Here is a 46586-nt window from a genome sequence, read left to right on the forward strand (position 1 = left end):
AAACAAAAGGGATAATGCAAATAGCTCCAGTCCGGGTATTTGTTTTTGGGAGCGCTGATAGAAAAGAAACCCAATACTGTAGATACAAGAAAACAGGATGATAATAAAGTTGAGGGTTCTTATATCGAGAGTAAAAATGTCCATGTTTAATACCCGCCCTTTGTAATGTCACAAAGTGCTGGGAGCTTTATCCTACTAAAGTGGTAACTGAATAATAGATTATTGTTAACACTATTCTCAATAACGCACTGTGAACTGAGAATGTAATCACATTACATTGCTTCTAAATGATGTGGTTTTTGGAGTGTGTGGAATATCCAAGTAACGCTAAGTTACTTGGGTATTCTACAAAGGTGCTATTTATGGGGAGAAATATCATTGCGGTTTGGCATGGATATCAACGCTAATTGCTATTACTGCTCTTTGGTATCAATCAGCGCATTGAGCAGTGTGGAAAGCTGGCGGTATTTTTCTTCCCCGAGTTTGGCTTTTAGCTCAATGTACTGGGCTTCAATTAACGGGCGCAGGTCATCGACCAGTGTTTTGGCTTTGTTCGTGAGGTGGATATAGTACTTGCGGCCGTCATTGGCTGACTTCCTGCGCTTTACATAACCCATTTTCTCAAGGCGGCTTACAATCCCAGTCAGGCTAGGGCCAAGAATGCAGCACTCGCGGGAGAGGGTGGAGAAATCAATTTCACCAAGCGTATCGAGCACCCGCATCACACGCCATTGCTGCTCGGTGATTTCATTGTCCGCCAGGATAGGGCGGAAGTAATCCATGGATACATCCCTTGCGCGTATCAGCTGCAGGGGTAGCGAGTCTTCGTACTTAGTCACAATATAACCTTCTAGCCGTTACCGTGTTGTCGCAAATTATTATTTGTTTCAGACACATATTCACAATATAAATCAAACTTCCGAAAAGCTATAGCTGTATTTTGATCTTATATATTACTTTGGATATCGCCAAGTTATGTAAAAAGTGCGGGCTTGCTGCTAGGCAACGAGCCCGCCGTGAATGCACCCGCTAGGCGTACAAGATGCTCGGTAAAAACAGTACGATTGCTGGCATCAATACAATAAGCGCCAGTCGTACCATGTCTGCCACCCAGAAGGGGAAGACCCCTTTGAAGATGGTGGCGGTATTGATGTCTTTTATAATACCGGACAACACAAATACGTTGAGTCCGACCGGTGGGGTGATCAAGCTGATTTCCGTCACAACGACAACCACAATGCCGAACCAGATAGGATCGAAGCCAAGTTCAACGACTACCGGGAAGAAGATCGGCACAGTCAGCAGCATCATCGACATACTTTCGAATACGCAGCCAAGAATGATGTAGATTAATATGATCAGGCCCAGCGCCATCATCGGGGAGACGTTTACAGCCTGGATCATCTCAATCAGTGCGGTTGGCAATCCGGCCCGGTTGATGAAATTGGACAAGATCAGGGCGCTGATCACTACCGCAAACAGTGATGCCGACGTCTTGGCGGTATCAACCAGAATGTCGCGCAAGATGGCATAGTTGAGTTGGCGGCGGTAGGCAGCCAAGGCAAAGGCCCCTGTCGCACCGATCCCGGCCGCTTCGGTTGGGGTAAAGGCACCGATATAGATCCCGCCCATCACCAGTACAAACAAGGAAATGGTCGACATGATCCCCTTAAGGGCGATAAAGCGATCTTTCCAGCTAACACGCTCACCCGGAGGGGCACTCTCTGGGTTGCGGAACACTACCCATTGCACGGCCATCAGGTATAGGACGATACCGATAAGTCCTGGAATAAAGCCGGCAGCGAATAATTCACGGATACTGCTTTCCGTGAGCAGGCCGTAAATCACTAGCATTACGCTTGGTGGGATCAAGATCCCTAAGGTACCGCCGGCCGCAATGGAGGCTGCAGCAAGGCCGTCGGAGTAACCGAATTTGCGCATTGGCGGCATGGCGACTTTCGACATGGTTGCCGAGGTGGCGAGGCTAGAGCCACAGATTGCCGAGAAACCACCGCAAGCCAAGATAGTTGACATCGACAGCCCACCTTTACGGTGACCGACAAAGGCATTACAGGCTCGGTAGAGTTCGTTGGAGAGCCCCGCCCGAGTCACTAAGTTACCCATCAGGATAAACAGCGGGATCACTGACAGGCTGTAGTCCTGACCGGTATCGATGATGCGGCGGGCCGCCATCGACATTGCCGCGTTCCAGTTGTAGTCGTTGATGTACCAAAAGCCGAGGAAACCGACCACACCCATGGCAAAAGCCAGTGGCAAGCGAAGGAATACAAGGGCAATCAGAACCGTAAAGCCAATAATTGATTCAATCATTTAAACCCCCTTGCTCTCGGTGTTCAGTGGCTGGGCGGTGGATGACGACGAGAACAGCGTCTTGCCGTAGACGAGGGCATTGAAGAAAGTTAGCAACCCACCGACAAAGCCGGTAATGGAAATCAGGTAGGTGACATAGCCAAGGGGCAGCTCAAGAATTTCCGTGACTTCTTCATACTCCATAGAGCGGCCAGCCAGTTTCCAGTTCATCATGGCAACCAAAATCAGCGAACAAGAGCAGATCAGGTTGATCACTACTTGGCGCAATCCTACCCAGCGCTTGGGGAAGACGTTATCGAGCAAGTCGACACAGATATTTTCTTCCTGCCATGACACCAATGGAAAGGCCATGAATACCATTACCGCCAGTAATACCTCGATCATCTCGGTGGAGCCGATCAGCGGGCTGCTGAAGAAGAAGCGCCCGACGACATCAACAAAGGTGATCACCATCATTAGCATCAGGCTGAGAGCAGCAAGGGCCTCCAACCCTCGCCGAATCACCTGAGAAAGTCTTGAGCAACTCATAGCTTACAGTCCTTGTTCAAGCTCTTTATAGAAGTAGTTGTAGGCCGCTTCGCCGTCTATCTTGCGTTGTTTGGCCGATTTGTACCATTTGTTGACCAATGGCTCGGTGGATTTCTTCAGGTCGGCAATCATCTCTGGGGTGGCTGGCGTGAAGGTGTGGCCATTGGCAATACCGGCTTCGTAACCGACGTTGTCCATGTCATCCCACATTTTGCCGAACAGGCGAGATAATTTTTCACCCGAGACGTTGCGGATGGCTTCCTGATCAGCTTTAGATAAGCCTGATAGGGTGTCGCGGTTCATCACGATGGCAAAACTGCCGCGGAAGATCCCGCCAGGGTAGACGGTGGTGTTGTCAGCGACTTCGGCCAGGCGGAAAGAAGCAAGGGACTCATAAGGCAGGTAGGTGCCGTCGACAACGCCTTGGGAAATAGACTCATACACTTTGGTGGTTGGGGTGAACACCGGTGTGACCTTCATGTCTTTGGCGATATCCGAGATCACACCACCACCGACACGCAACTTCTTGCCTTTGATATCGTCAAGGGACCCCACTGGTCCTTTGGTGATTAGTTGGCCCGGACCATTGACGCTCAGTGCCAGTACTTCAACACCGCGGTGCTCGCGGCCTTTCTTCAGGTAGGTATCATAGGTGCGCCAATAAGCCTGTGAAATTAGCTCAGAGCTAGCATAGTCAGAAAAAGTAGGAATTTCAGGCAGCTGGGTAAGTTTGAATCGACCTGCCTTATGACCATGGTAAATCCAAGTCACTTCACCGATGCCATCGGTAACGACATCAATTTGGGTTTGCGGTGGGGCAAGGTCATATTCCACCTTTACTGTTACTCGGCCTTCAGTGGCCTCTTCAACCCATTCCCCCCACGTAGGCCAGACAACTTTGTTGATACCGTGGTTTGGTGAACCCCAAGTGCTGATCTTGATTGTTTTTTCAGGGGCAGCTTGCACGGCGTAAGTGGAAAACATCATTAGTGCAGCGGTAGTCATGGAGGCAATTTTGGTTACACGCATAACAGGATTCCTTTAGTTATGGATGATGAGTAGTGCTCACTGGGTGAGTCGTTATTGGACTTTAGTTAACATATTAACTAATTCGTGAGAAAGCAAAGGGGTTGTTAATAAAATGTGTTGATTTCCTATTGCTTTGTTAACTGGATCAATGATTCGAAAATAAAATCACTCCCGAGATTATTTTCCTACCTGTTTGATTAATGACCACTCTGTAAATACCTCCCTTTAATGTGATCTTGCTAGCAATCTGGATGTAACGTGATTTGCATGACAAATGTAAAAATATCCCTGTTTGCATTTATCTTTTTGTTTTATTTGATTTTATCCTTCTTTTTACGAATGCCTGGACATTAGTTAACATATTAACTAATGTATTTAACATGTTAATTAGTTGCTAAATGCTTTCCCTGACAGCATGACCGTAGACGAGGGGCGTTGGCAATCAGTCAGCCAGAAAAAAGGAATGCGAAATGTTAACGGAAGATCAAATTCATGTAGCGGCAGAGCGATTATATAAAGCAGAGAAAGGACGGGAGCAGATCCCGGCATTGACCCTAGACTACCCAGAGATGAGCATGGATGACGCCTACCGTATCCAGAGCCGTTGGGTGGAGCGGAAAATCCGTGAAGGGGCTGAAGTAAAAGGTTACAAAATTGGCCTGACATCACGGGCGATGCAGATGGCGGTCAATATTGACCAGCCAGATTACGGCGTGTTGCTTGATGACATGTTCTTTCCCGACGGTGCCCAAATTCCCGCAGATGACTTTCTCGACCCGCGTATAGAGGTAGAGCTGGCCTTTATTCTCAAGGACAAGCTCGAAGGCGACAACATCACCATTTTTGATGTGCTCAATGCCACAGACTATGTGGTACCGGCACTTGAGTTGATTGCAGCCCGTTGCCACCGTACCGACCCGCAATCTGGCTACACCCGTAAGGTGTACGACACTATCGCTGATAATGCTGCCAACGCCGGGATCATCCTAGGCGGCCGTCCTATCAAACCGACCGAGCTCGACCTGCGCTGGGCTGGCGCCATGCTTTACCTCAATGGCCAAATCGAAGAAACCGGCCTCGCCGCCGGTGTGTTGGGCCATCCTGCCAATGGCATTTGCTGGGTGTGCAAGCGTTTTGCGCCACACGGTGTCTCGCTAGAGCCGGGACAGGTGATCTTGGCGGGCTCCTTTACCCGTCCGGTGGCGGTGAAAGCCGGTGACAGTATCCATGCTGACTTCGGTCCGCTCGGCGGCATCTCGGTCAAGTTTGTTTAGGGGTAAGCTAATGAGTAATCAACTCTCTACTAACGTATTCAAGCATGCTCTCAAGCAAGACGCACCGCTATGGGGGCTTTGGCTCGGCCTACCTGATACCAGCTGTGCAGAAATTTGCGGCGGCAGTGGTTTCGATTGGGTCTTGATCGATGGTGAGCATGCGTCGTTCGACCTTACAGGTATCAAATACCACCTTCAGGCGCTGGCGCCGCATCCGACGTCGGCCATTGTACGGGCCGAAGATGGCAACCCGACACTGTTAAAACGCTTATTGGATATCGGTGCCCAGTCCCTGTTAGTGCCTATGGTCAACACCGCAGAGCAGGCCCAGCAGGTGGTGCAGTCTGTCTATTATCCGCCAATGGGGCAGCGTGGCATCGGCAGTGCGCTGGCAAGGGCTTCGCAGTGGAACCGTATCCCCAACTATTTGCATCAGGCCAATGAAGAAATTTGTCTGCTGGTGCAGGTGGAAACGGTTGAAGCGATTGAAAATATCGAGGCCATTGCGGCAGTGGAAGGGATTGATGGCATTTTTATCGGACCGTCGGATCTCAGCGGCTCGATGGGGCATATCGGCAACCCGGGACATCCTGATGTGGTGGCGGCTATCGACCATGCCATTGAGGTGATCAACCGTGCCGGCAAAGCGGTAGGGATTTTGTCACTGAACCCGACGCAGGCGAAAGGGTATGTCGAACAAGGGGTGAAGTTCATCGGTGCTGGGGTAGACACTCTGTTACTGCGTCAGGGCGCAGAAGGGCTAGTCAAAACATTGAAAGATAAGGACAGCGACACTGGCACCCAAGTGGCTGCCGTTGCCAACGTGTACTAAGAATCGCGGGGTTGAAAAGGAAGATATGGAAAAGATGTTTAAAGGCAAAGTGGTGTGTGTTGCGCTCAACGATAGCGAGCAACGCCAAGTGATGGCCGAGCAGTTTAGTGAGCCGCCTTACAAGGCGCCACCGACACAACCAGTGCTGTATTTCAAGCCAAGGAATACCTGGAACAATGAATCGGAAGCGGTGGCGTGGCCTGCGAATAGCGACGAGTTTGTGGTCGGTGCTAGCTTAGCGGTCATAATCGGCAAGACTTGCTGCCGGGTGACTGAGCAGCAGGCACTGGAGTATGTCGAAGGGGTTGCCTTGCTGCATGACTTCTCTTTACCGGAAACCAGCTATTACCGTCCGGATATCAAGGGCAAGTGCCTGGATGGCTCGGCGACCTTGTCATCTCCCGTCACGCTTTCTGATGTCGGCGAACTCTCTGATCTGGTGGTCAAGACGACGGTCAATGGCCAACCAGCACAGCAGTTACCACTTTCTCGCCTTTACTGGGATGTCCCGGCACTGCTGGAGCGAATTTCCCACATCATGACACTAGAAGCCGGCGATATTATCGCTGTCGGGTTTGCTGGAGAACGTATTGTATTGCAGCCCTATGACAAGGTGTCGTCCTCTTTAGGTCAGTCAATCCGTTTACAAAACACAGTGGGAGGCCAGTACGCATGAAGCGCGCCAGAGTGGAATACAAAGGAAAAGTGTTGGAAGTCATCGTCAATTTTGAAGGCGATCTGGTGACTGCAAGTGGCGAGGTACTGCCATCCCAAGCAGTAAAATGGTTATGCCCAGTGGAGAATCCAGGGACGATTTTTGCCCTTGGCTTGAACTACGCCGACCATGCATCGGAGCTGGCGTTCGAGCCGCCGAAAGAGCCGCTGGTATTCCTAAAGGGCGGCAACACCCTGACCGGCCACCTGCAGCCTTCCTACCGCCCGGATAATATCGAGTTTATGCACTACGAGTGTGAGCTGGTGGCCGTCATTGGCAAAAGCGGCAAGAACATCAAACGCGATGAGGCGCTGGACTATGTTGCTGGCTATACCATCTGCAATGACTACGCGATCCGTGATTACCTCGAGAACTACTACCGCCCGAACCTAAGGGTGAAGAGCCGTGACTCCCTGTGCCCTATCGGTCCTTGGATTGTCGATACAGGCGATATCGCCGATGTGAGCAATCTGGCACTGGAAACCCGGGTGAATGGCGAGTTGACCCAGCAGGGAACGACCGCCGATATGATTTTCGATATTCCGTTTTTGATTGAGTACCTCAGCAGCTTCATGACGCTCAACGAAGGGGATCTGATTGCCACCGGCACACCGAAAGGGTTGAAGGATATCCAGCCGGGTGATGTGGTGAGCTGCTCGATTGAGGGGATCGGCACGCTGGAAAACCCGGTGCTTTCAGAGAAGGCCTTCTACGGTGAACTGACTGACTAGCCTGTTGGCCATGCCAATAACAAGATTTAGGGAAAAAAATTATGACTCAGCAACTCGATACCAACATCAACAAGGCCAACAGTTATTTGGCCCGATTCCAGAACCAAACCCTGGGCCATTACATCAATGGTGAGTGGACACTGGGCTCGGAGGGGGAAACCTTCGATAACCTGACGCCGACCGACAATACCTCGTTGGGCAAAGTGGTCAAAGGCTCAGCCGAAGACGTCAACCAAGCGTGTTTGGCTGCCGAGCGAGCCTTCACTGAATGGGCGGCAATCTCAGGGGCTGAGCGCCGTAAGATCTTGCACAGGCTGGCAGACAAAATCGAAGAGCGCGCCGAGGAAATTGCCTTGGTGGAATCCATGGACTGCGGTCAGCCGCTGCGCTTTATGCGCCAGGCGGCGGTGCGTGGCGCGGCTAACTTTCGTTTCTTTGCCGACAAATCGCCTGAAGCTAAAAATGGCCTGTCATTGCACCAAGATAATCACACCAACTACACCATCCGCACGCCGATTGGCCCGGTTGGCGTGATCACGCCGTGGAATACCCCATTCATGCTGTCGACCTGGAAGATTGCCCCTGCGCTGGCAGCAGGCTGTACCGTGGTTCACAAACCAGCGGAATTCAGTCCGTTAACTGCAGCTATTTTGGCTGAGTGTGCCGAAGAGGCAGGTTTGCCTGCCGGGGTCTGGAACATGGTCAATGGCTTCGGTGAGGTCGCGGGCAAGGCACTGACCGAGCACAAGGCTATCAAGGCTGTGGCGTTTGTCGGCGAGACAGTCACAGGTTCGATGATTCAGGCTCAGGGCGCACCGACGCTTAAGCGTGTTCACTTCGAATTAGGCGGCAAGAACCCGGTGATTGTGTTTGATGATGCCGACTTCGACCGCGCCTTGGATGCAGTGGTCTTTATGATTTACAGCCTCAACGGCCAGCGCTGTACCAGCTCCAGCCGCTTGTTGATCCAATCAGGCATCAAGCCCAAATTCATCGAAGCCCTCAAGCAACGCGTCGAGAACCTGCAAGTTGGCCACCCGCTGGATCCACAAACCGAAGTCGGCCCCTTGGTTCACCAGTCTCACTACAACAAAGTACTGAGCTACATGGACTTTGCCGAGCAGGATGGGGCAACCATCGCGGTCGGTGGCCGCGCGCTGCCAGAAATGGGTAACGGTAACTACTTAACGCCGACTTTGTTTACCGAGGCGGACAACACCATGCGTGTGGCCAAGGAAGAGATCTTTGGCCCGGTGCTGACGGCTATCGAATTCGATACAGAACAGCAGGCGCTACAAATTGCCAACGATACCGATTACGGCCTGTCAGGCTATATCTGGACCCGCGATACCGGCCGGGCAATGCGTATGGCAACCCATGTGGAAGCAGGGATGATCTGGGTGAACTCGGAAAACAACCGCAACCTGCCGTCGCCGTTTGGTGGGGTGAAGATGTCCGGCGTTGGCCGTGATGGCGGTGACTGGAGCTTCGATTTCTACATGGAAACCAAAAATATCTGTATTGCCCACGACACCCATAACGTGCCTTCTTTAGGCAAATAGATAGATTGTGTGATTAGGGAACCCCGGCCTGGCTAGGTGCCGGGACCCTTTGCAATAGGAGAAGGATAATGCCTCATTTCATCATGGAATATTCAGCGAATCTGGAGCAAGACGTTGATATTCCAGCCTTGATGCGAGTGATCCATCGCGAGGCGATTGAGACTGGCGTGTTCCCCAAAGGTGGGATCCGTACCCGGGCAATCCGTTGCGATCATGTGTTGATCGCCGACGAAGATCCGGAAAATAGCTTTATTCATTTGACCGCCAAGGTTGGTGTCGGGCGGGATATGGACACCTTGAAGGCAGCAGCCGATCGGGTGTTCGACGTGTTTAGCCAATATCTGGCCCCGACCTTTGAAAAACGCTACCTGAGTGTCGGTTTTGAGATGACCGAGCTTCATCCGGTGCTCAATTACCGTAAGAACAATATTCACCAGAAACTGGCGAAACAAGGACAGTAGCCATGGGGCAGGCTTGGGCGCACTTCCAATATGTTTTTTCCACCATCATGCCGGTGTTCCTGATGATAGGGTTGGGTTATCTTGCGTTCCGCCGTGGGATCTTGCCGCAGAACGGGCACAAGGCGCTGGCGGCCTTTGTGTTCAATTTCGGTTTGCCGGCTGCCATCTTCAGCGCCCTGAGTACCAAATCGTTAGGGGAAGTGTGGCATACCGACTACATTTTGGCCTATACCCTAGGATCTTTGGTGGCGTTTGGTTTGGTCTTTACCTATGCCATCTGGATACTTCGCAGGACACCAGTCGAGAGTGTGGTGCTGGGGTTAGGGGGCAGCTTCTCCAATAGCTTGCTGATTGGCTTTCCGATCATTTTTTTCTTGTTTGATACCCCTGCGTTGATCCCATTTTCCCTCACTTTGATTGTCGAGAACCTGATCATGCTGCCTTTGCTGCTTGGTTTGGCCGACATGGCGGATAACGACAGCGGGGCCAACATCAAGGGCAAAATGAAAGAAACCGCGCTCAACCTGGCAAAGAACCCAATTGTGTTGTCGATTGTATTGGGGCTTATGTGCTCGGCGATGTCACTACACCCACCACAGGCGGCTGAACGCATTATAGATATGTTGGCCAGCACAGTCACCGGAGTGGCACTGTTTACTATTGGTGGTGGCTTGGTCGGTGTGAGTGTGTCGGGTATGAAGCGGGAAATCGGCACCGTGATGTTTGCCAAGCTGCTGATCCACCCGTTGTCGATTTTGGTCATGTTGCTGGTGGTCTTCCAGCTTGACCCGATGATGAGTGCGGTAGGGGTGATTCTGGCCAGTGTGCCGATGTTCGGTGTGTATGCCGTGATTGGTCAGCGCTACCAGATGGGGGGATTGTGTTCTGCGGTGCTGCTGCCGACCACCTTGTTTGGCATGTTAACGGTAAGCGCGTTTACCACTCTGGCACTGATACTGTTTTGATTTGAATTTTTGATTATTAGCCCGCCAAGGGCATGACCAATAACTGAAACTGACGTCCGCTACCGACAGGATGTGATTGAGAAAAGGAATCTATTATGGGCAAACTCTGTGTTGCAGCAAAAATTACTCACGTACCGACCATGATTATGTCCGAGCAGCCGGGTAAGCTGCACGGCTGTCGCAAGGCAGCTATTGATGGGCACAAGCAGATTGCCCAGCTCGCCAAAGATCTGGACGTCGATACCATTGTCGTGCTCGATACCCACTGGTTGGTCAATGCCGGATACCACATTAATGCCAACCAGCAATTCACCGGTAATTACACCAGCCACGAATTCCCGCATTTTATCCAGAATCTAGAGTATCAATATTACGGAAATGCCGAATTGGGTAACCGTATTGCGGACAAAGCGACCGATAAAGGGGTCTTTACCCTTTCCCATCAGGTTGAGTCGCTGGATCTCGAATATGGCACCTTGGTACCGATGCGCTATATGAACGAAGACAGCCACTTCAAAGTGGTATCAGTCGCAGCGTGGTGTTCGGTTCACAGCATTGAGTCATCCCGTATCCTCGGTGAGGCGATCCGCGAAGCGATTGAGGAGAGTGACAGCCGTGTGATGCTGCTGGCTTCGGGTTCGCTGTCCCACCGTATTTGGGATAACGATGACTATGCCGCCAACAATGGCACTTTCACTATTTCCAAAGAGTTTAACCGTCAGGTCGACCTGCGGGTGTTGGATCTATGGCAGAGCCGGGACTACAAAACCTTCTTGGACATGTTACCGGACTATGCGGCGCTGTGCTCTGGCGAAGGCGGTATGCATGACACCGCGATGCTGTTTGGCGCATTGGGCTGGGATAAGTACGAGGGCAAAGCAGAGATTGTGACCGAGTACTTCCCAAGCTCCGGTACCGGGCAGGTAAACGTATTGTTCGAGGTAACGGAATAATGGGGACGCAGATGGAATTGCAGGCGGAATTGAACAGCCCGGCACTGTTCAAACAACAAGGCTATATTGGTGGTGAATGGTCTGATGCGCTAGATGGCCAGACTACGGAGATTACCAACCCATCAACTCAGGATGTGATCGGCCATGTACCCTACATGGGAGAGAAAGAGGCCACGCAATGCGTCGACATCGCCCAGCAGGCATTCGAGCAGTGGAAGCAGACCACAGCCGATCACCGCTCGGTGGTGCTACGTCGTTGGTATGATTTGATTGTTGAAAACACCGAGGACTTGGCGAGGATCCTGACCACCGAGCAAGGCAAGCCGTTTGCCGAAGCCAAGGGAGAGATCGCCTATGCTGCCAGCTTTGTGCTGTGGTACAGCGAAGAAGCCAAGCGAGCCTATGGCGAGGTGATCCCGAGCCACAAAGCCGATGGCAAAATCGTTGTGACCAAAGAGCCGATCGGTGTGGTTGCGGCCATAACCCCTTGGAACTTCCCGGCTGCAATGATCACCCGCAAATGTGCCCCGGCCTTCGCTGCGGGCTGTGCGGTGATATTGAAACCGGCACCGGAAACCCCGTTCACCGCGTTGGCGTTGGCCGAATTGGCAGGACAGGCCGGATTACCTGCCGGGTTGCTCAATGTGATCACTGGTGATGCGATAGCTATCGGTGGCGTGCTGACCGCACACAAGAAGGTACGCAAAGTCTCTTTTACCGGTTCGACCAATGTCGGCAAGATCCTGATGAACCAGTCGGCTGCCACTATCAAGAAAATGGGACTGGAGCTTGGCGGCAATGCGCCGTTTATTGTATTTGACGATGCCGATATCGATGCGGCAGTCGATGGCGCCATGATTGCCAAGTTCCGCAATGCCGGCCAAACCTGCGTCTGTGCCAACCGGATCTTTGTCCATGATGCGGTTTACGATGAGTTTGCCGAAAAACTTGCCGCTCGGGTTGCCAACCTCAATGTTGGCGACGGTTTTGTCGACGGGGTTGAAATCGGCCCTATGATCAATAGCGGTGCGGTCGAGAAAGTGCGAAGCCATATTGATGATGCCCTTGCCAAAGGGGCGAAGGTACTGTGCGGTAACCTCGCTGAGCAAAAAGGCTTGTTTGTCCAACCGCATGTTATGGTGGATGTGACCGACGAGATGTTGGTGGCGGGCGAAGAAACCTTTGGCCCATTGGCACCTTTGTTCCGCTTTAACTCGGAACAGGAAGTAGTCGAGCGCGCCAACAATACCGATTCAGGCTTGGCCGCCTACCTCTATACCCGTTCGTTGGGCCGCGCTTGGCGGGTAGGCGACACGCTGGAAAGCGGTATGGTCGGAATCAACGAAGGTTTGATTTCCACTGCAGCGGCGCCTTTCGGCGGCGTTAAAGAGTCCGGCCTTGGCCGCGAAGGCTCCCGCCATGGTATGGAAGACTACCTGGAAATGAAGTACCTGTTTATGGGGGGGCTGGATTAACGATGTACTACATAGTGCTGGAAGACGGTGAGCTGATCTTACTTTGAGCAAATCGCAGATAAAAAAACACCACTAACAGGTTGTTGTCCGTGGTGTTTTTTATTGGGTAAATGCCAAACCTACCTAGTTGATTTTTTCACATACCGTTCGTTCCAGTTTGACGTCATACATCTCTAGCAGTTTGACGTAATCGCCGCTTTGGCACATTTCCTTGAGCTTTTTGTTGAATGCATCTTTGACCGCCTTGTCTTTGAAGCTGGCTTTGAATTCCGTCACCGGTGGGAAAAGGCTATGGTATTCGACACTGTCGATTGACTGTTTCATTGCCTTGCTGAAGAATTCGAAAATGCTGCGATCGATAACTATCACTTGCTTGTCGTCTTTCCAGAACTGGGCAACCTGTTGGGCTTGATCGCCGAACTCATGGTAGTTAGAGCGGTATTCAGATCCCGGTGAGAAAAGGGCTTTGAAGTCGTCACCCAATTCAAGGTAGGCGTTTTGCCAAGCCAGTACCGGATAGTTTTTGAGGTCTTCGATAGCATCAATCGCCAAATCATCGCTTTTCTTGCTGATGGCGAAGTTGACGAAAGTAATAAGGTGGTCAGAATAGAAAATCTCACCGCCATCTACCAAGACGCCAATCGCGACATCGGCTTTTTTATCTTGGACCGCATTTTGAACATCGCTAAGCGGCATCTGGACAAACTCCAGTTCGTACTCAGCCAATGCCTGCCTGACAATATCCACTTCAAGGCCTTCACTGCCGCTATCCATCACATAAGGTGGCATATCTGTCGATATAGCGACGGTGAGTTTTCCCTGTTCGGCATGGAGATGGACAACAGCCAATAAGGCTGAACTGTATATGGCCAGCCTCAAGGGGATCAGATAGCGAGGCTTTAACTTGGCATTTTTCATTGTGAAAAACCTCAGGAAACAACAATACAAAGAGTCTTTTAAGTTTAACAGTAAAGTAGAAAACTGCTGGCAGGAGCGCGCTTTCGTCGCATTTTCGAACAGCTTTGTCTTTGGTTCTGCCATTTAGCGATATTTCGTCATGGGATCGGCTGGGTGTTTTGTCGAGGATTATTCATATGTGTGACCAATGTAATTGAAGCAATGAACAAAAATGGCAAACTCCAGCGAGCAGCACTGCTATTGATAAATAGAGAGTGTGTATTTTCGAGCCCGCTTTGAGAGCCCAACATGTCACTAGAAGAAATCCAGAAAAAAATGCATAACGGCGAAGTCTATTTTTCGCATGAACAAGCGTTGGTTGATGAGCAGACCCAGTGTCTTGAGTTGCTGTTCGACTATAACCAAACGCGCCCGTCAGAGGCCCAAAAGCGCGAAGAAATTTTGCAGAACTTCTTTGCTGAGATGGGCGAAAATTGCTATTTCGAGCCGCCGTTACGGGCTAACTGGGGCAATCACACTTACATTGGCAAGCAAGTGTACGCCAACTTCAACCTTACCCTGGTTGACGACACCACTATACGTATTGGCGACTATGTCATGCTTGCGCCGAACGTTACTATCGCTACTGCAGGGCACCCCATTGAGCCTTCTTTGAGAAAGAAAGTAGGGCAATTCAACATGCCGGTGACGATTGGCAATAATGTATGGATTGGGGCAAATTCGGTGGTGTTGCCGGGTGTGACCATTGGTGACAACAGCGTGATTGGCGCAGGCAGCGTGGTGACCAAAGATATTCCAGCCAACGTGGTTGCGGTTGGCAACCCTTGTAAAGTGATGCGGGAAATCGGCGAGCGAGACAAGCAGTGTTACTACAAAGACCTGCAGTTTAGCGCCGAAGTTAGCGCTATGATCGAGCCGTAAAATACCGATGACAATAAAAAAGCAGTGGAGTAACCACTGCTTTTTCTTCAAAACAAATTAGCCTTTAGCCTATTAAGCAACAACGTTCGCCACTTCTTTTACTAGTACGGCTAGTTCGTCCCAACGCTCTTCATCGATAAGGTTGCCTGGAACCATCCACGTACCGCCACAGGCGAAAACAGATTTCACTGCCAAGTAGTCTTTAACGTTAGCCGGGCTTACACCGCCAGTTGGCATGAAGCTAACAGGGTAAACTGCAGTCATTGCTTTTAGCATGTTCACACCGCCTGAAGGCTCAGCTGGGAAGAACTTCAGGGTATCAAGACCCAGTTCCATTGCCTGCTCAACCATGCTTGGGTTGTTAACACCTGGGATGATAGGCATTTCGCGCTGCTGGCAGTATTTCACAGTCGTTGGGTTGAAGCCCGGGCTTACGATGAAATCAACGCCGGCATCGATAGCTTGGTCAACTTGCTCGGCATTTAGTACCGTACCAGCACCAATTAGCATGTCAGGAAAAGCATCACGCATGTTGCGGATAGCTTGCGCTGCCGCTTCTGTACGGAAAGTTACCTCGGCGCAAGGTAGGCCGTTCTCAGACAATACTTCTGCCAGTTTCACGGCTTTGTCTGCGTCTTTGATAGCAATTACAGGGATAACTTTCAGCTCGGCCATACGAGCGTTTAGCGTAGTCATGATGTCTTCCTTAATTCGAATTGAATAACACAGGCATTGCTGTGGCTGGAATAATGGCGCCCTGATGTTGGATCACGGTGCCAGCTAATAAGTGGGCATTCTTTGCCGCTTGTTCGGTATTGCCGCCGGTGAGGCGTGTTGCCAGGTAACCGGCACTAAAAGAGTCGCCAGCTGCTGTGGTATCAACCACATTGTCGACTTTGGTGGCGGCAACAGATTGGCAGTTGTCGCTTGTTACGACAAGGCAGTCTTCCGCGCCGCGCTTGATTACGATTTCACCAACGCCGCACTGTTGGGTACGGACGATACAATCTTCAACAGAGTGCTCGCCGTAAAGCATGATTTCATCATCGAAGGTCAGCAGGGCGATATCGGTCAGGGAAAGCATGGTTTGGTAGTGCTTGGCGGCGATATCGGCGCTTTGCCATAGGCGAGGGCGGTAGTTATTGTCGAAAACAATCTTGCTGCCTTGGGCTTTGCAGGCTTTCAGTACTTCAAACAGTCGCTCGAGGGCTGTCTCAGGCAAAATGGCCAGGCTAATACCGCTCAGATAAAGCATTTCGAAACCGGTAAGTTTCTCAACCAAGGCATTGGTATCGATATTTTCCAGCCAGTAACGGGCAGCAGAATCATTGCGCCAGTAATGGAAGGTGCGCTCACCGGTATCGTCAGTTTCGATCAGGTAAAGGCCGGGGTTCTTTTCTTCTGACTGGAAGACCAATTCGGTATTGATGTGCTCTTGCTGCCACTGGGCAAGCATATCGCGGCTGAAGCTGTCGGTACCAAGCCCGGTGATGTAGCTCGTCTCGACGCCATGCTGGTGGGTCAAGCGGGAAAGGTAAAGTGCAGTATTTAGCGTATCGCCACCAAAGCTCTGTTTGATAAGCTCGCCTTTACGCTGCAGTTCGACCATACATTCACCGATCACAGCAACACGATTTAAAGCCATAAAAATACCCTCAAGATTGGTCATTGAGGGTATTTTCAACAAGAAGGCTTAATAAGTCAATAAAAATGAAATTATGTTTCTATTTATTGCGGATAGTTATGAAAACCTAGTTGTTCTGACACCTTACGGCTAGCATTTTGCAGCAGTTCTACGTAGTAGGACTTACGCTTTTCATCAAAACGGATGGTTGGTAGCGAGATCGACAGACCGGCAATCACATTACCAAAGCGGTCAAAAACAGGGGCCGCCATACAGCGAAGGCCTGGCTCTTGCTCTTCGTTATCTTCAGCAAACGCCTGCTCTTTAACGGCCTTCAACTCGCTAAGTAGTTGATCGATATTCTCCAGCGTTTTGTCAGTATGCTTAACAAAATCGACTCCTTCCAGCGCGTTGCGGGTGAACTCTTCACTGCGGTAAGCCAAAAGGACCTTGCCGATTGCGGTGCTGTAGAGTGGGTTGCGGCGACCAATGCGCGACTGCATACGCAGGTTGTAGCCTGAATCAATCTTGTGGATGTAGATGATGGCATTTTCATCCAGCGCACCTAGGTGAAGGGCTTCGTTGGTCTGCTGCGAGATAAGCTGCATCTCTTTGTCACATAGGTCAACCAGGTCAACATGCTCCAATGATGTCGCTCCTAGCTCGAACAGTTTCAAAGTCAGCGCATACTTATCAGTCTCACCTTCTTGGGAAACATAGCCCAGCATCTTCATGGTTTGCAGGAAGCGGTAAACCGTACTTTTAGACATCATTAGGCGCTGAGACAATTCGGTTACGCCGATCTCTTTTTGCTCGCCCAGGGCCTGAAGGATACCGAATACCTTCATCACCGAGGAGACGGCTTCAGGTTGCTTTGCGGATTCCATCTATCTTTCCTTTCTTTATATTCGTTGTTCTCCGCATTATACGTTCTAACTTTTTGTGTATCTATTTTTATGAAAACCTTTTTCAAAAAATATGAATCAACGCGAATTCCCCTTGTTTGTGTGACTGCGATCAAAGCTGAGGAATCAAAAATAAAACAGCTTTTCAAAAAACTTGATGCGGTTTTTCAGTGTTGTTATAGTGCAACCACATCAACGGAACACAAACATCTTGTTCAGGGCGTTGGAGCCGGGAACACATATCGAGGAAATGACATGATTCTGAATACATTCAACCTAGAAGGTAAAGTTGCCATCGTAACCGGCTGTGATACCGGTCTTGGACAAGGTATGGCGCTGGGCCTGGCACAAGCAGGTTGTGACATTGTGGGTGTCAACATTGTTGAGCCAACAGAAACGATTGAGAAAATCAAAGCCACTGGCCGCGAGTTCCTGGATATCCGTGCCAACCTGATGAAAACCGATGACATTGCAGGCATTGTTGATCAGGCGGTAACCCAGTTTGGCAAGATCGACATCTTGGTTAACAACGCCGGTATCATCCGTCGTAACGACGCGATTGATTTCAGTGAGCAGGATTGGGACGATGTAATGAACATCAACATCAAGTCGCTGTTCTTCATGTCTCAGGCCGTCGCCAAGCAGTTCATTTCTCAGGGCCATGGCGGCAAAATCATCAATATTGCGTCGATGCTGTCTTACCAAGGCGGTATCCGCGTACCGTCATACACGGCATCGAAAAGCGGCGTAATGGGCGTGACCCGCCTGATGGCCAACGAGTGGGCCAAGCACAACATCAATGTTAACGCGATCGCTCCGGGTTACATGGCGACCAACAACACCGCGCAACTACGTGCTGATGAGAAGCGTAATGCCGAAATCCTTGAGCGTATCCCAGCGGATCGTTGGGGCGAGCCTGCAGATCTGGCAGGTCCTTGTGTGTTCCTGGCTTCTGATGCGGCTTCTTATGTTAACGGTTATACCGTGGCTGTTGATGGCGGCTGGCTAGCACGTTAATCGCAACAAGACATCAAGCGGCTGCATCTGTATGGGGGGGCGGCCGCTTTTTCGTATTTGAGAGCTGCTCGTTTTGGCAGCTAACTACCAGTGGAAAAGACAGTGTTCGGTGAATTATCTTTGGCCCAGATGCTGGGCTTTGTCAGCTTTGCCTTGGGTATTGCGGCGTTTTATCAAAAGGATGATAAGAAGCTAAAGCTGGTGATGGTGGTATTCAATATCAACCATATGGTGCATTTCTTCTTGCTTGGTGCGGTTACTGCAGGCTTCAGCGCGTTGCTTTCAGCTTTCCGCACTGCTTTGTCGGTAAAGTTCCAATCTAGGCTGCTCGCCTATTTCTTTATTGGCTGTAACTTGGCGGTTGGCTTTTATCTGGCGGATGGCTGGTTAGATTTACTACCGATTGCTGGAGCATGTATTGGTACCTATGCTTTATTCTGCCTTGAAGGGATCAAGTTGCGCTTGGCGTTCTTTGTCGGTGCTTTGTGCTGGCTCAGCAACAATATTGTGGTGGGCTCGATTGGCGGTACCTTGCTTGAAGCGACCCTGCTTAGTGTCAATGTGGTAACCATGCTAAGGCTTCACCGCCAGCAGCAACTCGCGACAGCGTAGGAAAAGCTATATTAATCAGTCAACGCATTGTTTCCTGACAGGGACGTCATAGGAAAGAATGCATTGAATTAATCGGATATATTGTAGGCTCTTTCAAGTGACTAGCATGAGGGAGCCATGAAGCTAGATGCGATTTTATGGGATTACGATGGCACGATTGTTAATTCCGTCCCCAAGAATATCGACATAACCAAGCGTATCCTCTCCATTGTTGCCCCCCATTTATCAGGCGACAACCTGCCCCAATGCCTGCAAAGTGAAGCAGCCTACCACCAGGTAAACCATGCTGCCAAAAACTGGCAGGAACTCTACGTGAAATACTACGGTATGACCGAGGCGGAAATGCTGCAGGCTGGCACTATGTGGGCAGAGCATCAGCTCACCAATACGACGCCTGTCACCCTTTTTGAGGGGATGAAGGATACAGTCAAACGTCTCTCTGACATTCCCCATGGTATTTGCTCGCAAAACGCAGCAATGAATATCAAAGGGGTACTTTCTCAAGCGAAGGTCGATACTTATTTCAAGGCAGTGATCGGCTATGACGATGTTTCGACGGGCGGGCAGAAGCCTTCTCCTGAGGGCGGTGTAAAGTGCCTGGAGCGGTTATTTGGTAAGCCTGACGGCAAGGTGATCATGTATGTCGGCGACCATGAGGCGGATGTGAAATTTGCCCGGAACCTGCAATTGGAACTCGGCCAGCATTCAACTGTTATCTCTGTTGCGGCGGCATACAGTGGCGCGTTGCCGGATACATGGCAGACTCAACCTGATTTTGTTATCCGCTCGCCATTTGAGTTAACGGCAATCTGTGAGCCTTACCTCTAAAGAGATTATTGGATAAACCCCATAGGAAAAGGCCCAGAGCATGCTCTGGGCCTTCTTAATTTCAGTCAATAAACCAAAATCAAATTGGTCTATTGGCAAATTACTTTTCTAGTACAGACAGAACGTAGTCTTTGATGGCTTCGTCCTGGCAGTTTGCGAAGAAGCACTCTTGGAACTGCTTGCTGCCAACCGCAGTTTTCACCAATTCTTGGTCAATCGCACGTAGGCCTTCAACCACATCTTTAGACACAGCCGCTTTCACATCGTTAAGGATTGCTGCGTTTGCCTGCTGAGGTGCTGCACGCTCGATTGGGTAACCCTCGCCGCGCTTGCCAGTAAAGGCTTTTTCGAAGATGTAGCGGATGTTCAGCTCGCCTGCCCAGCCAAAACCTTTTGCGAAGGCTAGAGAGATAGCATTGCCGTTATTGATTTGGTTGAAAAGGAATGCATCCGAAGGCTCTAGGCAGTAACCACACACAACACCTGGGTGAAGGTTACTTGCCATCAATGCGCCCTGGCCTGTACCACAGCCCGTTACGACGAAATCTACAGCCTTAGAGTTAAGAAGAATATTCGCCATGATACCTAGGTGGATGTAGGTAAGGTGGTGATCGTTCTCATCTGTCATACCAACGTTGAAAACGTCGTGGCCTAGGCCACCTGCAACGTTGTTAAGCTCAGCTGCAACCATAGCATTCTTAGGTGCTTGGCTGTTTTCCATCATTAGTGCGATTTTCATAACTATATCTCTCTGTCGTTGATGGTTTGAGTATAAGATAGAGATTTAAAAATGAAAAGGCTTTTCAAAAAAATAAAAATTAAATTATTTAAACTGTGACTTTGAGCGAGTTACGTCACATTTATTGAGGGTGATGGTGCTCATTCAAGACAAGTCTTTGCGTCATTTCTTTATAGATTTGTAACTTGTTGAATCACCATGGTTGGATGTAAATTGCTGTTTTTAATATGTTTGTTTGTGGGTGGTTAGATCTGGTGGTACTTAGGAGAGCGTAGTGGACTCTGGTTTTTCAATGGATCTTCAAGGTAATGCTTTGGAATTACTGCAAAGTAAAACATGGTTTCATTTATTTTTAATTGGTGAGTTTTTGATGTAAAGTGTACCAAGTTGCCCTGAGGGTTTGGGGTAAACCTATCAATGAAAAATGCACAACCAGAGAGAAGGTACGCAAATGTTTGTATTCAATAACGATATTGTGATGGAAGATCTGGGTGAAGGTGTGAGCCGTAAGATCCTGGCCCACAGCGATAACATGATGTCGGTCGAAGTGCACTTTGAGGAAGGTGCGATTGGTGCCTTGCACACCCACCCGCATGAGCAGCTAACCTACGTGTTATCGGGTGAGTTTGAATTCACCATTGGCAACGACACCAAAATCGTCAAAGCGGGTGACACTATGTACAAAGAGCCAGAGATCCTACACGGTTGCCGTTGTCTGAAAGCAGGCGTACTGATTGATACCTTCACACCAATGCGCCAGGACTTCGTTGCAGCCTAAGCGCAGAAACGATATTAATAAATGAAATATCGAAAGGCCGGGGCATTGAACTGCCCCGGCCTTTTTGTATTCATTCGGTCTATTAGGGGATGGTTTACCTTGCCAACCAGCCACCATCAACGGCCATGGTAAAGCCATTGACATAGTTGGCCGCATCAGAGGCTAGGAAAACGGCTGGGCCAGCCAGATCTTCTGGGTTGCCCCAACGGTCAGCAGGGATACGTTCGAGGATTTCCTGATTGCGTTTTTCGTCATCGCGTAGTTGGGCCGTATTGTCTGTCGCCATGTAGCCCGGTGCGATCGCATTGACATTGATGTTGTGCTTGGCCCATTCGTTGGCCATCAGGCGAGTCACACCCATGACACCACTTTTTGAGGCTGTATAAGAAGGAACACGGATCCCGCCCTGGAAAGAGAGCATGGAAGCGACGTTGATGATTTTGCCACCATTACCTTGGGCAATGAACTGTTTGGCGACCGCCTGGCTGAGGAAAAACGTGGTTTTGAGGTTGATATCCATCACATCATCCCAGTCTTGCTCACTGAAGTTGATGGCATCTTCGCGGCGGATGATCCCGGCATTGTTGACCAGAATGTCGATTTTACCGAATTGCTCCAGTGTGGCAGCGATGATGTTCGGGATATCATCGGTCTTGATCAAATTGGCACGAATATCGATAAACTGACGGCCTAATGCTTCGACTTTGGCTTTGGTCTCCTCACTACCGGAAGAGCTCACACCGACAATATTACAACCGGCTTCGGCAAGCCCTAGAGTAATACCTTGGCCCAACCCACGATTACAACCAGTAACAATGGCGACTTTGCCTTCAAGATTAAATGCGTTGAGTATCATGCCTATTCCTCGTAATGATGGTTATGCCAAAGGGCTGTCGGTACATTCAGGCTTCAAGTTTACCATCCTTGAGCTGAAACTTAAATAAATGAAACTGTGTTTTACTTTTATGATTTGTTTTTATTTGCCGCTAAAGGCAACTGGCTTAATAGCCATAAATAAAAACGGCTTTCTGTAGAAAGCCGTTGGGTAGATGCTATGCGAAGTTAGAGCTTGAAATAGTCTCTGGCGTTGCGATAGCAAATGTCGGTGATGAGGCGCTTGAGCAGAGCGTCATCATCAGGCAGTTCGCCTCGCTCAACCCACTCGCCGACCAAGTTACATAAAATACGGCGGAAGTACTCATGGCGGGGGTAGGAGAGGAAGCTTCTCGAGTCGGTCAGCATGCCGACGAAACGTCCTAAGGCACCTAAGTTCCCCAAAGTCTTTAACTGGTTAACAATGCCGTCTTTCTGATCGTTGAACCACCAGGCTGCCCCCAGTTGGATTTTGCCCGGCCCGCAGTCGCTGTCCTGAAAAGCACCGATCATTGCTCCGAGTACATAGTTATCTTTCGGGTTAAGGCAGTACAAGATGGTCTTCGGCATCGAGTGTTGGTAATCAAGCGAGCTTAGGAGTTTGCCAAGGTTTTGTGCAATGCAGGTATCGTCGATAGCGCTAAAACCCGTTGCCCCACCGAGCTGCTCGAAGCGGCGTTTGTTGGTGTCTTGCAATACCCCGATATGGATCTGCATGACCCAGCCAAAGTCATGGTTTTTTTGGCCGAGGAACTGAAATAGCTGGGTTTTGAATTGATGGATCTCTTGGTCTGATAGCGACTCGCCTGCAAGTGCTTTGGTAAAGGCCCGGTTGGCGTCTTCCACTGTGCCGTCTGCATAGGGGATGGTCTTCAGGCCAAGGTCTGATAAGCGGCAACCATGCTGGTGGAAATATTCGAACCGCTGTGTCAGGGCTTTGAAAAGCTCATCGATATTGTGGATACTCGAATCTGTTGTTGACGCGAGCTTGGCAACCCAGGTTACGAACTTCTTGCTATTGTCGATGTTGAACACATCATCGGCCCGGAAGGTCGGCAGCACTTTGACTTTGAAGTCGGCTTCTGCCAGATGGCGATGGTAGCGAAGGTCGCTCAGCGGATCATCGGTGGTGCACAGCGACTCGACATTCATCCTTGCTAATAGCTGCCTTGCAGAAAAGTTATCCCCACCGATCAGCTCGTTACATTGTTGCCAAATCTTGTCGCAGTTTTCAGGGCAAATAAGATCGGTCACGCCGAAATAGCGCTGCAGTTCCATATGGGCCCAGTGATAAAAAGGGTTACCGACAAGGTAAGGGACGGTTTCGCACCACTTCTGGAATTTCTCATAATCACTGGCATCACCCGTAATGTAATGCTCATCAATTCCGTTGCTGCGCATTGCCCGCCAGACATAGTGATCATGGGAGAGCCAGGCGTCGGCAATCGAGCGGTAATGGATATCATGATAGATATCTTGGGCGCTCAAGTGGTTGTGGTAATCAATGATAGGAAGTGCTTTGGCGTAGCTATGGTAGAGGTGCTGGGCTGTAGGGGTATGCAGCAGAAAGTGCTGATCAAGGAAAGGCTTCTTCATAACATACTCTTCTCGTGACGATATCGTTGTCAGCTTGGCTGGTTGGGGCAAACTAAAATGCCGCTTCAAGCGATGAAGCGGCATTGGATAGCAGGTTGGTGTATTAACTCTGCGTTACTAGGTTTTCAGCGGGTTGGGTTTTGCTTTGGGCACTCTTTTTGAGTAAGTAACCAGCCAGCAAAATCAATCCAGCGCAGCATAGGAACAGGAAGCGTCCCCACAGTGGATTAGGCAGCAGTGTCATCGCCAGCAGGCCCGTACCCATCATGATGGTGATGGTACCCAGCTTTTCACGCTGCATTTTGTCGAACTCGTCTTGTTCGCTGTCTGCGATACACTCTGTTTCAACGTTCTCGAAGAACTTCGCCACTTCTGCTTTTTCCTGCTCATTCAAAGAGTCTTCCTTGTAGAACAATGTCGTCGCCCAGAAGAAGCCCGCAGTTAGGAATAGGTGGGCGGCGATAGCAATCATGTTACGCATTTCAGATGCTTCACGGCCAGTGAACTCGATGCCTAGCAGGTCACCAAGAGCTGCCGGAGTGAACACATTCACACACAACCAAGAGACGAACATACCGAATACTACGGTGCCCCAAGCTGCCCAACGTGGTGTCTTCTTAATGAACATACCCATGAACAGTGGCACTAGGATTGGTGATGAAGCCAGAGTCGATACTGTCATCATCAATTCGAACAGGCTCAGCTCTTTTAGGTTTGCGAACAGTTGGGCAACAAGGATGACGATAATGCCGTTAACGATACAGGTGATCTGGCCAACGCGTAGTTGTGATTTCTCGCTACCAGGCTTGTTCTTACAGACAACCGGTGTCCAGAAGCTGCGTACAAAGATACCCGAGTTACGGTTCAGTGCTGAGTCCATTGAAGACATGGTCGCTGCAAAGATACCGGCAACAAGCAGGCCGACAGTACCGGCAGGCATGGTGTTTTCTGCAAACACTAGGTATACCGCATCAGAGGCTTTGCCGCCTAGCGCCGCGTATTGGGTAGCCGCTTCAGGGTAAAGGATAGCTGATGCCCATGGCGGGATGAACCAAATCAAGCTACCAACCGCCATCAGGCACATTGCCATCAATGCCGCTTTGCTCGCATTGTTGGAGTCTTTGGCGTTGAGGAAACGGTAAGAGTCCTGCATGTTGTTGATATTCTGAACCTGTTTGACAAAGAAGAACAGGAAAGTACCAACGATAATCAGCGGGTAGTTCATATCTGGGCCCATTACGAAACCAGATGGGAAGTTGGTGACAATCTCACCTGGGCCGCCAACAGCAACAAGGGCAACGATGGCACAGGCAACAGAGATAACCGCAACAACCATGGTCTGAACGAAGTCAGAAGCCACCACACCCCAAGCACCGGAAAGAAGTGAGATTGCCAATACCGCAAGGCCTGTCAGCCAGATGGTCGTGGTCATATCAAAACCAAATGCAGCGCCTACAAAGACTGACAAACCGTTTAGCCAAACACCGGCATTCAAGATGCTAAGGGGAATGATCGCCCAGGTGAAAAATTGTTCGTTGGTACTACCAAAACGGTTACGGATTGCCTGGGTCGGGGTATCGACTCGGGTCTGGCGGAAGCGCTTAGCAAACCAAAGGTAAGAGACACCGTAGGCCAGTACGTTACCGATGAAGACGGCAGCAGCCAGCATACCATCGTTAAAGCCTTTACCCGCAGCACCGGTGAAGGTCCAGGCACTGAACTGGGTCATGAAAGCAGTGGAACCTACCATCCACCACAGCATTCGGCCTCCCCCCCGGAAGTAGTCGCTAGAAGAGTTACTGGCCATTTTTTTGAAGGCGAGGCTGATGAAAACCATCAGCATGAAGTACCCGCCTATTACCATAATCTCTATATTCATAGTGCTCTCTTAGGTTTGCCAACCATTGCATATGATGATTGGTCTGTTGCGATTTATCGTTCAAAGTTTATGAGAGAAGTCTATGTATTATGATTAGACAAATCCGTGATCGAAATCATCTTCGTAAAAAAATGAAACGCAATTTTGTTTTTGTTGTTTATTCGTTTTTCGAATAACTACCAGTTACTGTTTGTATAACAGGTACTTATAAATAATAAGAGCGGTTTTTTAAGTTGTTGATAAAGATAAGATATTGCCTGAACTGTGATCTGCCTTGTTTTTTGGCCTTTTTTCACTACCAATTTTCATGTGATATGTATAATTGAAACAACGGTTCATAAAAAGTGAGTGATTTCATGCTGCAGTTTTCAAACGATGAAATGGCAAGGATCAAGAGCAAAGATTGCGCGGCAATTATCGACAACCTGATTTCAAATAATCATACAGTTTTATCGTCGGACACCCTTGTTCCGCCGGATTCTCGAGCAACATGGAATCTGTATTATTTCTGCCCTGAACATGGGGTTCGCCTTGATTGGCAGAGAAATAGTCCGGAGGAACACCGCTGCCCGGTAGACGGCAAGGTGTTCACTGGAGAACCTTATGATGGGGCATGGTGGCGTTGGCTCAATGGGCTGAACTCCAAAGCTTGCAATGAACTTGGCTTGCTGTGGCACTTAACCGGCGAGCAGAAATACTTCGATAAAGTCCGTGAAATCTTGATGGGCTATGCCGACCATTACCCTGACTATGAAGAGCATGGCGGTATTCCCTACAATGGTCCGGGTAAAGCCAATGCCCAGACGCTATGTGAAGCAAACTGCCATATGGATTTCGCCCGCGGTTATGATTTCGTCCGGGAAGGCTTGACGGCAGAACAGCGTGCCCATATCGAGCAGAACCTGTTACGCGAAGGTGCTGAGTTTATGATGCAGCACCGTAGTGACCAGTTGCATAACCATGAAATGAAAATCAGCTCGACCATTGGGGTGATTGGCTTGCTGTTGGACGAGCAACGCTTTATCGATTTTGCGGTAAATAGCCCCTATGGCCTTCGCTACCAACTGGAGCATGGCATTATTGGTGAAGGCTTGTGGTTTGAAGGCTCCATCCATTACCACTACTATGCGCTTCAGGCTCTGATGGGCTATGAAATGATGGCTCGCGGTAGTGAGTATTCACTTAAAGAGCATCCTAGCTTTTTCCAGATGTTGGCATTCCCTCTCAAGCTGGTACAAATTGATGGACGCTTCCCTCGCTTGAATGACTGTATTGCAGGTCAGGAAGTACTTACCCATTCCCACTTATTCGAATATGCCTATAGTGAGTTCAGGCATCCGTTGTTTGCTTCGGCATTGCGCAGCATTTACCACAACAAGAGCCGAGATAATATTGACGCCCTGCTGTATGGTGTTGATGACTTGCCAGAAGCCGAGCCACTCACAACCCAGCCAATCCATGCGTCTGGGGTCGGGTTGACGATTTGTAAAGATGAAGCCCGACAAAACATGCTGCTGGTCAAGCATTCGCCTTACGGTGGTGAGCATGACCATTATGACCGTTTGGGGATCATTATCTGCCGAGGCGGCAAGGAAATCCTGCCTGATCTAGGGACAACAGGATATGGTGCCGAGTTGCATTACGGCTATTACAAGAACACGGCGACGCATAATACCCTAGCGGTGAACCAACAAAACCAGCCACCGGCGATCCCCGAGGTGCTGAGCTTCAAACAAACGGAAGGTGTTACCTGCCTTGATACCGTGGTTGATTGGTCGAAAGCCCATCCCGGTTTGGATAGCCATACCTTGGTGCAGTGGGATGAGGAAGCCTACCGCGATGTGCGATTCCGCCGCAGCGTGATATGGCTTGGTGATGCGGCTATTGAAATAAACCAAGTGCATAACCCCCATGCCAAGCAGTTGGATTTAACCTGGCATGTGCGCGGCGAGCATCAGGTAAGCCCGCTGGCTGTCCAATGTGATAATCCTCTAGAGGGGCCGTTGGCACGGATTACGGACTGCAAGATAGAAACAGTGTCAGGTGTGACCGCACAGCGGTTTGATATCGAGGGGGAGGCTGCTTACCAGTGCTTTATATCCGCCGAGGGAGTGCTGCTCACCGGTCAGGCTCCGGATAACCCTGCGACCAGTAACCTGTCATATATGTTGCTGCGAAGCCAGGAGAAGACATTCAAATCGATAGTGGCCCATGATTTGGATACTCAGCGGCCACTTGATAGTGTTGATGTGAAATGGGTGGGGGATAGCGCCTATATCAGCCTGAGCCGAGATGGCAAATTGCACTCAATCAAAGTGGCATTTTCTCAAGCGGGAATGGATTTCCAATCATTGCATTGCGCCTCTTAATTTATTCAAGAGCAATCAACCAAGGCCAGCACTTATGTGCTGGTTTTTTTATTGTCCTGTCTGGACAAATATAAAATCTAACTGAATTAACCCTTGGTGCAGCAGTGCCGGTATCGCTTTATGAAGCTCTGATGAACCGGTATAAATATCTCGGCTTTAACTTTGTTGCAATGTAGGTTTTCATCAATAATTCGACATTGCTCCAAGTATATTGCGGTTTTTCATTCGGGACTTATCAATGGTTACAAATTCTCTCCCACAGTGTTGTCCCCAGAAGGCTGAATTTTATATTTTTAGAAAATTATCATCATCTTAAAGTCATTAAACTGAAATGCTTCAACTGAAATATAGCGTCTGATTTGTGAACGCGTGTTCATATTTTTATTACATATTTTAGGGAAGCAATTGTGAAAAAAATTCTTAAGCTGGTTGGCGTGATGGCTGCGGTGATATCGCTAGCTGCGTGTAATTCAGATAGCTCTGATGAAGGTGGCAAAGGGCTGGAAGTGACGCCTACCGTACGCTCTCATTCACATAATGATTACTACCGTGATGAGCCGTTTTTCGGGGCGGTAAAACTGGGCTTTGGTAGCTTTGAAGCCGATGTCTTTTACCGGGAAGGCTATGATGAAGTGCTGGTGGCCCACGATGAGTGGGAAACGGTGTTTGAGTGGTCATTTGATGATATGTATATCCAGCCTTTGGTGCAGTATGTCAGGGATAACGAATACCGCTTTTATGACAACTGGTCTCACTCTGCCGTGTTGCTGATTGATATCAAAACCCAAATTGATAGCGAAGACAGCGGTTACGAAACCTGGTTAGCTGTGGAAGAAGTGCTAAGCCAGTACCCGGATATATTTACTACGTATGAAAATGGCGTGGTGAAGCAAGGGCCTGTAACGGCGATTATTTCAGGCCATCGCCCAATTGAGCAAATGGATGCCGCGCCAATTCGTTATTCTTTTGTTGATGGTCGCTTGGGGGACCTAGGTGAAATAACTGATCCAACGCTAATGCCTCTTATCAGCAATAACTTCAGCCACTTTAACCAGCCTCAGTTTGGCAATTTCTTTGGTAAAGGCGAATGGCCGCAAGAAGCCTTGGATGAGCTGGAAAGAATTGTTACCGAAGCCCATGCCAATAACCAGAAGATCCGTTTCTGGGCGACACCTGAAGGCAATGACTACATCAACAACCATATTTGGAGCGAACTGGTAAAAGCCGATGTCGACTTCATTAATACCGATCACCAGCAAGATCTACACGACTGGTTGCTGGAAAACGACCCGCATCCATCAGAGCCCTCAGTAAATTGGTTGGATGACCCATTCTGGGAACCGATGTATCCATAATCTTCACTAATCGGCTCTCACCTCTATTGGGTTAACCGATTGAATACAGCACACAGGTATCCCTGTGTGCTTTTTTAGTCCCTGCCTTTTTCTCGGAATGCAGAAGCTGTGATCCCAGCATTTTTGCGAAAGAAGCGGGCGAAATAGGCTGGATCGGTAAAACCAAGCTCATAACCGACTTCAGAAATTGACATCGCGGTGAGCAACAACATCCTGCGAGCCTCCTGCATGATCCTGTCTGTGATTAACCGTTTTGAAGACAGGCCGCTGACCCTACGGCAGATATCATTGAGCCTAGAGGTAGTGAGTCCGATATGCTCGGCATATTGCGGCAGTGCCCAATGGGAGCGGTAGTTCTCTTCTATCAATACGTTGAATTGGTTGAACACGTTGACATCTGTGCTGCGGTAGCTGGTCGTCACTTGTTGGTTGTTGGCGTAGCGCATTATCTCTATCAGGATCAATTGCAGCCAACTAAGGCTGGCAGATTCTGCCATAAACTGTTGCCCAGCCGATTCTTTCTCCAACATTTCAAATAACGTTTCAAGCGGTGAGGATTCCGGCAAAGGGATACAAAAAGGCTGCATCGCCGTGGAGGCAATATCATTGCGGCCAATCTCGATATCCAATAACCGCCAGACCAACTGCTGGCTGGCGGTGATGACAAAGCCGCTGGCGTGATCGTCGGTGACAAAAGAGTGGGGCACAGTTGGCGGGGTGAAAAATAACGTTTTCCCGTGCATGGAGTAATGGGACTGGTCGAGCAGGACATGGGTGTTGCCCTCGAGAATACAATGGATTTGGTAATAACGGTCGTGGTAATGGGTTGGCATATTGCGGCCGAAAAAGAGTGCGAGACTGTTTAGCCGCTCAAGGTGAAACTCGTTATCGCTGTAGCGCGAGTCGTATACCTTGCCAATGTTCAGGTTGGGGATTGTAAGTGCTTCCATGGCATGACCTTCCGTTTTTTGATTTTATTATAGTAGTGATAGTTAACATGTTATCTAAATCGGCGAAAAGTACAATTGAATACTTGTAACATCCATTTAACACTCCGTGGTCATTTCCCATAATGAATGCAAAGAAGCCGCAAAGCAGAAACGGCAAGGCTCACAATCAAAAGGAACTGGACATGAAGCAACCAAATCCCCTGTTAGAAAAAATGCAAGCTATCCTACCGACTATTGCTGCCAACGCGGCGCAAGCTGAAATAGACCGTACCCCGCCGGAGGAGAATATCCGCCTATTGCGTGAAGTCGGCTTTTTCCGCGCTTTCCAACCGAAAGCTTATGGGGGCTCGGAAATTTCATTGCCGGAGTTTACTGATTGTGTTGCAGCCCTAGCGGGAGCCTGTGGCGGAACCGCATGGGGAGCCAGTTTGCTTGCGACTCACAGCCATCAGATGGCAATGTTCTCCAAGCAGGCACAGGAAGAGTTCTGGGGCGACAATCCAGATGCTACGGCGAGTAGTAGTATTGCCCCGTTTGGACAAACGGAAGAGACAGAAGGCGGGGTGATCTTCAATGGCAATATGCGCTGGAGTAGCGGTAGTGACCATGCTGACTGGGCCATTCTTGGCTTCAACCGCACCGATGTTAGCGGTAATAAGCTTTACTGTTTCGGCGTGGTGCCGCGCCATGAATACACCATTATTGATGACTGGTATGCAGCAGGCATGCGCTCCAGTGGCACCAAGACCTTGGTATTGAAAGATGTATTTATTCCCGAACACCGGATAGAAACGGCAAAAGGCATGATGGAAGGCCGCTCTGCTGGCTTCGATCTCTATCCTGACAGCGATATCTTCTACACCCCATACCGACCTTATTTCGCCTGTGGTTTTGCCGCTATCAGCCTAGGGATTGCCGAGCGTATGCTGGAGGTCTATAAGGAAAAGACCAAAAACCGAGTTCGTGCTTATACCGGGGCAAAAGTAGGAGCGGCTACACCCGCCTTGATGCGCCTTGCCGAATCAACCCACCAAGTTGCCGCAGCACGAGCCTTCCTTGAGAAGACTTGGCAAGATCACAAAGAGCACGGTGAGCGCAAAGAATACCCATCCGCCGATACTTTGGCTTATTGGCGCACCAACCAGGCTTATGCGGTGAAAATGTGTATCGCATCCGTTGACCGCTTGTTTGAAGCGATGGGGGGGATGTCCTGGTTCAATGACAATGAGGGTCAGCGCCTTTTCCGAGACTCGCATATGACAGCCGCCCATGCCTACACCGATTATGATGTGTGCGCCCAGATCCTAGGCCGCCAGTTGATGGGCCTAGACCCAGACCCAAGCATGGTTTGATGAATCTTTTGCTCAAGTGATGTTCTTCTATTTTGTTTCAAGACGCTTTGGTTAAAGCTTTGTTGTGTTCTTGCCCCCGATCTCGGGGGCTTTTTTCATTTTGGTATTTTTATTTTCAACTTTTGTTGAGTGTTTGAGGCTGCTTTCTCTTGGTTTACATTCAGCTACCGTGTCACCAAAATGGCTAGCCGTGATGGGTCATCAACTGATTTGTGCTTAAAGTTCTGTTTTTAAATTGATTTTATTATGGTTGGCTGATTGTGAGGCTAGCTAGAAGGCAATAATTATGAAACTGCTTGTTATGAGATGGCTTTTATTTCTATCAACAGGAAGTGAAAACACTTACGCATGGAATCAAAAAAACCAGTAATCACTCAAATAATTTTTGCATTAATAAAATTATATGATAAATTGCTTTCAAGATTTGAGAGCATCAATTTGCGAACAAAGTGCCGCACTCCTTAGAACGGGGGAGGGTGGTTTAAAGGTCTGAACTTCATTTGCATGATTAAGACCTGCTGGGGAGACCCAGTGGATATCCTGCTTGGAACCCAGGATATTAGGAACGGGAACGGCCTTGGGCGAAAGCTCAGGGCCGTTTTTCTTTTTGGAATGCTTAAACAGGTTTAAGTATTCGCCGTGTTGTACCTTCGGTTGCGCCCAGCCCAAATGGTAGTTTCTGCCAAATCTTCAATTGGGTTTTCTTCTCTTACCCGGCTTCGTCTACGACGGTGAATGCTGCCTTGGGTATTTTTCTGATAGTGGCTGCTAAGCTGCCGGAGGCTCTTGATATCAGCTAGTTTCATCGTTCTCTCCTTAAACAGATACTGATCCCAGCATAGAGGTCTTACCTGAATGGAAGTTGACGGATATATTCAGTTAGTTGCACTATCACTTCAATTCTTGATCTGCATCTATTAAGTACGATGATGTGGAATTGATGAAAAATAAGGGAAATCCATTTTTCATCGCAGAGTTGGAAATATTACCGGCAACAGAGCAAATGATACTAGAGTGGAAGGAAATCACCGACCTTGCGCAAATCGCCATTTTTTGTTGTTTATTTACATGGAATGAGCAAATTACTTTGAAGTGTGTCACATTAATTTGTAAGATCTCTCTCGTTTTCTGATACTTAATAACACATTGAGGTAGCAAAATGATTGAGATGTTAGCTCTCTCCCAACTCCTTCTGGCTCGCCTAAAAGCGGAAGAGCAAAAAACTAAGCAGGAAAAAACAGGCAATTAGCCGCCTGTGGGCTCTGTTGCTGAAAAGCTATGTAAGTAACTAGAGAAAAGTGGATTTTGATTCCAGCCATAGACCCATAGAAATGGCTTACTGGCTGGAAATAGAAAAGCGGCGCATAGATATGTGCCGCTTTTTTGATGGGGGCTATTCGTTGTTTAACCAGAGTTGATCTTGTTCAGAGACATACTCTTTGTAACCGGCCTCCCACCCTTGGATAGCAAGTGATTCATGTTCGGTATTGAGGCACTGACCCGTATATTGTTGGCCTTGCTTACCATGTTTGTAGGTTTTGTATGGTAGGCAGTAGTCTTCAATACCTTGTTGATAACCGAGGCGGTATTCGTTGAGTGCGCCCTCTGGCACATCACTCAGTTTTTGAAGCTCATTCTCGGTGCGAACCAGACGGCCGTTTTCACCGTCTTTGACACCAAGCATCTTCCATTGGTTTTCCTGAGCCAGTTCTGTGTCATAGGACTGACCGGTGCAGGCCGCTAAGCTGAGGACAGCTACAAGTAAAACTAGATGTTTCATCGTCTACCTCCGCAAGCAAATGTGAATTTATCTCCGTTAGTGCAAATAGTGGACGACCAGACTATTGGACTGGTCTTACACTCTAATTATATATCTACATGAAAAAACGGGCATAAAAGCCCGTTTTTTTAGTAAGGTTTTTTGCTAATTGCTAGACAGCAGCCTTGAGGGCGCTGTGCGGGGCCAGTAATAACCGAGGTAGTTCCAGCCGACCCAGAGGACTAGACCGGTGGCGACAATCATTTCGAAAATCCCCAGACGTTCTAGCCATGACCAATGGGGATAGTAGATAGCAAACCAATCGGTCAGGCGCTCAAGGGCAACGGCGCTAATCACCGACGGGAAGGTGACTGCCGCCAATGATGGTTGGAAGCGTTGCTTGAGCAAATAGAAATAGCAGAGATAGACCAAAATGGTCATGGTGATCCCCACACCAGCCAAAGCGCCGGTCAATACCGGGTCCGGCTCGCTAACATTGAGCAGGTAGGCAGTCAGCGATAGGTTCACAGGCGCAGCCATAATTGCCAGTGTCGGCCTTGCTGGCCTAGGGAGGCGCCCGGCAAAGCACAAACGGTAAAGTACAACCGGCAACATCAGGAAGTAAATCGCGATGCAGGCATCTGTCATAGCTAAAGCGAAATCATGATGGCCGAGTTGCGGGCCAGCCAAGGTACCGCTGATTGCTCCAACTGGGTACAGGAACCAGCTAGGGTACATGTTGGTTAGGCGGAATTTTCTGATTTGGCAGAAAAAGAAGAATCCCATCATGAACATATGCAGGGCTAAGGCTGGGTACCAAAGCAAGCGGGCGACTTCGACATGGATTGATGACAGGTAATCAGATAACACCAGCATTGTCATCGACATCGGTGCCATCAGGCTGCCATAGAGTGGGTGGCGAAGATCTTGGATAAATCGTTTGGGGTTGAACAGGTATTTCAGCACTACGGGGATCAGTAATACTGCACCGATCAGCGCACCAATACCTCGGTACCAGTTGGCGTGCTCAGGGAAGTAGAGTGACCAGGCGAGGCCTGTCCCCATTGAGGCCAAAGCTAATGCAGCTTGGGCTGTAGGAATATGTATCAAAGCATTACTAAATGCTGGCATTGCGCTAAAAAAACCTTATTTGAGCATTAAACAGACGGGAGAACGGGCATTCTACACCAGTTTGCCAGTGAGGGAGCGTGGGATGGATCAAAACAAGGTTTGGAGTGGGTCACATTTTGGTAGAAGATTTGGTAAATCGGGTTTGCTAAAAGTGGATTTTAGTACCATATTTATGATGTGACCTGTAAATGAGCTGATTCATATTTAGCTTACGGAGGAATGAGCTGTTTTCATTCATTTGGCTCAAGGGTACAGGGAGCCGGTTGATGTGAATCAACCACACTAAGCGTCGGTATTGCTTAGTACTACAATTTGGTTAAGTGACAAACAATGTGATAATACTTCTTCGCCAATACTATTGATGTCCGATTTAAAATTGTGACTGTATCGGGCACGGCAAACTCAACGTAATGAGTGGCGAAGCCTCAAGTTGTAATTCAATCAACGCTCTATGTGTGCTGTGTAGGTAGACTAGGGCAACAGAATAGAGATAAACCTAAGCCGCACTGCAATGGTGCGGCTTTTCTTTTGTCTGAAAAAATAGTGTCATTTTCTTGAAAATACTAACCTACTGTTTTTAAACGGCTGTTTAATGTTATCCACAAAAACAGTGGGTAACTTTATGGTAAATGTCAGATGTAATTGATTGTTTTGTCAACAAATGGTGCTAAGACGAACAAAAATAGGGATTAATGTAATCATTCACTACTTTTTTGCTTGGGTTCAATAATTATTCAATTGGTGATGGGGCTACCGGATATCACGACCTTTTTTTGCTATCGTAAATTTGTAAAAGGAATTTACATAACAAGAGGTTAACCATGATCATCCCGCTCAAGCACTTGACCATACGCCAAACCTTACTCGTCACTTTCATTATCCCCACATTACTGCTTTTATCTGTTATCGGGTGGCAAGCCCACCAGTTGATAGAAAAGCGTGAACAAGCCGATATTGCCCAAGAAACCGTAGCACTCTTTCACCTTTACGATGAAGTTGCCCACCAGTTTGCTGTCGAGAGGGGGCTTACCGCAGGTGTGATTGGTGCCAAGGGGCAAGGTCCTCAGGTGCAGGCATTAAGAAACCAAAGACTATTAGCTGACAATGCCTATCAGTCATTGTTGTCGTTTGCCCCTCAATTCTTAGATGCACAGGCAATAAGGCCATTATTTGAAGCGGTTCGCTCGGAATTGGATAAGCGGCAGGGGATACGCCAGCAAGTCGACAGTTTGCAGTTGGTGGATTCGCCCTTTGCCTATTATTCCAATGTAAACCGCCTAGCGTTGGATAACCTTGCGATTTTATTGGCGCAAATTAGCAACGCTGATCTCAAGCAAGAGCTGCAAGGTTTATTACAGTTATTGATTATTAAGGAGCAGGCCGGGATGGCTCGCGGGGCGCTCAACGGGGTTTTCGCCAGTGGACAGTCAGGTCTCGACCGTTATGCGCAAATTCAGGAGTATATCAATGACGAAGCGTATGCGGTTCGGCAGGCTAAACTGCTACTGAGTGGCCAGAGGTTGCTGCAGTTCGAGGCGATTGTACGTTCACCGAATTGGCAACAAGTGATGGGTATCCAGCAGCAATTTCTTGGTCAGAAAGCCACGCTTTCAGCCGTAGAAGGGCCGAGTGCACCGAGTTGGTTTGGGTTGGCAACAGAGAGGATAGGGGCGGTAAAAGGCCTGAGGGATCAGATGGCTACAGAGTTGGCAGCAAGGGCGCAGGCAGAAAAGCAACTTGTGACTAATCAGCTGTGGTTCTTTGCTGCGATCTTAACTCTTGTCATTTTGCCATTAATTCTGTTCACCGTGTTTTCTCTCAAGCGCTTGACCCAGCGAGTCACGGAATTTTCAGATAAATTATCCACCATGGCGGCAAAAAAGGATCTGACTATTCGTCTTGCTGACGAACGTGAAGATGAAATCGGGGAAATCGGTAAGAAACTCGACAGGTTATCAGACAGTGTCAGCGACACGCTCAGCAAAGCGCATTCTGTCGCGAGCCAGACCCAACATGAGATGGCGGAGATGGTGAAACTGATCGCTTTGGCCAGAGATGATAGCCAGCAGACCCATACCCGATGTGACAGCATCGCGACAGCCATGACAGAAATGGCTCAAACCAGTGAGCAGGTGGCGGGGATCACCAACGAGGCCCAGCGAAGTACTGAGCTTGCCCGGGAAAGCGCCGAATCTAGCCATGCTCAAAGTGAGCAGTCACAGCAAACCACTTCTCGGTTGCTGGAAAGTGTGAATGAAACTTACCAATGTATTGAAACGCTTGAGCAGCAGATGGAAGGGGTGACCGATATCCTGGATACCATTAACGCAATATCAGAGCAGACAAATTTGCTAGCGCTTAACGCAGCGATTGAAGCGGCCAGGGCGGGCGAACAAGGGCGGGGTTTTGCTGTTGTTGCCGATGAAGTGAGAACACTGGCCCAGCGCAGTAAGAAATCGACGGAAGATATTCGCCAGTTGCTCGGCGGCATTACCCAGAATGCCAAGGCGTCATATATCAATATGCAGCAAAGCCGGGAAGCCACGGTTGAAACCCAAGGTGTGGTGTCTGAAGCCAGAGCCTTGGTTGAAGGATTAATTGTGAACGTTAATGAAATTGCCGAATTCAACATCGGCATTGCCACCGCGACGAGCCAGCAATCTCAGACAGCCCATAGTGTGGATGTCGATGTTGATGGCCTTTTGGAGTTGGCGGGTAATACCATGCAGGCGATTGCTGATATCCATGACGAAATGAACCTGATCAAACAACGAATGACGGAACTGTCATCGGAAGTCGATAAGTTCCAAATTCGGACAATAGGTCAGTAGGTGCTCACTTTGCTATGATTTATTGTAATCGCTAATGCCTAAGGTATAAAAGGGGCTTTTTAGCTCCTGTTTATTGTCGGTAGTGTGCCATTCCAGAAAGATTCAACGATCCCGTTGCACTTAGCATCATGGAGGCTGTTGTTGGCAATATGGAGCTTATCGGCGTATTGCCGCCCTTCCACCCTCGCTTCTACCCATGCGATATGGTGGTCGGTGTTGTCAGCCTTGAGGGTACTTTGGATCAGGTAATCGCTGACACGTTGGATGGTCATGTCCGGCAATGTCTCGAAGAATTGGCAGGAGTCCAAGACACCATGGAGTTGCCCGGCAGAAGTGACAGTGGCCAAAGGGTTTGCAGAGGCGGTTGTGGCTGTTGTAGTACCCAGTAGCAGGGCGAAGATGACACTTGGTAGTCTTGGGGTAATCATACATTCGTCTCGTGGCAAGAGGTTGGGAATGCAGATAATTTACCTATTTTCGACTACCAAATGTGGTTATCAGTTATGCAGGTTACTTGCGTAAATTAACTCAGGCGTTTCTCCCACCATTCTTGAGCCATTGTTAGCGCTTGCTCTTGCTCGCTGCAAATACCCATCATTTTGAGCACAATCGCCAGCGTTGAAATCACTGCACATTCGCCATAATGGTTTTCTGCTTCGCCAAGCCAGACTTTCTGCAAAAACTCGCCGCTGATTTCACCGTGTTTACCGGAAGCGCCTTCAAGGTAAGTCGGCCACTCTTCGGTAAATAATTGCCCCTGGGAGACGCCAGATAAGCGACATGCGGTACGTGGGCTGCGCTCACTTTCGCCGCCTTCTCCCTTGAAGGCCACCATATTATTGTCACCGACTAATTGGGCGGCTTCGGCGTGCAACTGTTCATAGCCTTGATGGAAGATACCGTGGATTGAGAACGGTGCGGCGACTGGGTTAAGGGCTCTGGCAACCGTATTGAGCGGGGTCCTCAAGCCAACCAAATTACGTATTGCTAGCAAATCGATTAAAGGCTCGCAGTAGCTCGATAGCGGGATGTAGCAAATATTATCCTCGGCCAGGATACGTCTGGCTTCATCAGGGGTTGAAGCTTGCTGGATATTCAATGCTGGGCATGCACTTTCTACTTGGTATTTGATGGCATCGACTGCCATATGGCCACTTAGCATTACGCGAATACCGTTTTTCGCTAGCAGTTTGGCGGCTAGCAATAACCAAGGCGGCTGGCGGCGCTTACCTGCAAAGCATGGCCAATCAACATCGACATCTAATTCTTGCCATTCAGGTGAGATACGCCCGCGTAATGATTGGATATATCCCGCAGCTTCTTCGCTGGTTTCGCAACGGACGCGTTGTAACATGAGCAGTGTGGCAAGTTGCAATAACTCTGCCTTGCCGTCGAGGTACATATCCAGCGCTTCTCGCGCTTCTTCTTGGGTGAGTGGACGACGGCCCTTTTCTCCGCGGCCTACGTGTTTAATGAATTCTGAAAATGCTGTCATGGTGCCTTCCGTGTAAATGTACCCAAGTCTCAAGGTGACCTTAGGTATATTAGCACTAAGCCAATAAATTTATTCACAATAATGAAACAAGGGTGAGTTCGGCGTTGGGTCTGGTAATTTCTACACTTTTGTCATCGCTTGCCTACACTTATTTCTGGAAACTTAGTTATAACGCAATCAATAGGGATAACCGGAGCGGGTATGAAAATACTGTTTACGCCAGGTAGATTGACGCTAGGTGCACTGCTAACGCTGATGTCTTGGGGAGCTAATGCGGCTGAAGGGAGAGCAATTGAGTACAAGGTGAATGATGAAGCTTATGAGGGCTATTATATTTCGCCATCAGAAGATGCGCCGTTAGTATTGCTGATCCATGACTGGGATGGGCTCACAGACTATGAAGTTAAACGGGCTGAAATGCTTGCTGAGCAGGGGTATGCTGTATTTGCTGCCGATCTGTTTGGTGCCGGCGTCAGGCCAACCGAGGTAAAAGACAAACGTCAGCACACCGGTGAGTTATACAAAGACCGGCAGAAAATGCGTGATTTGATGAACGGTGCGCTACAGATGGCAGACTCTCTTGGTGCCAATACCGATAAAGCCGTGGCGATGGGGTATTGCTTCGGTGGTGCTGCGGTGCTGGAACTCGCACGCTCTGGCTCAGAGATGAAAGGCTTTGCCACTTTCCATGGTGGTTTGAAAACCCCAGACGGGCAGGACTATTCAAAGGCGAAAGGGAATATATTGGTCCTTCATGGCGCGGCGGATACGGCGATCCCTATGGCAGATTTTGCCGTGTTATCTGGTGAGCTAGAAAAAGCCGGTGTCAGCAATGAAATGATTGTCTACAGTGGTGCGCCGCATGCGTTCACTGTCTATGGCTCAGATAATTACCGCCAAGATGCAGATTATAAATCCTGGCAGCGCTTTTTGACTTATCTTGATGATGTAGAGTGGTAAGTCAGCACTTTTTTACAGCAACAAGCTCGCAAAGTAAAAGTCACTTAGATGTGAAATAGCATTGATATTTTGAAAGCCAGCAGTATGCCTGCTGGCTTTTTATTAGCTGAACCTTTGTAATGAGCCACAGTCAAAATACTCATTGCTGTACAAAAAAGATAAGGATGATGAAAATGCTTTATGTCACGACTCCGGAAGTTTATGGCCGCGAAATCAAGGAAGTGCTCGGTACGGTGACGGGTAATGTAGTGCAGTCCAAGCACGTTGGCCGCGATATTATGGCGGGTTTCAAAACCATCTTCGGCGGTGAAATCCGTGGTTATACCGAAATGCTGACCGAAGCCCGTCAGGAAGCAACCCAGCGGGCAATTGCCGAAGCAGAAGCCTTGGGGGCTGATGCCATTGTGAATGTGCGTTTTACCACCAGTGCCATCATGCAGGGCGCATCTGAAATCTTGGTTTACGGCACGGCGGTGAAGCTGAGGTAAACCTCACTATCCAGTTCCGAAAATGGCTAGTATTGTCCTTGTTGCGGGGTAGACTAAAAGAACAACCAGTCACCCTGACAACATTTTTCAGCCCAAGGACACGCTACCATGATGACCCCCGCCCAATGCCAGCAAGCCCGTTTGGCTAGGGACAGACGCTACGACGGACTGTTCTTCACCGCGGTGAAAACCACAGGCATTTACTGTCGCTCGATCTGCCCAGCTACTCCTCCGCTGGAAAAGAATGTTGAGTATTTCCCGTCTGCGGTTGCTGCTGCACAGGCAGGCTATCGCCCTTGCTTGCGTTGCCGGCCAGACAGCGCGCCGGGCTCACCTGCCTGGCAGGGCAAGAGCACGACCTTTGTTCGGGCACAACGGTTGATAGACGAGGGAGCCTTGATAGAGGGTGATCTGGTGCAATTGGCAGAAAGGTTGGGTGTGACAGACCGTTACCTGAGGCAGCTATTCAACGAAGAAATGGGGTTATCCCCCAAGGCTTACAGCCTATACCAGCAATGCCTGTTGGCTAAAAAGCTGTTGCACGAGAGCCAACTGCCTATTACCGATATCGCGCTGGCGAGCGGGTTTAACAGTATCCGCAGGTTTAATGACTGCTTCCAGAAACACTTCTCGCTCACGCCATCCCAAGTGCGTAAGCAGCTTAATGAAGCCCGGGTAAGTGAAAGCGCGGAGAGCCACATGCAAACGGTAACAGTGACCTTATCCTACCGTCCGCCTTATGACTGGCACTCAGTGCAGGATTTCTTTGCTTCCCGACTGATAGAAGGGTTGGAGTGGCTGGACGAAAATAGCTATGGCCGCACATTCGGCAAAGAATATGGTCAGGGTTGGTTTACTGCCGTTCACGAGGCAGATAAAGCGCGCTTTAGCGTTGAGCTCACCCTTACTGATCTCCAATGCTTACCCCGTGCCATCGCCAATATCCGTCGCTGTTTGGATTTGGATGCCGATTCTGGCGTGATAGACAGTGCAATAGAACAGGCGATGGGACAGCCTTTGATTCAAACGGGCTTGCGTTTGCCGGGCACTTGGAGCCCTTTCGAGGCCGGTATCAGGGCCATACTGGGCCAGCAGGTATCGGTAAAAGCGGCGCGGAGCTTGGTTGAAAAACTGATTTTAATGAATCCAGATAACCACAGCGGGCGGTTGTTTTTCCCTGAGCCTGACGCACTTTGCGGATATGACCTCAATCAGTTGGGGATGCCCGAGCGCCGCCGAGAGACATTGCGGGTCTTCGCCCGGTATGTGGCTGAGCATGGGATTGAAGATCCAAACGATTTATTGGCTTTGCCGGGCATTGGCCCATGGACAGTGGATTACCTTAAAATGCGCGGCTTGAGTGATCCCAATATCTTTCTGGTCGGTGATCTAGGGGTAAAAAAAGCGCTGCAGAAAAGAGAACAACAACGCCTCGAGAACCCTGAGACACCGCCATGCCAACCTGAACTGGCCGCGCCTTGGCAGAGTTATTTGACCTTATATTTATGGAAAACACTATGAGCAACCAACTGATCAACACCCCCATTGGCTGGCTGAATGTACTGGCAAGTGACAATGCGATTACTGCTATCGAGTTTGCTGCCGATCCGAAGACTCAACAACAGCCTTCAGCAACAACCGAGCTGTGCTGCCAGCAATTGAACGAGTACTTCAACGGGCAGCGGGAGCAGTTTGATATTGCACTGGACATGGCGGGGACGACATTCCAAAAAACGGTATGGCAGGCGCTGAACGGTATCGAGTATGGCGAAACCTGTTCATACGGAGATATTGCCAATCATATTGGTAACCCTAAGGCTGTTCGGGCGGTAGGGGCAGCAAACGGCAAAAACCCAGTCCCGATTATTGTTCCCTGCCATCGGGTGATCGGCAGTTCCGGCAAGTTGACAGGCTACGCCGGAGGATTGGATATCAAGGTGTGGCTGCTAGAGCATGAAAAGCAGCACTTTGCCAAATAGTGGGGTTGATTCACTACTCAGGTGAACCGCTGATTTATTGATTTCCGTTCTGTTGCCGCTAGCGAAAATTCGATAGGGTGGCTTCAGTATTCGATTTCAGTTTTTGGTTTCAGCTTTGGAGTAAACAATGATTATTGAGCCAGTGATCAAAGGTGTCGTGGCCCGTTCGGCCCATCCTTACGGTTGCCAGCAGGCGGTGCGCAAGCAAATTGACTATGTAAAGCAAGCTAGTCCTATTGTTGGAGGGGCCAAGCGAGTGTTAGTGCTTGGCGCGTCATCCGGCTTTGGTTTGGCATCGCGCATTGCTCACACTTTTGGTGGTGCACAAGCTGATACTATCGGCGTGTCTTTTGAGCGGGGCCCGAGCGAGAAAGGTGTTGGCAGTGCGGGTTGGTATAACAACATTTTCTTCAAACAAGAAGCGGAGCAAGCAGGCCGTATTGCGACCAATATTGTGGGGGACGCCTTTTCACAGCAGGTACGGCAGCAGGTGATCGAAGCGATCAAAAATGATCTCGGCGGCAAGGTTGATCTGGTGGTGTACAGCTTGGCAACCGGCGTTCGTCCTAACCCTGAAACTGGAGAGATGTGGCGCTCGGTGAGCAAGACTACAGGTAAGCCCGTGGTTGGCCCGACTCTGAACCTAGAGACCGACAGCTTGGCAGAAATGACCGTAGAGACGGCGACCGAGCAGGAGATTGCCGATACAGTCAAAGTGATGGGTGGTGAGGATTGGGCGAGTTGGATTGAGTGTCTCACTGAGGCCGGAGTACTGGCGCAAGGTTGCCGCACCGTGGCCTATTCTTATATTGGCCCTGAAGTGACTTACCCTATCTACCACCATGGTACGCTCGGACGTGCCAAAGTGCATATGCACAATACCGCCGAGGTGCTTAATAGCCAACTCGCGGATATTGGCGGGCAGGCCCATGTTGCAGTGTGCAAAGCCCTTGTAACTAAAGCCAGTGTATTTATCCCGGCTTTTACCCCTTATATCCTTGCGCTTTTTAAAGTAATGAAACAAAACGGCACCCACGAAGGTTGTATCGAGCAGATGCAGCGTTTGTTCAATGCGCGCTTTTATAATGAAGGCGGGGTGGAGACGGATGAGCAGCGTTTGATCCGCATGGATGACTGGGAGCTCGCCCCTGAAGTGCAGCAGCAGGTCAGCGAAATCATGGCTGATATGAATGCAGATAACTTTACTCAGTTGGGTGACTACACCGGTTATAAGCAAGACTTTATGGAGCTAAACGGATTTGGTTTTGCAGAGGTCGACTACCAGCAAGATATTAGCCTTGAGAGCCTGCAGGCACTTCAACCTTAATAAATTCGATAAGCAACGGTATTGATAAAATCGTCATTATATTGTCGCCTGAATATGGGTGGTGATGATGGCTATTTTTATTTTCTCATTAATGAAACACTTTCTGCTCGAAATACCTTACCTCGAGCCAGCACTTTTCAGTATAGAGATCATAAAACCTCCACATAGTTAATTCTGTAATAGGATAAATCTGGTCTAATCAGCCAATAATCATTAGAATTAGTTCAATAAAAGAACAACAAAGAATGCAGTGATTATGGTTGAACGTCGTCACTTTAGTCGTATTTTATATCAGGCCCCAGCTACGCTGATAAATGCTATTGGTGAATGGCAGGCGGAAGTTCGGGATCTGTCTTTGCAGGGAGTCTTGCTGACCAAGCCGGAGAGCTGGACGGCACAAGATACTGACGATAAATATTTTTTATCGTTTTGCCTGCACGACTCTGACATTGAACTGCGGATGGAAACCCGGTTGGTTCACCATGATGCTGCTTATTTACGTATGCATATCTTCCATATTGATTTAGAAAGTGCCGGACACCTCCGGCGTTTGGTCGAATTAAATGTTGGCACTGATGAACTATTACATCGTGAGCTGGAACAGCTAACTGATTTGCAGCACCATCTCGACGAATCGTGAATAGTCATCATGTCAGAAAACATTTGTATTTCGGTGTCCGATCATCGTGGCACCTCTCATTATCTTATTAACCGCTTCAAGAAACGTTATATCGCCGTTGCAGCAACTGTTTTGATAGCTGCCGCAGCAGGTGGCGGGTACGGAGTCTACAACCTTTATCAGGATAACCTTCATTCCAACCAGCAGTTGAGCCAACTCAATGTCCAGGCGCAGCAACTCAGTGATTCTTTGACCGAGGAAAGTGCAAGCAACCGTGAATTGGTCGCTGAACTCAATGAGAAAAAAGCGGAACTGGATGCACTTTCATTGCGCATTGATGATGTAGAAACCATCTTAGGCCTGCAAACAGCCGAAGACGGGGAAGTGGTGACCCTTGAAGAGCGGGTAGACAGTGCGGCGATCAGTTCGGCGGTAAGGGGAACCTTGTTCCGTATGATCCCCAACGGCAACCCGACCCCGGGGATCCGCATGTCTTCTCAGTTTGGTACCCGTGTCCATCCGGTAACCGGTAAGCGTAAGCGTCATTTGGGCTTGGATTTTGCTGCCAACACCGGCACGGAGATCTACGCACCTGCGGACGGGGTGGTTGAAGTGACCCGGCCAAGTAATAAAGGTTCGGGTAATTTCCTCAAGCTTGATCACACTATGGGCTTCACCTCGACCTATTCGCATATGAAGAAGTTCAACGTGAAGCGGGGGCAGTTCGTTCGCAAAGGCGACCTGATAGGTTGGACGGGCAATACGGGCTTGTCGACCGGGCCGCACCTGCATTACGAGATCCGCTTTTTGGGACGGGCATTAAATCCTCGTCCATTTGTCGAATGGACGCCGGATAATTTTGATAGTCTGTTTGAGAAAGAGAAGACCGTCCAATGGGCGTCGCTACTCGATATGATTAATAATGTGGTATCGATGCAGGTAACGCTTACCCAGTCGCCCCATATTGCCCGACCGATCCAAACTGCGAGCAACGAAAAGGGTATGGCAGGGGAAGAAGGCTAAGCCCAAACAAGGAAATACTATGGCCCGTGAGCTTTATATTGGTGTAATGTCTGGTACCAGCCTAGATGGGGTTGATACCGCTTTGGTGGCTTTTGAAACTGGCCCCGAAGCCGGTATTGAAAGGCAAGCTGAACAAAGCTCCCGGCCTGAGTTGCTGGCAACCGATGCTTTCCCAATGCCTGATTGCTTGAAGTCGGCATTGCTGGATGTCTGTATGGGCCAAGAAACGAACCTGAAGCAAATCGGGCAGCTGGATCACCAGCTTGGACACTTGTTTGCAGATGCCGTTAATCAACTGCTGGATAAGGCGGGTATTGAACCATCCGAGGTAACAGCGGTGGGCAACCATGGCCAGACGGTGTTCCACCAACCTGATGGTGACTACCCGTTCACCATGCAGCTGGGGGATGCCAATATCGTCGCTGCCAAAACTGGCATTACTACTGTGGCGGATTTTCGCCGCAAGGACATGGCATTGGGCGGGCAAGGGGCACCTTTGGTCCCAGCCTTTCACAAGGGCCTATTCTCACAGCAAGACTCGACGACGGTGGTGTTGAATATAGGTGGCATTGCCAATATTTCGGTACTGCAGCCAGGCCAGCCTGTCATTGGCTACGATACAGGCCCCGGCAATATGCTGATGGATGCTTGGGTATATCTTCATCACGGCCAGAAATACGACAAAGACGGAGCCTTTGCCGCATCGGGCACTGTGAATCCGGCTTTGCTTGCTGAGCTGATGGCAGATCCGTACCTATCCCGTCAATACCCCAAAAGCACAGGGCGGGAGCACTACAATTTGCCTTGGCTGGAAGGCCAACTCAATGGCTTAACCGAAGACGTATCAGAGCCAGACGTACAGGCAACCTTGTTGCAGTTTACGGCTCAGACTATTGCAGAGCAGGTGGCTCGTTTTGCTCAAGGTCATCAACCACAATTGCTCGTCTGCGGTGGAGGGGTGAATAACCCGCAACTGATGCAGCGTCTTGCCGAATTACTACCAGACTGGTCTGTTGGCAACACCCGTGATGCGGGTATCGATCCGGATTATATGGAAGCGATGGCCTTTGCCTGGCTTGCCCGTCAGCGTATCCATGGTCTACCGAGTAATGTACCGGAAGTGACAGGGGCATCGGCCTTGGCATCTTTGGGTGTCGTGTATCCAGTGTGACGGCGCAAATTGATGCTAAGCGTGTTTTTGTCAAAAATGGTTGGGAGATGGGCTCATAAGCATTGTTTTTCACAAAGCGATGGTTTACAACCATAGATGCCATAGATGCCATAGATGCCATAGATGCCATAGATGCCATAGATGCCATAGATGCCATAGATGCCATAGATGCCATAGATGCCATAGATGCCATAGATGCCATAGATGCCATAGATGCCATAGATGCCATAG

General features: G+C 49.3%; 45 protein-coding genes (1 of these 45 only partly in view). 26 read left to right on the forward strand and 19 right to left on the reverse strand.

The genetic code is table 11. The features are described 5' to 3' along the window. The 5 genes from C9J01_RS17835 to C9J01_RS17855 all read right to left on the reverse strand — a co-directional run. On the reverse strand, positions 1-144 hold the 5' end (the start) of the coding sequence (locus C9J01_RS17835; protein WP_107299495.1) for a GGDEF domain-containing protein. Its footprint begins 1077 nt before the window's first position; the window shows 144 of its 1221 coding nt (coding positions 1-144); it begins with the start codon at positions 142-144; its stop codon lies beyond the left edge, outside the window. A 269-nt stretch (positions 145-413) separates the two neighbouring features. Continuing rightward, entirely contained in the window at positions 414-839 is a 426-nt protein-coding gene (hpaR, locus tag C9J01_RS17840; protein WP_107299496.1) for a homoprotocatechuate degradation operon regulator HpaR, read from the reverse strand. Between the two features lie 190 nt (positions 840-1029). Further along, the gene (locus tag C9J01_RS17845) at positions 1030-2331 is read right to left on the reverse strand and encodes a TRAP transporter large permease (RefSeq protein WP_107299497.1); all 1302 of its coding nucleotides are present in this window, start codon (positions 2329-2331) and stop codon (positions 1030-1032) included. Further along, entirely contained in the window at positions 2332-2859 is a 528-nt protein-coding gene (locus tag C9J01_RS17850) for a TRAP transporter small permease (RefSeq protein ID WP_107299498.1), read from the reverse strand. A gap of 3 nt (positions 2860-2862) precedes the next feature. Beyond that, complete coding sequence (locus C9J01_RS17855) at positions 2863-3888, reverse strand: TRAP transporter substrate-binding protein (protein ID WP_107299499.1); 1026 nt, start codon at positions 3886-3888, stop codon at positions 2863-2865. A 470-nt stretch (positions 3889-4358) separates the two neighbouring features. Here C9J01_RS17855 and hpaH point away from each other — a divergent pair, with 470 nt between their 5' ends. From hpaH to C9J01_RS17900, 9 genes are all read left to right on the forward strand, one after another. Further along, the gene (gene hpaH / locus C9J01_RS17860) at positions 4359-5162 is read left to right on the forward strand and encodes a 2-oxo-hept-4-ene-1,7-dioate hydratase (RefSeq protein WP_107299500.1); all 804 of its coding nucleotides are present in this window, start codon (positions 4359-4361) and stop codon (positions 5160-5162) included. Positions 5163-5172: 10 nt separating this feature from the next. Beyond that, complete coding sequence (hpaI, locus tag C9J01_RS17865; protein ID WP_107299501.1) at positions 5173-5994, forward strand: 4-hydroxy-2-oxoheptanedioate aldolase; 822 nt, start codon at positions 5173-5175, stop codon at positions 5992-5994. Between the two features lie 25 nt (positions 5995-6019). Further along, positions 6020-6670 carry a fumarylacetoacetate hydrolase family protein gene (locus C9J01_RS17870; protein WP_107299502.1) on the forward strand — a complete coding sequence of 217 codons (651 nt, stop codon included), beginning with the start codon at positions 6020-6022 and terminating at the stop codon, positions 6668-6670. After that, the gene (locus C9J01_RS17875; protein ID WP_107299503.1) at positions 6667-7440 is read left to right on the forward strand and encodes a fumarylacetoacetate hydrolase family protein; all 774 of its coding nucleotides are present in this window, start codon (positions 6667-6669) and stop codon (positions 7438-7440) included. The genes C9J01_RS17870 and C9J01_RS17875 overlap by 4 nt, the downstream gene beginning before the upstream one ends. A gap of 41 nt (positions 7441-7481) precedes the next feature. After that, entirely contained in the window at positions 7482-9002 is a 1521-nt protein-coding gene (gene hpaE / locus C9J01_RS17880) for a 5-carboxymethyl-2-hydroxymuconate semialdehyde dehydrogenase (RefSeq protein ID WP_107299504.1), read from the forward strand. Between the two features lie 68 nt (positions 9003-9070). Beyond that, the gene (locus C9J01_RS17885) at positions 9071-9463 is read left to right on the forward strand and encodes a 5-carboxymethyl-2-hydroxymuconate Delta-isomerase (RefSeq protein ID WP_107299505.1); all 393 of its coding nucleotides are present in this window, start codon (positions 9071-9073) and stop codon (positions 9461-9463) included. Positions 9464-9465: 2 nt separating this feature from the next. Then, positions 9466-10428: an AEC family transporter gene (locus C9J01_RS17890; protein WP_107299506.1), complete on the forward strand. Its 963-nt coding sequence runs from the start codon at positions 9466-9468 to the stop codon at positions 10426-10428. Positions 10429-10523: 95 nt separating this feature from the next. Then, positions 10524-11381, forward strand: a complete 858-nt coding sequence (hpaD, locus tag C9J01_RS17895; protein WP_107299507.1) for a 3,4-dihydroxyphenylacetate 2,3-dioxygenase — start codon at positions 10524-10526, stop codon at positions 11379-11381. Positions 11382-11392: 11 nt separating this feature from the next. Continuing rightward, positions 11393-12856, forward strand: coding sequence for an NAD-dependent succinate-semialdehyde dehydrogenase (locus C9J01_RS17900; RefSeq protein ID WP_107299541.1), 1464 nt, complete (start codon positions 11393-11395; stop codon positions 12854-12856). Positions 12857-12979: 123 nt separating this feature from the next. Here the strand turns inward: C9J01_RS17900 and C9J01_RS17905 are convergent, their stop codons facing one another. Then, positions 12980-13774, reverse strand: a complete 795-nt coding sequence (locus C9J01_RS17905; RefSeq protein ID WP_158264559.1) for a substrate-binding periplasmic protein — start codon at positions 13772-13774, stop codon at positions 12980-12982. A gap of 288 nt (positions 13775-14062) precedes the next feature. Here C9J01_RS17905 and C9J01_RS17910 point away from each other — a divergent pair, with 288 nt between their 5' ends. Next, entirely contained in the window at positions 14063-14695 is a 633-nt protein-coding gene (locus C9J01_RS17910) for a sugar O-acetyltransferase (protein WP_107299509.1), read from the forward strand. A gap of 72 nt (positions 14696-14767) precedes the next feature. Here the strand turns inward: C9J01_RS17910 and C9J01_RS17915 are convergent, their stop codons facing one another. The 3 genes from C9J01_RS17915 to kdgR form a co-directional block, all read right to left on the reverse strand. After that, positions 14768-15391 carry a bifunctional 4-hydroxy-2-oxoglutarate aldolase/2-dehydro-3-deoxy-phosphogluconate aldolase gene (locus tag C9J01_RS17915; protein ID WP_107299510.1) on the reverse strand — a complete coding sequence of 208 codons (624 nt, stop codon included), beginning with the start codon at positions 15389-15391 and terminating at the stop codon, positions 14768-14770. 10 nt (positions 15392-15401) lie between these two features. After that, entirely contained in the window at positions 15402-16340 is a 939-nt protein-coding gene (gene kdgK / locus C9J01_RS17920; RefSeq protein WP_107299511.1) for a 2-dehydro-3-deoxygluconokinase, read from the reverse strand. A gap of 83 nt (positions 16341-16423) precedes the next feature. Next, positions 16424-17206 (reverse strand): DNA-binding transcriptional regulator KdgR, encoded by a 783-nt coding sequence (kdgR, locus tag C9J01_RS17925; protein ID WP_107299512.1) that lies wholly within the window; start codon positions 17204-17206, stop codon positions 16424-16426. Positions 17207-17479: 273 nt separating this feature from the next. Here kdgR and kduD (C9J01_RS17930) point away from each other — a divergent pair, with 273 nt between their 5' ends. From kduD (C9J01_RS17930) to C9J01_RS17940, 3 genes are all read left to right on the forward strand, one after another. Further along, positions 17480-18241, forward strand: coding sequence for a 2-dehydro-3-deoxy-D-gluconate 5-dehydrogenase KduD (gene kduD, locus C9J01_RS17930; protein WP_107299513.1), 762 nt, complete (start codon positions 17480-17482; stop codon positions 18239-18241). A 129-nt stretch (positions 18242-18370) separates the two neighbouring features. After that, the gene (locus tag C9J01_RS17935; RefSeq protein WP_107299542.1) at positions 18371-18853 is read left to right on the forward strand and encodes a YgjV family protein; all 483 of its coding nucleotides are present in this window, start codon (positions 18371-18373) and stop codon (positions 18851-18853) included. Between the two features lie 117 nt (positions 18854-18970). After that, the gene (locus C9J01_RS17940) at positions 18971-19681 is read left to right on the forward strand and encodes an HAD family hydrolase (RefSeq protein ID WP_107299514.1); all 711 of its coding nucleotides are present in this window, start codon (positions 18971-18973) and stop codon (positions 19679-19681) included. Positions 19682-19781: 100 nt separating this feature from the next. Here the strand turns inward: C9J01_RS17940 and C9J01_RS17945 are convergent, their stop codons facing one another. Further along, positions 19782-20420, reverse strand: a complete 639-nt coding sequence (locus tag C9J01_RS17945) for an RpiB/LacA/LacB family sugar-phosphate isomerase (protein WP_107299515.1) — start codon at positions 20418-20420, stop codon at positions 19782-19784. A gap of 451 nt (positions 20421-20871) precedes the next feature. On the opposite strand from C9J01_RS17945, the gene C9J01_RS17950 reads away from it, so the two are divergent. Then, a complete protein-coding gene (locus C9J01_RS17950) occupies positions 20872-21198 on the forward strand; it encodes a cupin domain-containing protein (protein WP_107299516.1) in 327 nt (108 codons plus the stop codon). 94 nt (positions 21199-21292) lie between these two features. Here C9J01_RS17950 and kduD (C9J01_RS17955) read toward each other — a convergent pair whose 3' ends face one another. The 3 genes from kduD (C9J01_RS17955) to C9J01_RS17965 form a co-directional block, all read right to left on the reverse strand. Further along, complete coding sequence (gene kduD, locus C9J01_RS17955; RefSeq protein WP_107299517.1) at positions 21293-22054, reverse strand: 2-dehydro-3-deoxy-D-gluconate 5-dehydrogenase KduD; 762 nt, start codon at positions 22052-22054, stop codon at positions 21293-21295. Positions 22055-22260: 206 nt separating this feature from the next. Further along, positions 22261-23667 (reverse strand): glucuronate isomerase, encoded by a 1407-nt coding sequence (gene uxaC / locus C9J01_RS17960; protein WP_107299518.1) that lies wholly within the window; start codon positions 23665-23667, stop codon positions 22261-22263. Positions 23668-23770: 103 nt separating this feature from the next. Next, positions 23771-25546 (reverse strand): sodium:solute symporter family transporter, encoded by a 1776-nt coding sequence (locus C9J01_RS17965; RefSeq protein WP_107299519.1) that lies wholly within the window; start codon positions 25544-25546, stop codon positions 23771-23773. Positions 25547-25902: 356 nt separating this feature from the next. On the opposite strand from C9J01_RS17965, the gene C9J01_RS17970 reads away from it, so the two are divergent. Next, positions 25903-27915 carry a heparinase II/III domain-containing protein gene (locus C9J01_RS17970; protein ID WP_107299520.1) on the forward strand — a complete coding sequence of 671 codons (2013 nt, stop codon included), beginning with the start codon at positions 25903-25905 and terminating at the stop codon, positions 27913-27915. Positions 27916-28322: 407 nt separating this feature from the next. Then, positions 28323-29270: a phosphatidylinositol-specific phospholipase C/glycerophosphodiester phosphodiesterase family protein gene (locus C9J01_RS17975; RefSeq protein WP_237157005.1), complete on the forward strand. Its 948-nt coding sequence runs from the start codon at positions 28323-28325 to the stop codon at positions 29268-29270. A 74-nt stretch (positions 29271-29344) separates the two neighbouring features. Here C9J01_RS17975 and hpaA read toward each other — a convergent pair whose 3' ends face one another. Then, entirely contained in the window at positions 29345-30220 is an 876-nt protein-coding gene (gene hpaA / locus C9J01_RS17980; protein ID WP_107299521.1) for a 4-hydroxyphenylacetate catabolism regulatory protein HpaA, read from the reverse strand. Between the two features lie 182 nt (positions 30221-30402). On the opposite strand from hpaA, the gene C9J01_RS17985 reads away from it, so the two are divergent. Then, on the forward strand, positions 30403-31572 hold the full coding sequence (locus tag C9J01_RS17985; RefSeq protein WP_107299522.1) for a p-hydroxyphenylacetate 3-hydroxylase oxygenase component: 1170 nt from the start codon (positions 30403-30405) through the stop codon (positions 31570-31572). Positions 31573-32198: 626 nt separating this feature from the next. On the opposite strand, the gene C9J01_RS17990 is transcribed toward C9J01_RS17985, so the two are convergent. The 3 genes from C9J01_RS17990 to C9J01_RS18005 all read right to left on the reverse strand — a co-directional run bounded on the left by C9J01_RS17990 (position 32199) and on the right by C9J01_RS18005 (position 34462). Further along, on the reverse strand, positions 32199-32378 hold the full coding sequence (locus C9J01_RS17990) for a hypothetical protein (protein ID WP_107299523.1): 180 nt from the start codon (positions 32376-32378) through the stop codon (positions 32199-32201). Between the two features lie 587 nt (positions 32379-32965). Next, positions 32966-33352, reverse strand: a complete 387-nt coding sequence (locus C9J01_RS18000) for a DUF2799 domain-containing protein (RefSeq protein WP_107299525.1) — start codon at positions 33350-33352, stop codon at positions 32966-32968. 144 nt (positions 33353-33496) lie between these two features. Next, complete coding sequence (locus tag C9J01_RS18005) at positions 33497-34462, reverse strand: TDT family transporter (protein WP_107299526.1); 966 nt, start codon at positions 34460-34462, stop codon at positions 33497-33499. A gap of 821 nt (positions 34463-35283) precedes the next feature. Here C9J01_RS18005 and C9J01_RS18010 point away from each other — a divergent pair. Then, on the forward strand, positions 35284-37293 hold the full coding sequence (locus C9J01_RS18010) for a methyl-accepting chemotaxis protein (protein ID WP_107299527.1): 2010 nt from the start codon (positions 35284-35286) through the stop codon (positions 37291-37293). Positions 37294-37352: 59 nt separating this feature from the next. Here C9J01_RS18010 and C9J01_RS18015 read toward each other — a convergent pair whose 3' ends face one another. Together C9J01_RS18015 and C9J01_RS18020 are read right to left on the reverse strand one after the other, a co-directional pair. Continuing rightward, the gene (locus C9J01_RS18015) at positions 37353-37721 is read right to left on the reverse strand and encodes a hypothetical protein (RefSeq protein ID WP_107299528.1); all 369 of its coding nucleotides are present in this window, start codon (positions 37719-37721) and stop codon (positions 37353-37355) included. 95 nt (positions 37722-37816) lie between these two features. Continuing rightward, on the reverse strand, positions 37817-38788 hold the full coding sequence (locus tag C9J01_RS18020) for a glycosyl transferase family protein (protein ID WP_107299529.1): 972 nt from the start codon (positions 38786-38788) through the stop codon (positions 37817-37819). Positions 38789-38989: 201 nt separating this feature from the next. Between C9J01_RS18020 and C9J01_RS18025 the strand changes: the two genes are divergently transcribed. From C9J01_RS18025 to C9J01_RS18060, 8 genes are all read left to right on the forward strand, one after another. Then, positions 38990-39748 carry a dienelactone hydrolase family protein gene (locus C9J01_RS18025; protein WP_107299530.1) on the forward strand — a complete coding sequence of 253 codons (759 nt, stop codon included), beginning with the start codon at positions 38990-38992 and terminating at the stop codon, positions 39746-39748. Between the two features lie 173 nt (positions 39749-39921). Further along, positions 39922-40236: a heavy metal-binding domain-containing protein gene (locus C9J01_RS18030; protein WP_107299531.1), complete on the forward strand. Its 315-nt coding sequence runs from the start codon at positions 39922-39924 to the stop codon at positions 40234-40236. 108 nt (positions 40237-40344) lie between these two features. Next, the gene (locus C9J01_RS18035) at positions 40345-41757 is read left to right on the forward strand and encodes a DNA-3-methyladenine glycosylase 2 family protein (RefSeq protein WP_107299532.1); all 1413 of its coding nucleotides are present in this window, start codon (positions 40345-40347) and stop codon (positions 41755-41757) included. Then, positions 41754-42215 (forward strand): methylated-DNA--[protein]-cysteine S-methyltransferase, encoded by a 462-nt coding sequence (locus tag C9J01_RS18040; protein ID WP_107299533.1) that lies wholly within the window; start codon positions 41754-41756, stop codon positions 42213-42215. The genes C9J01_RS18035 and C9J01_RS18040 overlap by 4 nt, the downstream gene beginning before the upstream one ends. A 127-nt stretch (positions 42216-42342) precedes the next feature. Next, a complete protein-coding gene (gene fabV / locus C9J01_RS18045; RefSeq protein ID WP_107299534.1) occupies positions 42343-43542 on the forward strand; it encodes an enoyl-ACP reductase FabV in 1200 nt (399 codons plus the stop codon). A 256-nt stretch (positions 43543-43798) separates the two neighbouring features. Further along, positions 43799-44182, forward strand: coding sequence for a PilZ domain-containing protein (locus C9J01_RS18050; protein ID WP_107299535.1), 384 nt, complete (start codon positions 43799-43801; stop codon positions 44180-44182). Between the two features lie 9 nt (positions 44183-44191). Beyond that, a complete protein-coding gene (locus C9J01_RS18055; RefSeq protein WP_107299536.1) occupies positions 44192-45184 on the forward strand; it encodes a M23 family metallopeptidase in 993 nt (330 codons plus the stop codon). Positions 45185-45203: 19 nt separating this feature from the next. After that, entirely contained in the window at positions 45204-46355 is a 1152-nt protein-coding gene (locus C9J01_RS18060) for an anhydro-N-acetylmuramic acid kinase (RefSeq protein WP_107299537.1), read from the forward strand. The last annotated feature ends 231 nt before the right edge of the window (positions 46356-46586 follow it).

This window comes from Photobacterium rosenbergii (assembly GCF_003026455.1).
In the GTDB taxonomy this organism is placed as follows: Bacteria; Pseudomonadota; Gammaproteobacteria; order Enterobacterales; family Vibrionaceae; genus Photobacterium; species Photobacterium rosenbergii.

Excerpts from the sequence above, each read along its gene's own strand:
- C9J01_RS18055 (WP_107299536.1), top strand. The coding sequence starts at position 44,192 with ATGTCAGAAAACATTTGTATTTCGGTGTCCGATCATCGTGGCACCTCT.
- C9J01_RS17940 (WP_107299514.1), top strand. The coding sequence starts at position 18,971 with ATGAAGCTAGATGCGATTTTATGGGATTACGATGGCACGATTGTTAAT.
- kduD (WP_107299517.1), bottom strand. The coding sequence starts at position 22,054 with ATGATACTCAACGCATTTAATCTTGAAGGCAAAGTCGCCATTGTTACT.
- C9J01_RS17970 (WP_107299520.1), top strand. The coding sequence starts at position 25,903 with ATGCTGCAGTTTTCAAACGATGAAATGGCAAGGATCAAGAGCAAAGAT.
- kduD (WP_107299513.1), top strand. The coding sequence starts at position 17,480 with ATGATTCTGAATACATTCAACCTAGAAGGTAAAGTTGCCATCGTAACC.
- fabV (WP_107299534.1), top strand. The coding sequence starts at position 42,343 with ATGATTATTGAGCCAGTGATCAAAGGTGTCGTGGCCCGTTCGGCCCAT.
- C9J01_RS18050 (WP_107299535.1), top strand. The coding sequence starts at position 43,799 with ATGGTTGAACGTCGTCACTTTAGTCGTATTTTATATCAGGCCCCAGCT.
- C9J01_RS17935 (WP_107299542.1), top strand. The coding sequence starts at position 18,371 with ATGCTGGGCTTTGTCAGCTTTGCCTTGGGTATTGCGGCGTTTTATCAA.
- C9J01_RS17990 (WP_107299523.1), bottom strand. The coding sequence starts at position 32,378 with ATGAAACTAGCTGATATCAAGAGCCTCCGGCAGCTTAGCAGCCACTAT.
- C9J01_RS18040 (WP_107299533.1), top strand. The coding sequence starts at position 41,754 with ATGAGCAACCAACTGATCAACACCCCCATTGGCTGGCTGAATGTACTG.
- C9J01_RS18025 (WP_107299530.1), top strand. The coding sequence starts at position 38,990 with ATGAAAATACTGTTTACGCCAGGTAGATTGACGCTAGGTGCACTGCTA.
- C9J01_RS18005 (WP_107299526.1), bottom strand. The coding sequence starts at position 34,462 with ATGCCAGCATTTAGTAATGCTTTGATACATATTCCTACAGCCCAAGCT.
- C9J01_RS17985 (WP_107299522.1), top strand. The coding sequence starts at position 30,403 with ATGAAGCAACCAAATCCCCTGTTAGAAAAAATGCAAGCTATCCTACCG.
- hpaD (WP_107299507.1), top strand. The coding sequence starts at position 10,524 with ATGGGCAAACTCTGTGTTGCAGCAAAAATTACTCACGTACCGACCATG.
- uxaC (WP_107299518.1), bottom strand. The coding sequence starts at position 23,667 with ATGAAGAAGCCTTTCCTTGATCAGCACTTTCTGCTGCATACCCCTACA.
- C9J01_RS17900 (WP_107299541.1), top strand. The coding sequence starts at position 11,393 with ATGGAATTGCAGGCGGAATTGAACAGCCCGGCACTGTTCAAACAACAA.
- C9J01_RS17870 (WP_107299502.1), top strand. The coding sequence starts at position 6,020 with ATGGAAAAGATGTTTAAAGGCAAAGTGGTGTGTGTTGCGCTCAACGAT.
- C9J01_RS17850 (WP_107299498.1), bottom strand. The coding sequence starts at position 2,859 with ATGAGTTGCTCAAGACTTTCTCAGGTGATTCGGCGAGGGTTGGAGGCC.
- C9J01_RS17950 (WP_107299516.1), top strand. The coding sequence starts at position 20,872 with ATGTTTGTATTCAATAACGATATTGTGATGGAAGATCTGGGTGAAGGT.
- kdgR (WP_107299512.1), bottom strand. The coding sequence starts at position 17,206 with ATGGAATCCGCAAAGCAACCTGAAGCCGTCTCCTCGGTGATGAAGGTA.
- kdgK (WP_107299511.1), bottom strand. The coding sequence starts at position 16,340 with ATGGCTTTAAATCGTGTTGCTGTGATCGGTGAATGTATGGTCGAACTG.
- C9J01_RS18000 (WP_107299525.1), bottom strand. The coding sequence starts at position 33,352 with ATGAAACATCTAGTTTTACTTGTAGCTGTCCTCAGCTTAGCGGCCTGC.
- C9J01_RS17905 (WP_158264559.1), bottom strand. The coding sequence starts at position 13,774 with ATGAAAAATGCCAAGTTAAAGCCTCGCTATCTGATCCCCTTGAGGCTG.
- C9J01_RS17890 (WP_107299506.1), top strand. The coding sequence starts at position 9,466 with ATGGGGCAGGCTTGGGCGCACTTCCAATATGTTTTTTCCACCATCATG.
- C9J01_RS18010 (WP_107299527.1), top strand. The coding sequence starts at position 35,284 with ATGATCATCCCGCTCAAGCACTTGACCATACGCCAAACCTTACTCGTC.
- hpaA (WP_107299521.1), bottom strand. The coding sequence starts at position 30,220 with ATGGAAGCACTTACAATCCCCAACCTGAACATTGGCAAGGTATACGAC.
- C9J01_RS18020 (WP_107299529.1), bottom strand. The coding sequence starts at position 38,788 with ATGACAGCATTTTCAGAATTCATTAAACACGTAGGCCGCGGAGAAAAG.
- hpaE (WP_107299504.1), top strand. The coding sequence starts at position 7,482 with ATGACTCAGCAACTCGATACCAACATCAACAAGGCCAACAGTTATTTG.
- C9J01_RS17845 (WP_107299497.1), bottom strand. The coding sequence starts at position 2,331 with ATGATTGAATCAATTATTGGCTTTACGGTTCTGATTGCCCTTGTATTC.
- hpaI (WP_107299501.1), top strand. The coding sequence starts at position 5,173 with ATGAGTAATCAACTCTCTACTAACGTATTCAAGCATGCTCTCAAGCAA.
- hpaH (WP_107299500.1), top strand. The coding sequence starts at position 4,359 with ATGTTAACGGAAGATCAAATTCATGTAGCGGCAGAGCGATTATATAAA.
- C9J01_RS17910 (WP_107299509.1), top strand. The coding sequence starts at position 14,063 with ATGTCACTAGAAGAAATCCAGAAAAAAATGCATAACGGCGAAGTCTAT.
- C9J01_RS17915 (WP_107299510.1), bottom strand. The coding sequence starts at position 15,391 with ATGACTACGCTAAACGCTCGTATGGCCGAGCTGAAAGTTATCCCTGTA.
- C9J01_RS17855 (WP_107299499.1), bottom strand. The coding sequence starts at position 3,888 with ATGCGTGTAACCAAAATTGCCTCCATGACTACCGCTGCACTAATGATG.
- C9J01_RS18060 (WP_107299537.1), top strand. The coding sequence starts at position 45,204 with ATGGCCCGTGAGCTTTATATTGGTGTAATGTCTGGTACCAGCCTAGAT.
- C9J01_RS17965 (WP_107299519.1), bottom strand. The coding sequence starts at position 25,546 with ATGAATATAGAGATTATGGTAATAGGCGGGTACTTCATGCTGATGGTT.
- C9J01_RS18030 (WP_107299531.1), top strand. The coding sequence starts at position 39,922 with ATGCTTTATGTCACGACTCCGGAAGTTTATGGCCGCGAAATCAAGGAA.
- C9J01_RS17875 (WP_107299503.1), top strand. The coding sequence starts at position 6,667 with ATGAAGCGCGCCAGAGTGGAATACAAAGGAAAAGTGTTGGAAGTCATC.
- C9J01_RS17885 (WP_107299505.1), top strand. The coding sequence starts at position 9,071 with ATGCCTCATTTCATCATGGAATATTCAGCGAATCTGGAGCAAGACGTT.
- C9J01_RS18015 (WP_107299528.1), bottom strand. The coding sequence starts at position 37,721 with ATGATTACCCCAAGACTACCAAGTGTCATCTTCGCCCTGCTACTGGGT.
- C9J01_RS18035 (WP_107299532.1), top strand. The coding sequence starts at position 40,345 with ATGATGACCCCCGCCCAATGCCAGCAAGCCCGTTTGGCTAGGGACAGA.
- C9J01_RS17945 (WP_107299515.1), bottom strand. The coding sequence starts at position 20,420 with ATGAAAATCGCACTAATGATGGAAAACAGCCAAGCACCTAAGAATGCT.